This is a genomic window from Amycolatopsis sp. NPDC026612, from assembly GCF_040638285.1.
Lineage (GTDB): Bacteria > Actinomycetota > Actinomycetes > Mycobacteriales > Pseudonocardiaceae > Amycolatopsis.
In genome coordinates, this window is the sequence record NZ_JBEZYB010000012.1 from 111,080 (window position 1) to 158,079 (window position 47,000).

Consider the following 47,000-nt stretch of genomic DNA (forward strand, 5'->3'; position numbering starts at 1 on the left):
CGACCGCGGCGCTCGCGGCCGCCGCCGCGGCGACGACCGGCCTGCGGGTCGGCTCGTTCGTCCTGTCCGGCCCGTTGCGCACCCCGCGGTCGGCCGCCTGGGAAGCGCACAGCCTGGCCGTCGTCACCGGCGGCCGGTTCGAGCTCGGCCTCGGCACGGGCCGGCCGGGATCGCGGCAGCAGGCCGAAGAACTCGGGCTGCCGTACGGCTCCGGGCAGGAGCGCCTCGACTCGATCTCCGAGACCGTCGACCACGTTCGCCGGCTCGACGGCGACGCGCACACGCCGGTGATGATCGCCGCGGGCGGGCCGAAGGCGCGGCACCTGGCGGGAGCGAAGGCCGACATCGTCGCGCTCGCCGGCAGCCCGCTGACCACCCGCGAGGAAATGGCGCAGTACGTCGGGGAAATCCGCGCGGCGGCCGGTGCCCGCGACGTCGAACTGGCGTTGCACATCTGGGTCTTCGGCGAGCAGGTGCCGCCGTGGATCAGCCAGTCCACGGGGTTCGACACCGAGACGCTCGCCGAGCACGACTCGCTGGCCATGCTCCGCGGCAGCGTCGACGACATGGCCGCGGAGCTCGAACGGCGCCGCGAAGAACTCGGCGTCTCCTACGTCAGCGTCGACGGCGCGTTCATCGAGGAGTTCGCCCCGCTGGTGGACCGGCTGTCGGGGAAGTGAGCGTCGCGGGGTCGGTGTTGGCGCCACAGAGCACGACGGCGACCCGCTCGCCCGGCGCGGGCCGGTAGGCGCCGGCGAGCAGGGCGGCGAACGCCGTCGCCCCGCCGGGTTCGACGGCGAGGCGGTAGCGGTCCCACAGCGCCGCCCTGGCTTTGCCGATCATGGCGTCGTCCACCAGCACCGAGCCCGCGTTCGTGCGGGTGGCGACCGCGAAGGCGATGTCGCCGAGCCGGGTCGCGCCCAGCGAGTCGGCGGCGATCCCGGAGACCTCGACGGAGACGGGTGCCCCGGCGGCCAGCGCCGCGTTCAGCGTCGGGATCGTGCGCGGCTCGACGCCGACGACACGCGCCCGGCCCTCGACCGCGGCGGCGACTCCGGCCAGCAGCCCGCCGCCGCCGACCGCGACGAGGATCGTGTCCAGCCCACCGGTCTGCGCCAGGAGCTCGAGGCCGAGGGTGCCCTGTCCGGCGCAGATGTCCGGCTGGTCGTAGGCGTGGCAGAAGAGCGCGCCGGAGTCCGCCGCGTGCTTCACGGCCGCGTCGTAGGCGTCCGCGTACTTCTCGCCGACCAGGTCCACCGCCGCACCGAGTTGCCGCAGTTTCGCCACCTTCACGGCGGGAGCGGTCGCCGGGACGTAGACCCGCGCCGGAACGCCGAACTCCCGGGCGGCGTGGGCGACGGCGAGACCGGCGTTGCCGCCCGAAGCGGCCACGACCGCGGAATGCTCGCCCGCGGCGAGGATCCGGTTGAAGGCGCCGCGGGCCTTGAACGACCCGGTGTGCTGCAGCTGCTCCAGCTTGAACCACACGCCGTCGTCCGCGGCGAACACCGGTGTCCGGCGGATCCGGCCCTCGATGCGCGCGGCCGCCCGTTCCACATCCGCAGTGCTGATCATGTCCTCAGCATGCAGGCGGACCGCCGTAAGCACCAGCGACGTCTCCTATGCTCGCGTTAGCAACGCTTACGGCTGGAGGCTCACCGTGCTCGACGCCCACCGCCTGACCGTCCTGGCCGAGGTCGCGCACGCCGGCTCGATCGCCGCGGCCGCCCAGCGGCTGTCCTTCACGCCGTCCGCCGTCTCGCAGCAGCTGGCCAAGCTGGAACGTGACGTCGGGGCCCGCCTGCTGCACCGGCACGCCCGCGGCGTCACGCTCACGCCGATCGGGGCGGCGCTGCTCACCCACGCCGAGACGATCGCCGGGGAACTGCGGACCGCCGAGCGGACGGTCCGCGCCCTGCTCGACGACGAGCTCACCGTCGGTACGTTCGCGAGCGCGGGGATGACCCTGGTGCCCGCCGCGCTCGCCGGTTTCCGCCGTGACCACCCCGGCGTGGCCCTGCGGCTGCTGGACCTGGAGCCGCCCGACGGGTACGGCCTGGTCCGGTCGCGCGACCTGGACCTGCTGATCACCCACCGCTACCCCGGCGCACCGCTGCCGGACCCGCGTGGTCTGCAACGGACGCTGCTGCGCTCGGAGCGGTTCCGGCTCATCTTCCCGCAGGGCCACGCGAAGGCGCGCGCCCGCCGCCTCACCCTGGCGGGGCTGGCCGCGGAGGACTGGATCTCCGGCAGCCCGGGCGTCCCCAACCGTGCGTGCCTCGAGCAGCTCGCCGACGCCGCCGGCGTCCGGTTGCGGGTGGCGTACGAGACCCGGGACTACCAAGTGATCCTGGCGTTGGTGGAGGCCGGGCTCGGCATCGCGTTCGTCCCGGAGAGCGTGCTGGAACGGGTGAGCCCGGCGCGCGTCGAAGTGCGCGACGCGGCGGACGCGCGGCCGGCGCGGGAGATCTTCCTGGTGCACCACCGGCGCCCGGGGGAGCTGGTGACCGAGATGGTGGCCCGGCTCAGCCGTCCACAGTAGACGGCTCGGCCGGGAACCCGGTGCGGCTCAGCCGGCCGGCCTCCCCGCGCTCTCGAACCGGGCCGAGGCCGTCCGCAGCGCGTCCAGGCACGCCCGCACGGCCCCGCGGTCCTCTTCGCCGGCCCGGCAGATCGCGTAGATCGTGCGGGTCAGTGGCGGGCGCGTCGTCAGGATCCGGACCCCGTCGGGCAGCCGGTCCCGGGCCAGGCGGGGCACCAGCGCCGCGCCGACATTGCCCGCGACCAGGGCCAGCTGGGTCGGGTAGCCGCCGACCGTGCAACTGATCCGGGGCTCCAGCCGCTGCTTGCGCAGCACCTGCACCAGCCACTCGTGACACCCGGAGCCGGCGCTCCAGCCGATCCACGGCAGATCGTCCACTTCGGACAGATCGACCGCCTTGCGGTGGGCCAGCCGGTGCCCGGCGGGCAGGGCGAGGTCCGCGACGTCGGAGAACAGCGCGATGCGCGTCGTCGACGGCGGGAGCACCGCCGGGTGGTCGTGCCAGCTCTCCAGCACCGCGACGTCGAGGTCGCCCGCCACCACCCGGGGCATCGTCTGCTCGGCTTCGCCCTCGTGCAGCGTCACCGCGAGCCGCGGGTGCTGCGCGGCGAGGGTGGCCAGCGCGGGCGGCAGGAGCGCGTGCACCGTCGTCGGGATCGCGCCGACCCGCAGCGGCCCGATGACGTCCTCGCGCAGCAGCTCCAGGTCCGCTTTCGCCGCGGCGACCTGCGCGAGGATCCGCTCGGCGTGCCCGGCCAGCACCTGGCCCGCCTTGGTCAGCCGGACGCCGCGGCCGCGCGGCTCCAGCAGCGGCTGGCCCGCCTCTCGTTCCAGCTTCGCCAGCTGCTGCGACACCCCGGACGGCGTCACGTGCAGGGACGCGGCCGCCGCGGCGACCGAGCCCTGGGTGGCGACGGCGTGCAGCGCCCGCATCCGCTCGAGTCCGAACACAGTAGAGATGCTACCGAATTCGCCGCAGAAAGATTCGCTTGTCCTTGACAGTCGCCGCCCGCACGCTGAAGGCGTGACCACGACCGCGTCCCCGCCGGCTCCGCCGTTCACCCGCCGTTTCGACCCGCGGCTGCTCGCCGCGCTGGGCAGCTTCTGCATTTCGCTGTCGTCGGTCTTCATCAAGGTCTCGCACGTCAGCGGCAGCACGAGCGCGTTCTGGCGCTGCCTGTTCGCCCTGCCGGTGCTGCTCGTGCTGGCCGGGCGGGAACGGCGGAAGGCCGGCCCGGCACCGCGCCGTCGCGTGCTCCTCCCGCTGCTGGCCGGGACCGGGCTCGGCCTGGATTTCGTGCTGTGGGGCGAGGCGATCCCGCGGGTCGGCGCCGGCATCGCGACCGTGCTCCTCGCCGTGCAGGTGGTGATCGTGCCGCTGCTGGCGTTCGCGTTCCTGGCCGAACGGCCGGCCAAGCGGTTCCTCGCCGCGGTGCCCGTGCTGCTCGCCGGGATCGTGCTCGCCGGCGGGTTCGCCGGCACCGGCTCGTTCGGCCCGGACCCGGTGACCGGCGCGGTCGCGGCGCTGCTCGCGGGCGCCGGGTACGCCGGCTACCTGTTCCTCATCCGGCTCAGCGGCGGCACGGGCACGCAGGCGCACTCGCTGGTGCTGGCGACGGTCTCCGCCGGCGTGGTCGCGGTCGCGCTCGGCGTCCCGACCGGCACGCTCGACCTGACGCCCGGGTGGCCCGCGTTCGGCTGGCTGCTCGCGCTCGCCGGGGTCGGCCAGCTGGCGGGCTGGCTGCTCATCTCCGCCGCGCTGCCGCGGATGTCCGCCACCACCGGGGCGACGCTGATGCTGCTGCAGCCGGTCGGCGCGGTGCTGCTCGGCATCGGCCTGCTCGGGGAGGCGCCCGGGTGGACGCAGCTGGCCGGGTGCGCCGGCGTCGTCGTGGCCGTCTGCTTCGCCGGGGGCGGACGATCTGCGGGTGACGGCCGTCCCGGCTAACGTCGCGGGCATGCGGGTGCTGGTGGCCGGGGCGTCGGGGTTCGTCGGCGCCCGGTTGTGCCCGGCGCTGGAACAGGCCGGGCACGAGGTGCTCGCGATGACCCGCCGGCCCGCGAAGTACCGCGGCGCCGGGAAGGCCGTCCGCGGCGACGTCGCCGACGCCGGCTCCCTGCGTGACGCGCTCAAGGGCGTCGAAGCCGCCTGCTACCTCGTGCATTCACTCGACAGTGCGGACTTCAAGCGCCGCGACGCCGACGCCGCGCGCGCGTTCGCCCGGGCCGCGGCCGACGCGGGACTGCAGCGGATCGTCTACCTCGGCGGCCTCGGGGACGACGACGATTCGCTTTCGGAGCACCTGGCCAGCCGGCGCGAAGTCGAGCGGCTGCTGGGGGAGACCGGCGTGCCGGTGACGGTGCTGCGCGCCGGCATCGTGGTCGGGCACGGCGGTACGTCGTGGGAGCTGACGCGCCAGCTGGTGGAGCACCTGCCGGCGATGGTCACCCCGCGCTGGGTCCGCACCCGCACCCAGCCGATCGCGATCGCCGACGTCGTCCGCTACCTGGTCGGCGTGCTCGACCACCCGGAAGCCGCCGGGCGGACGTTCGACGTCGGCGGCCCCGAGGTGCTGGCCTACCGGGACATGCTGCAGCGGGTCGCGGCGATCGAGGGCCGGCCGCTGGTCATCCTGCCGGTGCCGCTGCTTTCCCCGCGCCTGTCGTCGTACTGGCTTTCGCTCGTCACGGACATCGACGTCACGACCGGGCGAGCGCTGATCGACTCGATGACCAACGAGGTCGTCGTCCGCGACGACGCGATCCGCCGGATCGTCGAGTTCGAGCCGATGGGCTACGACGAAGCCGTCCTGCAGGCGCTGGGCGAGCGGGCGAAGAGCCGGCGGACGCCGTGAAGCCGTTCCTCACCGCGGTGACCGCCGCCGGGTCCGGGCTGCTCGGCGCCTCACTGGCCAGCAGCCCCGGCTCACGCCGGTTCCAGGTGCTCACGGCGTCGGTCGCCGCGACGTGGCTCGCCGGGGCCCGCGCCGCCGGGCCGGTGCCCCGGGGCCGCCCGGACGTCGTCCAGCCGGTGGCCGCGGGAGCCGCCGCGTTCGGTGTGTTCTACGGGTGCGCCCTGGTGGCCCGCCGCATCCCGCCGCTGCGCCGCGCCATCACCGGCGTGCTGGACCACGCCCGCCGCGGCTCGACGGCCTCGGTGGCGGCGACGACGCTGATCACCGGCGCGGCGGAAGAGGTGTTCTTCCGCGGCGCGCTCTACGACGCCGCCGGCGCGCGGACGTCCACCGCGGTGTACGTCCTTTCCACCACGGCGACCCGGAATCCCGCGCTGGTGCTGGCTTCGGCGGTGATGGGAACGCTCTTCGCCGGGCAGCGCCACCGGTCGGGCGGGGTGCAGGCCCCGCTGCTGACGCACGTGGTCTGGTCGGCGCTGATGCTCGGCTTCCTGCCGCGCCTCTTCCCACCGGAAACCGGCGCCTGAGGCCTCAGGGAGCCTGGACCGCGTCTTCCCGGCAGGCTTCCGTTTCCGTCGTGCCGCTCGCCTGCTGCAGGAGCGAGTAGAGCGTCTCGCGCTGGTCGTCGCTGAGCTCGCTGAACACCTCGTCCTCGACCGACGCCAGCGCGAACTCGGCGCGGGCGAGCAGCTTCGCGCCGACGCCGGTGAGCTCGACGAGGTGGCGGCGGCGGTCGGCGGGGGACCGGCGCCGCTCGATCAGGTTCTCGGACTCGAGCTCGTTGAGCAGGGCGACGACGTTGGTGCTGTCCATCTCCAGGGTCTTCGCCAGGTCCTGCTGCGAGCTGCCGCCCCGGTCGCGCAGCACGGTGAGGGCGATGAGGTGGCGCGGTCGCAGCCCGAGCGGGGCCAGCACCGACTCGCTGCGCAGCCGCAGCCGGCGGGCGAGGTGGTCGACCAGGGCACCGCACCGGTGGGGCGGCTGGTTGACGACCGGCAGCGAGGTCATGCGCCCAGTATATGGCGAGTCCTATGGTCGGTGTGCTATCAATAGTTTGCGGTACACCAACGATCTATAGAGGGTTAACGACATGGCGCATCTCCTGCACATCGACTCGAGCATCCAGGGCGACGCCTCGGTGAGCCGGCGGCTCACCGCGCGGGCCGCGGCGGCGTGGCGGGCCGCCCACCCCGACGGCACCGTCACCTACCGCGACCTGGGCGCCGACCCGCTCCCGCACCTCGACGCGGCGGGTGGACTGGCCGGGATGGTGCCGCCCGGCCAGCACACCCCGGAGCAGGCCGCGTCGTGGGCGCGGACGCGGGAAGTCGTCGCCGAGGTGGCGGCGGCCGACACGGTGCTGCTGGGCCTGCCGCTGTACAACTTCGGCCCGCCGAGCAGCGTCAAGACGTGGGTCGACCACCTCATCGCCCCCGGGCTTTCGGTGAACTACGAGACCCAGACCGGCCTGCTCGGCGGCCGCGAGTTCATCGTGCTGGCCAGCCGGGGCGGCGGCTACGGAGCCGGCACGCCTCGCGAAGGCTGGGACCACGCCGAGCCGTGGCTGCCCCACGGCGTCTCGCTCACCGGGCTGGAGCCGCGGTTCATCGCGGCGGAGCTGACGCTGGCGCCGGTCCGCCCGCCCTTGGCGCACCTCATCCCGCTCGCCGAGGAGAGCCTCGCGGCGGCAGAACGCGCCATCGACGAATTGTGGGTCCCCGCCCGGGTCTGACGAGCGTCCGGAGCCCGGCCCTCGGCCGAATGGCCCCGGCGACGGTACCGTCCGGGCCGGGCGGTACCGTGCCGCGGCGGGCGGACTGGCATGGTGCGGCACGGGCCGCGCCTGGGTGAGGAAGGTCGGGTTTGAGCGCGCACACCTCCCAGATGGACGACATCCGGCTCGTCGCGCAGCCCAGCGCACTGCCGGTCACCGAGCTGTTCGTCCGCCTGATTCTCACCGACTGGTCCCTGCGGCCGATGCTGGAGCAGGTGACCGCCAGCGCGAAACGGCTGGTCGGCGCCGTGATCGACGCCAGTGACCCGAAGGCGCCCGCCTTCGTCACGCTGCGGCTGCGGCTGCGCGCCGAGGTGCTCTCGATCGAGGTCGACGACGACGTGCCCGGGCGGCCGGAGCCGCAGGCCCGCCCCGGCGAACGGCTGGGTGTCGCGCCCGCCGAGGGCGGTAGCCGCACCACCTGGTGCGAACTGGCGCTGCCGGGCGGGATGACCGCGCGGCAGGTGCGCCTGCCGCGGCGCCAGGACCGCCGGACGCTCGTCGACGAGCCGGTCTCCGGCGATCCGGTCGCCGCGGATCCGGAGGTGCTGGAGCGCCTGCTGACCCGGCTGAGCGGTTGGTCCGGTCAGGGCTGAACGCTTTCCCGCGCGCATCCGTGCATCCAGGCAAGGGGTGACTCGGACGCGAGGAGGCAGCCGTCGTGCGGATCGTGATCGCGGAAGACGACGCCCTGCTGCGGGAAGGGCTGGTGCTGCTCCTGCGCAGCGAAGGGTTCGAAGTGACCGCCGTCGACCACCCCGGCGACCTGGTGGCGTCGGTCGAGGCCGTCGAGCCGGACCTGGCCGTCGTGGACGTCCGGATGCCGCCGACGTTCACCGACGAAGGGCTCCGTGCCGCCCTCGAGGCCCGGCGCCGGGTGCCGGGCCTGGCGATCCTCGCGCTTTCGGCGTTCGTCGAAGACGGCTACGCGGGCGATCTCCTGGCCGCCGGCGGCGCCGGAGCCGGGTACCTGCTCAAGGAGCGCGTCGGCAGGCCCGGCGAGTTCCTCGACGCCCTGCGGCGCGTGGCGGCCGGCGGCACGGTCCTGGACCGGGACGTCGTCGCGGTCCAGCTGGCCCGGCCGCGGCCCGGCGACCCGGTGGCGACGCTCAACGCGCGGGAGCGTGAGGTCGTGGCGCTGCTGGCCGAAGGCCATTCGGTGCCGACGATCGGGCGGCTGCTCGGTATCGGTACCGCCGCGGCGCGGCAGCACGCCGGGGACGTCAGCACGAAGCTGCGCGTCCCCGACGGCGCCCAGGCGATGCTCAGCTACCTGCGGGCGTGAGGACTTCGGCCTGCCGCTGCCGGTACCGGGCCACGGTGGCGAGCTTGACGTCTTCGTAGCCGCGGACGAGGTCCGGGAGCTCGGCCAGCGCCAGCACCTGCGCCCGGTCCAGGGTGTCGAACGCCTGGAGGAGCACGCTGCGGTAGTCCTCGATCAGCTCGCGCTCCACCCGCCGCACCTCGGCGCGGCCGAACGGGTCGAAGCGGGTGCCGCGCAGCCGCCGCAGCGCGTGCAGCAGCCGGAACGCCGGGCGGAACCACGGGCCGAGGCTGATCTTGCGCCGCATCCCGAGCGCCCGCAGCACCGGCGGGTGCAGCCGGTACGCGTACCGCGTGCCCGCGCCGAACTGCTCCTCGAGACCGTCCGTGAACGCCGGGTCCAGCGACAGCCGGGCGACCTCGTACTCGTCCTTGTAGGCCATCAGCTTGTACAGGTGCTTCGCGACGGCCTCGGTGATCTCCGTCGGCCCGCCTTCCCGCACCCGCACCTGTTCGACGAACTCCGCGTACGCACGGGCGTAGGCCTTGTCCTGGTAGGCGACGAGGTCGGGGATCCGGATGTCGAGCAGCCGCGCCAGCTCGGAACCCGGCTCGGCGTGCACCAGCGCTCGCACGGCCGGGTGCGTCGCGGCGACCGGCTCGGGTGCCGGGGCGGTCGCGCCGGGCTCGGCAACCAGCAGGCGGCCGCGGCGGAACGCCTGCAGGTTCGTGGCGACCTGGGTGCCGTTCAGCTCGATGGCGCGCTCGATCACCGAGGCGGGCAGCGGGATCGCCCCGGTCTGGTAGGCGGCACCCAGCTGCAGCACGTTGGCGAACTGGTCGTCGTCGAAGAACTCCTCGGCCAGGCCGCGCGCGTCCAGTGACACCGTGCGCGCTGCCGCGGTCTCGATGGACGCGAGCACGCTGCCCGCGTCCGGGAAGGACACCGTCGTGTCGACGACCATCCGGCCGGTCGGCACCTCGGTCGTGGAGACGACGGCGGTCGTGCGGGCCGGATCGGTGACGCCGAGGTTCGCCGCGTCCGCCCCGACCAGCGCGTCGCAGGCCAGGTAGAGGTCGCACTCGCCGGCGGCCAGCTTCGGGGCCTGCTCGACCGGTTCCGCCGTCACCTTGAGGTCGGAGACGACCGCACCGCCCTTCTGCGCGAGCCCGGTCTGGTCGAGCGTGCGGACGTGCCGCCCGTCGAGCACGGCCGCCGTGGCGAGGATCTGCGTCACGGTGACGACACCGGTACCGCCGATCCCGGTGATCCGCACGGCGAAGTCCTTCGCCGTGGTCACCGGCGCCGGGACCGCGTCGGCGGCCAGCTCGGCGAGCTTCCGGCGCTGCTTGCGGCCGGTCGGCACCACGGTGACGAACGACGGGCAGTCACCGGCGAGGCAGGAGTAGTCGACGTTGCACGACGACTGGTGGATCGTGGTCTTGCGGCCGAACTCGGTCGCGACCGGCTGCACGGACAGGCAGTTCGACTTGGTGCCGCAGTCGCCGCAGCCTTCGCAGACGCGCTCGTTGATCACCACGCGCGTCGCGGGCGCGGCCTGCTTGCCGCGGCGGCGCTTCCGGCGCTTTTCGGCCGCGCACTCCTGCTCGTGGATCAGCACGGTGACGCCCTTGACGGCGGCCAGTTCCTCTTGCGTGCGCAGGAGTTCGGTGCGGTCGCGGACGTCGACGCCGTCGGGCAGCTTCCGGCGCCGCAGCTTCGCCGGGGCATCGCTGGTGATCACGACTCGTTTCGCACCCTCGACGAGCAGCAGCTGCGCCACCTTCTCGACGGGCAGCCCGCCGACGGCGTCCTGGCCGCCGGTCATCGCCACGGCGGAGTTGTAGAGCAGCTTGTAGGTGATGTTCACCCCGGCGGCGACCGCCGCGCGCACCGCGAGGCTCCCGGAGTGGGTGAACGTGCCGTCGCCGATGTTCTGGACGAAGTGCTCGGCCTCGACGAACGGCGCCATGCCGATCCACTGGGTGCCTTCGCCGCCCATCTGCGTCACACCGAGGACGGTGCCGACCTGGTCGGGCTCCATGAACAGGGCCATGGTGTGGCAGCCGATGCCCCCGCCGACCAGCGTGCCTTCGGGGACCTTCGTCGACGAGTTGTGCGGGCAGCCCGAGCAGAAGTACGGCGTGCGCGCCAGCAGCGGCACGGAGATGCGCTCGCGACGGCGCCGCCCTTGGTAGGCGTCGACCGGCGGGATGCCCTTCGGCAGTCTCCTGGCGAGTCCGGCGGCGATGCCGTCCGGGTCCAGCTCGCCGAGCTCGGTGAACAACGTCCGGCCGTCGACGTCCTTCTTGCCGGTGATCCTCGGCGCCCGGGGCACGCCGTACAGGATCTCCTTGAGCGCGGGTTCGACGAACGCGCGCTTCTCCTCGATGACGACGATCTCCTCGAGCCCGTCGGCGAACTCCCGGACGATCCCGGGTTCGAGGGGGTGGATCGCGCCGAGCTTGAGCACGCGGATGCCGTACCGGCTCAGCGTTCCCTCGTCCAGGCCGAGGGTGCGCAGCGCCTGCTTGAGGTCCAAATAGGACTTACCGGCGGACACGATGCCGATCCGGTCGGCCGGCCCGCGCACGGTGATCCGGTTGATGCCGCTCGCGCGCAGGTAGTCGAGGACCAGCGGCAGCCGGACGGTGAAGAGGGTGCGCTCCAGCTCGGCCAGGCTCGCGCCGAGCAGCCGTGACGTCGGCGTGTGCCGGTAGGCGTTCGCGATGTCGGGCGCGGTCCAGTCCGGACCGACGGTCGCGGTGCCGGACGCGTCGGCGACGTTGGTGACGATCTTCATCGACGTCCACAGCCCGCTGGCCCGCGACAGCTCGACGGCGTGCATCCCGAGGTCGAGGACGTCCTCGGGATCGGCGGGGTAGAGGACCGGGATGGCCAGATCGGCGAGGGCGAGCTCGGACGCGCAGGGAACGGTGGAGGACTTCGCGTTGGGGTCGTCGCCGACGAGCGCGACCGCGCCGCCCCGCGGGTCGGTGCCGGCCAGGTTGGCGTGGCGGAGGGCGTCGCTGGCCCGGTCGAGACCGGGCGCCTTGCCGTACCAGAAGCCGGTGACCCCGCGGCGCCCGCCGGCGCCCGCGACGAGCTGGCTGCCCATCACCGACGTCGCGCCCAGCTCTTCGTTGAGGCCCGGCTGGTGCACGACATCGTGCTTCTCCAGCAGCTTCGCCCGGCGGCCGAGTTCGAGGTCGTAGCCGGCCAGCGGCGAGCCTTCGTAGCCCGAGACGAAGACGGCGGGATCGCCACCGCGGGCCCGGTCGTGGCGGACGCGGTCGAACAGCAGCCGGACCAGGGCCTGCACCCCGGTCAGGTGCACGGTTCCCGCCTCCCGCAGATAGCGGTCCTCCAGCGTGAACGTCTCCACGGCGCGGCTCCCTTCGCTCTCGGTGCGTTTCGGGCACGATGCGACGCGCGCCACACCCACGCAACAGGCAGCCTAGCTTTTGCCCTCCACGCGCAAACTTCGGTGTGCTCCCGCGTCGATTGGCCCGGATTTTTGCGCGCAGTTACGCTCGGACGCATGTCCGAAGAGCCGCTCGACGCGACCGACCACGAGATCCTCGGCCTCTTGCGCGAGGACGCCCGCCGGACGCTGTCCGACATCGCCGGCCGCGTGACCCTGTCCACGGCGGCGGTCAAGCGCCGCATCGATCGGCTGCGGGACAGCGGCGTGATCACCGGGTTCACCATCCAGGTCGACCACGCGAAGCTGGGCTGGGGGATCGAGGCGTTCACCGAGCTGCGGTTCGTGGGCAACACGAAGGTGGCCGAGATCCTGCGCACCACCACCCGCATGCCGGAGGCGCAGGCGGTGTTCACGATCGCGGGCGACCCGGACGCGCTGGTGTGGCTGCGCGTCCGCGACATGGCGCACCTGCAGAAGACGATCGACGAGATCCGCCGGCACCACCAGGTGACGGGCACGAAGACGTTGATCGCGCTGGAATCCTGGTCGCGCTAGCCATGAGGTCGTGACACTGGCGCAGCGCCCGGACCTGGCCGAGGCGGTTTACGCCATTCCTTACCCACCGGGTTCGCCGCGGTTCATGGAGGGGAGTCTCACGAGCCCAACGTCTGGGTTTCGCATCGGGTGAGAAAAGAAGGCGCCCGTCAAGGAACCACCCGATACCGGCAAGGTCCCACCGGCTCCAGCCGGACGGGGGAACCGGCCCGCTCGAAGATCCGGACGCCGGAACCGAGGAGCACCGGTACCGGCAAGGCGAGGATCTCGTCGAGCACCCCGGCCTCGAGGCACTGCCGCGCGACATCAGCACCGAGCACGTTGACGTACTTCTCCCCGGCAGCCGCCTTCGCCGCGTCGACGGCCCCGGTCAGCTCGCCGGCGAAAGTCACGCCGGGTACCGAAGGCGCCGCACGGTGGGTGAGAACGAACTGCGGGCCCTCCCAGCCACCGCCGAATGCCTTGCCTTCGCCCGGGCCGCCGCGGTGCGGGTCGTCGCCGTCGAACGTGCGGCGGCCCACCAGCAGGGCTCCGATGCGGGGGATCAGGTCGGCGACCAGTGGGTCGGGGACCAGGTGGGGGGTCAACCAGGACATGTCGCCGCCGGGGCCGGCGATGAAACCGTCGACCGAGCAGCTGAACGCGTAGAGCAATTTGGCCATCGGACCCACCTCCGGATCAGGGATGCAGGTACTGACGGCCGGGGCCGCGGAAACTCATCGGTGGGCGGGGAACCGAGGCGGACGGCGCTCGTTCCAGCTGGCCAGCCCCTCCGCCAGCTCGGGACGGCCGAACGACTCCAGCATCAACGCCGTCGCCGCGCGGGCCGCCTCCGGCAGCGGGAGCAGGGCCTCCCGCGCGAACTGCTCCTTCATCACCGCCATCGACCGCGGCGCGCTGTAAGTCGCCAGCTCGGCCGCGTAGGCGTGCGCGCGCAACTGCAGCTCACCGGCCGGGACGACTTCCTGGACCAGGCCGTACGCCAGCGCCTGCTCCGCGGTGAACGTGCGTCCCGACAGCAGCAGGTCGCGGGCGCGGCCCTGGCCGACGAGCTCCGGCAGCAGCTTCGCGATGCCGTACTCGGCGATCAGGCCGCGACGGGCGAACGCGGTGGTGAACTTGGCGCCCGCGGCCGCGAAGCGGACGTCCGCCGAGCAGGCGATGACGAACCCGAGGCCGGCGCAGCCACCGTTGATCGCGGCGACCACCGGGACGCCCACCGAGGCGGCCGCCAGCACGTCCCGGAAGTTCTCGCCCTCCTGGGCGGGCGGCGCCGCGGCGATGGTGTCCAGCAACCCCAGGTCGGCCCCGGGGCAGAAGGCCTTGCCCGCCCCCGTGACGACGACCGCGCGGATCTCCGGATCCGCGTCCGCCTGCCGCAGCAGGGCGCCGTAGCGGGCCTGCATCGGCACGTCCATCGCGTTGCTGCGGCCGGGTTTGTCGAACGTGCACGTGGCCACCGCACCGTCCGCCACGTACCGCACGCCGTCCACGGTCGACATCGCCGCCTCCTCGGGGTCGGACCCCATACTAAGCGGTCGCTTGACCATCCGTCAGGTGCGGATGCGGAACAGCGGCGTCAGTTCGAAATGATCGAACCCTTTGATTGCCCGGAAAACTCTGTGCCATAGTGCTTTCCGCCCGCACGCCGCTTTGCTGGAAGGGACTGCCCGATGCCGGAAGATGAACCGAGTGGTCTCCGCAGACGGGCCGTGCTGGGCGGCGTCGGCGCTGCCGTCGCCGCGTCGGCCGTCGCGCCGGTCGCCCGGGCCGCCGACGCGCTCACGCAGCCGGGGCAGGCGCGAGAAAGCGATTTCACGACCGGCTGGCGGTTCGCCCTCGCCAACCCCGACGGCGTCACCGATCCCGGTGGCCGCTTCACCGACGCCGCGAAACCCGCCTTCGACGACTCAGGGTGGCAGGTCGTCGACGTCCCGCACGACTGGAGCATCGAGCTCCCGCCGACCGACAAGGGCACCAGCAGCGGTTCCGGCTTCTTCCGCGGCGGGCTCGGCTGGTACCGCAAGACGTTCACGCTGCCGCCGTCGCTCGCCGGGAAGCGCGTGTCGGTGGAGTTCGACGGCGTCTATTCGGACGCCCACGTGTACCTGAACGGCGAGCTGCTCGGCAATCACCCGTACGCCTACACCGGATTCGCCTTCGACCTCACCGGGCGGCTGCACACCGACGGGCGGACGCCGAACGTCCTGGCCGTGCGGGCGACGAACCCGCTGCCCAGCAGCCGCTGGTACTCCGGCAGCGGGATCTACCGCCGCGTCCGCCTGGTCGTCACCGAGCCGGTGCACGTCGCCCGGCACGGCACGTTCGTCACCACGCCGGACATCGCCGCCGGCCGGGGCACGGTGCGGGTCGCCACCGACGTCGTCAACGACTCCGGTGCCTCGGTGACGGTGCAGGTGCGCACGACGGTCACCGACCCGGCGGGCCGGGTCGTGGCGAACGGCTCGGCCACCGTCGCGGTGGCCGCCGGCCGGACGGCGACCGCGGCCGGCGAGCTGCGAGTCGAGCGTCCTCAGCTCTGGTCGGGAGAAAAGCCCCGGCTGTACCGGCTGCGCACCGACGTCGTCGTGGCCGGGCGCGTGCTCGACACGACCACCACGGACTTCGGCTTCCGCTACACCGAATTCCACCCTGACAACGGGTTCTCGCTCAACGGCGTGCCGATGAAGCTGCGCGGGGTCAACCTGCACGCGAGCCAGGGCGCGCTGGGTGCGGTGATCGACCCGGCCGCGCTGGAGCACCAGATGCGGCTGATGCTCGCGATGGGCGTCAACGCGCTGCGGACCGCCCACAACCCGCCGGACCCGCAGCTGGTGACGGTCTGCGAACGGCTCGGGATCGTCATGATGGTCGAGGCGTTCGACTGCTGGCGGACCGGCAAGCTCGAGTACGACTACCACCGGGACTTCGACGCGTGGAGCGGGCGCGACATCGCCGAAATGGTCCACGCGGCCAAGAACTCGCCCGCGGTCGTGCTGTGGTCGATCGGCAACGAGGTGCCGGACGCGTCGATGGCGGGCGGTCCGCAGATCGCGGCGGACCTGATCGCCGCGGTCCGCGCGATCGACCCCACCCGGCCGGTCGTCATGGGCTCGGACCGCTACCGCGGCGTGCCGGCGCCGGGCTCGCCGCAGGACCTCATCCTGAAGCAGCTCGACGGCCTCGGTGTCAACTACAACACCGCCCAGTCCATCGACGGGCTGCACAAGCAGTACCCGGACAAGTTCTTCTTCGAGTCGGAGTCGTCCTCGGCGACGTCGACGCGCGGGGTCTACCAGGAACCCGACCTGCTCAACACCGGCGAGAACTACACCCCGGGCAAGCGGGCGACCTCGTCCTACGACAACAACCTGGCTTCGTGGACCTTCAGCGGCGAGTACTCGCTGAAGAAAGACCGCGACCGGAAGTTCTTCCAAGGCCAGTTCCTGTGGTCGGGACAGGACTACCTCGGCGAGCCGACGCCGTACGACGTCTTCCCCGTGAAGACGTCGTTCTTCGGCGCGATCGACAGCGCCGGCCTGCCCAAGGACGCCTTCCACCTGTTCCGCAGCCAGTGGACCACGGCGCCGATGGTGCACCTGACGCCGATGGACTGGACGAACCACCGGGCCGGCGAACCCGTCGCGGTGTGGGTCTATTCCACTGTGGACACAGTGGAGCTGGTGCTGAACGGGAAGTCGCTGGGGGTCGAGAAGTTCGACCGCAAGACCACTGCGGACGGACGACCGTACCTGGAGACGAGCGAGCCCGTCGGCGACGACAAGAAGGATCCCTCCGGCAGCTACACGAGCCCGAACGGCGGCCGCGGCAAGCTGCACCTGACCTGGACCGTGCCCTTCGAGCCCGGCACGCTGACCGCGATCGCGCGGGCCGGCGGCCGCGAGGTGGCGCGCGACGAGCTCGTCACGGCCGGGCCGCCGCGCGCGGTCAAGCTGAGGGTGGAAGCACCCGGTGGCGGGGTCGTGGCCGGGGCGATGACGTTCATGACGGCGTCGGTCGTGGACGCCCGCGGGGTCGTCGTGCCGGGCGCCGAGCCGGTGCTGCGGTTCGCCGTCCGCGGGCCGGGCCGGGTCGCCGGCGTCGACAACGGACGGCAGGAACTCGCCCAGAGCTACCAGCAGCCGACCATCCCGGCGTTCAAGGGGCTGGCCGTCGCCGTCGTCGCGGCGACCGGCGGCCGGGGCCCGATCACCGTGACGGCGAGCGCGCCGGGGCTGGTGCCGGGGACGATCACCTTGCCGGGCACGCCGCTCGGGCAGCGCAACGGCCCGGGAGCGCGCGCGGTCGAAACGGCCGTCGTCCCGGCCGCGTCGACCGCGGACGCGAGCTACTCGGGTGCCCCGGACACGCTGCCCGCGGCGATGCTGGACGGAAACCCGGCGACCGGCTGGTCCAACTACTACGTCAAACAGGCGACTTCGACGCTGAACGCCGTGAGCAGGCCGCGGGCCGAAGACTGGGTGTCCCTGTCCTGGCCGTCGGCTCAGCGCATCAGCGCCGTCACGGCGAACTTCGTCGTGGACGCGAAGCTGGCGCTCCCGGTCGCCGTCGAAGTCACCCACCGCACGGCCCGGGGCTTCGAGCCGGTGCGGAACCTGCGGATCACGTGGGGGACCGGCTCGAACGACCCGACGTCGTTCGCATTCGATCCGGTCGTCACCACGGAGGTGCGGGTGACGATGACCGCGCGGGGCTTCCTGCGGATCAGCGCGCTGCTGGCCCGCTGACCGCGAGCCCGGCGGGGCGCACCCCCCGCCGGGCCCCGGTGGTCACCGGCTACAAGGCGCGAGGGCGTCGAGGCCCTGCGGCTTGGCGGCGTTGCGGCCGATGGCGGTGGCGATCCGGTTGATCGTCGCCACGCGCTTGTCCTCGAGCGGGCCGAGGATGGCGTTCTGCACGAAGTTGGGGCCGCCCTGGCCGACGGTCGTCTGCAGGCGGTTGTTGGCTTCGCCGATCTGGGTGTTCAGCAGCTCGAGGTTGCGCTGCACCTCCGCCTGGGCCTGGGCGGGGATGGCCGGGAGCTTGCTCGCCACGTCGGGGCAGGAGATCTTGCCGACCCCGGCGTTGCCGGTGTTGCCGCTGTTGCCCGTGTTCCCGTTCTGGCCGGTGTTGCCGTTCTGGCCGCCGTTGCCCGTGCCCTGAGCCGGGGCGGGCGCGCCCGCCCCGGCTCCCGTGCCGGCCTGCCCGCCGACCGCGCACGTGGCCAGGTTGTCGAGGCCCTGCGGCTTCTCGGCCCGGCGCCCGATCGAGATGGCGATGCGGTCGATCGTGGACTTCCGCTTGTCGGCCAGCGGGCCGAGGATGGCGTTCTGCACGAAGTTGGGGCCGCCCTGGCCGACGGTCGTCTGCAGGCGGTTGTTGGCTTCGGCGATCTGGGTGTTCAGCAGGTCCAGGTTGCGTTGCACCTCGGCCTGGGCTTGCGCGGGGATGGCCGGGAGCTTGCTCGCCACGTCGGGGCAGGAGATCTGGCCGACGGCGGCCTGACCGCCCGAGGCGGCGTTGGCGGCGCCGGGCTGGCCGAAGGTCGTGGCGACCGCCAGCGCTCCACCTGCGATCGCGAGGGCAAAGACCCCGGTCGCGATCTTCGTCCGCCGGGACAGGCGGTGTCGTCCACCGGAAGCAGGCATGAATGACTCCGTTTTCGTGCGTGAGTTAGCGTGAACATATGGGTACTCCGCCGTGTTCGGGGGATACGGCGGGGTTCTTTGATGGGGCGGACCTATCTGGTCGCCGAGACCCATGGTGGCTTCTCGACCAGGGGTTTGTCCAGTGTGATCCACCCAAAAAAGAAGATTTGAACCATTTCGAACCGGGCCACGTGTACCCCTGTGACGGCGGCATCCGACTGCATTTGCTTTGAGTGATTCAGTGGTGTGCCGGAATTGCTGTGCGCAATTTCGGCGTGCGCTGACGGGCTTGACGCGGACCGCCGTGGCCTCCTAGCGTCGGCATACCGACCGGTCGGTGTCCAATGGAGGTCACGGGATGAGCTGGTACGACGCGAAGCCTTGGCTCGCGAGCTACGACGAACGGGCGCGGGCCGCGGGACCGGCGAAGCCCACGACGCTGCCCGAGACGTTCCGCCGCGCCGTGGACCACGTGCCCGACCGGGCGGCGATCGCGTACTTCGACGCGCGGCTGAGCTACCGGCAAGTCGACGAACTCTCCGACGGCGTCGCGCGGCACCTGACGGCCCATGGCTTCGCCCGCGGCGACCGGCTCGCCCTGGTGCTGCAGAACATCCCCCAGTTCGTCGTCGCGCTGCTCGGCGCGTGGAAGGCCGGCGGGATCGTGGTCCCGGTCAACCCGATGTACCGCGAACGCGAGCTCACGCACGTGCTCACCGACGCCGGCGTGAAGGCGATCGTCTGCTCGCAGCGCGGCTGGAACGCCTACATCGCGCGGACCGTCGCGGACAGCGCGGTCGAAATCGCGCTCACCACCAGCGAACTCGAGTTCCAGACCCGTGACGACGAGCGCGTGCTCGCCGAGATCGAAAAAGAAGCGACCCCGGGGACGACCGAGCTCCTCGAAGCCGCGGCCACACCCGGCCCGAAGCCCCCGGAACCCGCGTTCGCCCTCGACGACGTCGCCCTGATCAGCTACACCTCCGGCACCAGCGGCACGCCGAAGGGCGCCACCAACACCCACGGCAACATCGGCACCAACGCCGCGGGGCTCGGCTCCTTCAGCGGCCTGCCCGCAGGCTCGACGCTCTTCGGGCTCGCACCGCTGTTCCACATCACCGGCATGGTCTGCGAACTCGGCTCCGCGATCGACATCGAGGGCACCCTGGCCCTGGCCTACCGGTTCGAACCCGGGGTCGTGCTCGACGCGTTCCTCGAGCACCAGCCGTCGTACACGGTCGGGCCGTCCACGGCCTACATGGCCCTGATGGCCCACCCGTCGTTCAGCCGGGAGCACTTCGCGTCGTTCGCGCTGCTGTACTCCGGCGGCGCCGCGCTGCCGCCCGCTGTCGTCGAGGCCTTCCGGGCGAAGACCGGGCACTACATCCACAACGGCTACGGCCTCACCGAGACCACGGCGGGCTGCGTCGTCGTCCCCGGCACCCTCGAGGCACCGATCGACCCGGCATCCGGGACCATCTCGATCGGCCTGCCGGTGCCGGACACGATCGTCCGCATCCTCGGCGAGAACGGCGAAGAGCTGCCGCCCGGGCAGGCGGGCGAGATCGCCGTCGAAGGCCCGATGGTGGTTTCGGGCTACTGGAACCGCCCGGACGCCACAGTAATCGGTTCGGGGGTCCGGGTGGCGGAGCCTCCGGCCCGGGGCGAAGCCCCGGTTGTTTCAGTCGAGGCGCTGCCCGGCGGGCGGCTGCTCACCGGCGACATCGGGTTCATGGACGAACGCGGCTGGGTCTACGTCGTCGACCGCAAGAAGGACATGATCAACGCGTCCGGCTTCAAGGTCTGGCCGCGCGAGGTCGAGGACGTCCTGTACACGCACCCGGCGGTCCGCGAGGCCGCCGTGGTCGGGATCGCCGACGAGTACCGCGGCGAGACGGTCAAGGCGTACGTCAGCCCGGCGCTCGGGGCCGACGCCGATCCCGCGGAGCTGGTCGCCTGGTGCAAGGACCGGCTCGCCGCCTACAAGTACCCGCGCACCATCGAAGTCCTCGACGAGCTGCCGAAGACCACGAGCGGCAAGATCCTGCGCCGCGAACTGCGGGCGCGGGGGTAGCGCGGTGGTCGAGACCGTCCGCGGCGCGATCGCGCCGGAAGCGCTGGGCCGGGTGCTGATGCACGAGCACCTCTTCGTGCTGAGCCCCGAATTCGTCGAGAACTACCCGGAGCACGACGGCTTCCGGGAGGACGAGCACGTCCCGGAAGCGATCCGGCGCCTGCGGGAGCTGAAGGACGCCGGGATCGACACGATCGTCGACCCGACGGTGATCGGGCTCGGCCGGTACATCCCGCGCGTGCAGCGGGTCGCCGCCGGGGTCGAGGTCAACATCGTCGTCGCGACCGGGCTGTACACCTACCGTGACGTGCCATTTTACCTGCACCTCCGCGGGCCGGGCACGCTGCTGCCGGGCGAGGACCCGCTGGTCGGGATGTTCGTCGGCGACCTGCGCGAAGGCATCGCCGGTACCGGCGTCAAGGCCGGGCTGCTCAAGTGCGCCACCGACGAACCGGGGGTGACGCCCGGCGTCGAACGCGTGCTGCGGGCGGTGGCGCAGGCCCACGTCGAGACGGGTGCGCCGATCATGACCCACACGCACGCCGGCACGCGGCGCGGGCTGGAGCAGCAGGCGATCTTCGAAGAGGAGGGCGTCGATCTGAGCCGGGTGCTCGTCGGGCACTCGGGCGACTCGACGGACCTGGGGTACCTCACCGAGCTCGCCGACCGGGGCTCGCTGCTCGGGATGGACCGGTTCGGCCTGGACCTGCTGCTGCCGTTCGAGGACCGGGTGAACACGGTCGCGGCGCTGTGCGAACGCGGCTACGCGGGCAGCATGGTGCTCTCACACGACGCGTCCTGCTACATCGACTGGCTGCCCGCCGCGCAGCTGCCCACGATCGCGCCGAACTGGCACTACCTGCACATCACCCGGGACGTGCTGCCCGCGCTGCGCGAGCGCGGGGTGTCCGAAGCGGACATCACCACAATGCTCGTCGACAACCCCCGGCGGTTCCTGGCGTGGGCGGGCTGAGCCGTTATCCTGGTGCGTCCGTCTTGACGTGGAGAGGAGGGTATTCGCGGTGACCCGAGCAAGCACCCGTAAGCCGGGCGAGGCCACCGGCGACGACCAGGCCGCCGTGCCCCGGCGGCTGCTGGAACACGCCACGAAGCTGTTCGCCAAGAAGGGCTTCGACCGCACGTCGGTCCAGGAGATCGTCGAAGCAGCGGGCGTCACCAAGGGCGCGATGTACCACTACTTCGGCTCGAAGGACGACCTGCTCTACGAGATCTACGCGCGCGTCCTGCGCGAGCAGACCCGCCAGCTGGAGAGCGTCGCCACGTCGGACTCGCCACTGCGGGAACGCCTCGCCGCGGCGGCGTCGGACGTCGTGGTGTCCAGCATCGACAACCTCGACGACAACACGATCTTCCTGCAGTCGATGCACCAGCTGTCCCCGGACAAGCAGAAGGCCGTGCGAGCCGAGCGCCGGAAGTACCACGAGCGCTTCCGCGGCCTGATCGAGGAAGGCCAGGCGTCCGGGGAGTTCCGCACGGACAAGCCCGCCGACGTGGTCGTCGACTTCTTCTTCGGTTCGGTGCACCACCTGGGGTCGTGGTACCGCCGGAGCGGGTCGCTGACGGCCCGCCAGATCGGGGACCACTACGCGGACCTGCTGCTGGACGCGCTGCGGCCGGCCGGGTGATCGAGTTCCGGCCGATGTCCGGGCTAGTGCCGCCGGAGGTGGTCGAGCAGGAAGGCGCTCACCTCGTCCGGGACCTCCATCGCCATCCACTGGGTCGCGCCCTCGACGATCTGGAAGCGGTACTCGGCGTCGATGTGGTGGACCGTCTGCTCCGCCGCGCTTTGGCCGAGGTACGGGTCCTCACTGCCCCACAGGTACAGCGTCGGCACCTTGATGCGGCCCGCCGGGATGTCGAACTCGTCGGTCGTCGCGCCGCGGTACCAATTCAACGTGGCCGTCAACGCACCCGGTTCCGAAAGCCGGGCCACCGCGCGTTCCACGAAATCGGCCGGAATCCGACGGTTGTAAACAGCGCGTAATTGCGCGGCTTCGTCACGTAAGAGGTAATTCTCGGCTTTGCCGACCGCGCGGCGGAAGAAGCGGATGTAGCCGAGGTCGTGGAACTGGCCGTCGTCGGTGGCCGCCGCTCGTCGGAGCGCCGACGGGTGGGGGGTGGAGAGCACCGTCAGGGACCGGAGCCGGTCCGGGTGGGCGGCGGCGATGGCCCAGGCCACCATGCCGCCCCAGTCGCGGGCGATCAGGTGGAACCGGTCCGCCCCCTGGTCGGCGGCGAACGCGAGGACGTCGCTCATCAGCAGGTCGAGGCGGTAGTGCTCGACGCCGTCGGGACGCGCTCCCGCGGCGTAGCCCCGCTGGTCGACGGCCAGCGCGCGGTAGCCGGCCTCGCCGAGGGCGTGGAGCTGCTCGGTCCAGGCGTCGGCGAACTCGGGCCAGCCGTGCAGCAGCAGGACGAGCTCGCCCGAAACGGGCCCGGCCGCGAGCGCACTGTGGTGGTGACCGCCGACGGTGACGGTCAATTCCTCCAGCGCACCGGCGTCGGTCGGCGCGACGGCTGTTTCCATGGCGCTCAGGTTAGATCCGCTCGCCCGGGAGAACCATGGGAAGAAGGGCATTTTTGTCACCCTTTTACCTACACAGTGGTCTGCCTCACAAAATTTTCGCTCAGATGAGCGAAAATTCGCGACGAAGCTGAAGTTTCTTCATAAATGGTGCCTGCGACGCGGTCCGGTCCCGCCGTCGATCGGGGGAACCGGGCCGCGTCTCGGGGAGATCAGGCGGGCAGATCGACCAGTTCCGCCAGCCGGGCGCGGTGGCGGCCCGGGGTGCCGAGGGCGATCTCGTCCGCCTTCGCCCGTTTCAGGTACAGGTGCGCCGGGTGTTCCCACGTCATCCCGATGCCGCCGTGCAGCTGGATCGCCTCCTCCGTCGCGTGGACGGCGATCGGCGCGTTGCGGGCCTGGGCCACCGCCACCGCGATCGGCACGTCGGTGCCCGTGGCGAGCGCGTCGGCGGCGTTGCGGGCCGCCGCGCGGGCGAGGACCAGGTCCGTGTACAGGTTCGCCAGCCGGTGCTTGAGCGACTGGAACCCGCCGACCGGGCGGCCGAACTGGTACCGGCCCTTCAGGTAGCGCACGGTCTCGGTGAGCGCCCACTCCGCGACGCCGGTCTGCTCCGACGCCAGGATGCCCGCCCCGAACAGCAGGGCCTGCTCCAGCGCCGCGGCGGCTTCCGGGCCCGCGGCGACCAGCGTGGCCGGGGTGTCCGAAAACCGCACGTCGGCCACCCGGCGCGTCAGGTCGAACGAGACCAGCTCCGACACCGCCGCGGCCGAGGCCTCGACCACGTACAGGGCGGGACCGTCCGGGCCGGCGGCCGGGACCACGAGCAGGTCGGCCACCGACGCGTCGGCGACCGTCCCCACTCGCCCGGTCAACGTCCCCTCGGCCGAGACGGTCACGGACGACGGGAAACCCGCGCCCGGGGCCGTCGACAGCGGGACGGCCAGCGCACCGATCGCCTGCCCGGTCGCGAGCCGGCCGACGAATTCGCGCGCGCCCACGTGCACCAGCGCTGTCGTCGCGAGCACGACGCTGCCGAGGAACGGCACCGGCGCCACACTGCGGCCCAGCTCCTCGGCCACCACGGCCACCTCGCGGGCCGACGCGCCGTGCCCGCCCAGCTCCTCCGGCACCGCCAGCCCGGCGACGCCGACCTCGTCGGCCAGCGTGCGCCACAGCTTCAGGTCGTACGGCTCCGCCGTCTCCACGCGGGCCAGCAGCGCCTCGGCCGAAGCCTTGTCCTTCAGCAGGTCCCGGACCGAAGCCCGCAGGTCTTCCTCGACGTCCGAGTACAGCAGGTCACTCATCGGGGCAGGTCCTTCCAGGCGACGTCCTTGTCGACGCGCGGCTCCGAGGGCAGCCCCAGCACGCGTTCGGCGATGATGTTGCGCAGGACCTCCGAGGTGCCGCCCTCGATGGAGTTGCCCTTCGCGCGCAGGTAGCGGTAACCGGCTTCGCGGCCGGTGAAGTCGACGATCGCCGGGCGCCGGAACGACCAGTCGTCGTAGGCCAGGCCCTCTTCGCCGAGCAGTTCGACCTCCAGGCCGGTGAGCGCCTGGTTGAGCTCCGAGAAGGCGACCTTCATGGCCGAGCCTTCCGGACCGGGCGCGCCCGCTGTCAGCTGCTGGCGCAGCCGGGTGCCGGCCAGCCGCAGCGTTTCCGCCTCGACCCAGTGCTGCACCAGCCGGTCACGCAGCTCCGGCGTGCGCAGCTCCGGCCGCTCCCGCCAGGTCTTCGCGACGATCCCGATCAGGCCGCCTTCGCGCGGCTGGACGTGCCCGCCGATCGCGACGCGCTCGTTCATCAGCGTGGTCTGCGCGACCTTCCAGCCCTCGCCGACCGCACCGAGGCGCTGGGTGTCCGGAATCCGGACTTCGGTGAGGAACACCTCGTTGAACTCGGCCTCGCCGGTGATCTGGCGCAGCGGCCGGACCTCGACACCGGGCGCGGTCATGTCGCACAGGAAGTACGTCATGCCCTGGTGCTTCGGCACGTCCGGATCGGTCCGGGTGACCAGGATCGCCCACTGCGACTCGTGCGCGCCGGACGTCCACACCTTCTGGCCGGTGACGATCCAGTCGTCGCCATCACGCACCGCGCGGGTGCCGAGCGCGGCCAGGTCGGAGCCGGCGCCGGGCTCGCTGAACAGCTGGCACCAGACCTCCTCGCCGGTCCACAATGGACGCAGGAAGCGCTCGCGCTGCTCCGGCGTGCCGAAGGCGAGGATGGTCGGCGCGGCCATGCCGAGGCCGATGCCGATCCGGCGCGGGTTGTTGTCCGGCGCGCCCGCCTCCGTGAACACTTCGTCCACAACGGACTGCAGCGCGCGCGGCGCGTTCTGCCCGCCGAGCCCGGCGGGGAAGTGGATCCAGGCGAGACCGGCGTCGAACCGGGCCCGCAGGAAGTCCAGGGGGGCTGTGTCATGGGGGTCGTGCGACGCCAGGAATTCGGTCGCCTGGCGGGTCAGGTCTTCGGCGGTGACAGTCACTTCGCGCCCTCCGAGAGGTACTTCTTCAGTTCGCGCCGGGCCAGCGAGCGCTTGTGGACCTCGTCCGGCCCGTCGGCCAGGCGCAGCGTGCGGTTCCCGGCCCACATGGCGGCCAGCGGGAAGTCCTGGCTGACCCCGCCCGCGCCGTGCACCTGCACGGCCTTGTCGAGGATCCACTCCACGGTGATCGGGGTGGAGATCTTGATCGCCTGGATCTCGGTGTGCGCGCCCTGGTTGCCGACGGTGTCCATCAGCCACGCGGTCTTGAGCACGAGCAGCCGCTGCTGCTCGATCTTGACGCGCGATTCGGCGATCCAGTCCTGCACCACACCCTGCTGGGCGATCGGCTTGCCGAACGCCTCCCGCGAGATCGCCCGGCGGCACATGAGCTCCAGCGCCCGCTCGGCCATCCCGATGGCGCGCATGCAGTGGTGGATGCGGCCCGGGCCGAGCCGGGCCTGGGCGATGGCGAACCCGTCGCCCTCGCCGGCGATGAGGTTCTCCACCGGCACGCGGACGTCCTCGAAGAGCACCTCGGCGTGGCCGCCGTGGTCGCTGTCGTCGTAGCCGAAGACGTGCATGCCGCGCTTGACCGTCAGGCCCGGCGTGTCGCGGGGGACGAGGATCATGCTCTGCTGCTTGTGCGGCGCGGCTTCGGGATCGGTCTTCCCCATCACGATGAAGATCTTGCACGCGGGGTTCATCGCGCCGGAGATGTACCACTTGCGGCCGTTGATCACGTACTCGTCGCCGTCGCGGCGGATGGCCGTCTCGATGTTGCGGGCGTCGGAGGAGGCGACGTCCGGCTCGGTCATCGCGAAGGCCGAGCGGATTTCCCCGTTCAGCAACGGTTCCAGCCACTGCTTCTGCTGCTGCTCGTTGCCGAACATGGTCAGCACTTCCATGTTCCCGGTGTCCGGCGCGGCGCAGTTGAGCGCGGTCGGCGCCAGCCGGATGCTGCGGCCGGTGATCTCCGCCAGCGGCGCGTACTGCAGGTTCGTCAGGCCCGCGCCGTGGTCGCCGGGGAGGAAGAAGTTCCACAGGCCGCGTTTGCGCGCTTCGGCCTTCAGTTCCTCCATGACCGGCGGGATGGCCCACGGGTCGTCGCGTTCGGCGAGCTGCCGCTCGAACACCGGCTCGGCGGGGTAGATGTGCGAGTCCATGAACTCGAGGAGCTGCCCGCGCAGCTCCTCGGTCTTCTCGTCGAACGCGAAGTCCATTTACTTCTCCTCTTTGAGAATCTCGTTGCCGTGCGCGATGAGCGGCGCGACCCCGGCACCGACGCCTTCGAAACCCGCCCCGACCGTCTGGCCCTTGCTGAAGCGGTAGTGGATACCTTCCAGGATCACGGCCAGCTTGAAGAACGCGAAGCTGACGTACCAGTTCAGCTGCGAGACGTCCCGCCCGGACAGCTCGGCGTAGCGGGCGACGACCTCGTCGGTGCCCGGGTAGCCCGGCGCCGAGCTGGCGTTGGACACGAACGGCAGCGACACCTTGTCGCGCTCGGCGTAGGCCACCAGCAGCGCGAGGTCGGTCAGCGGGTCGCCCAGCGTCGACATCTCCCAGTCGAGCACCGCCGAGATCCGGTCGTCGCCGTCGACCAGGACGTTGTCGAGGCGGTAGTCGCCGTGAATGATCGACGGCTCACCGGACACCGGCACCGCCGCCGCGAGCCGGTCGTGCAGCTCGTCGATGCCGGGGAGGTCGCGGCTGCGGGAGGCGTCGAGCTGCTTCTTCCACCGTCGCAGCTGCCGCTCCAGGAAGCCCTCCGGCCGGCCGAAGTCACCCAGCCCGACGGCGGCCGGGTCCACCGCGTGCAGGTCGACGAGGGTGCCGACCAGCGCGTCGGCCATCGCCCGGGTGCGGTCCGGGCCGAGTTCGCTCAGCTGCTCCGCGGTCCGGTACGGCGTGCCCTCGACGAAGCTCATCACGTAGAACGGTGCCCCGACGACGTCGGTGTCCTCGCACAGCAGCAGTGCTTCGGGCACCGGCACGGCGGTGTCACGCAGGCCCGAGATCACCCGGAACTCGCGGCTCATGTCGTGCGCCGTGGGCAGCACGTGCCCGAGCGGCGGGCGGCGCACCACCCAGCGCGTCCGGCCGTCGGCCACCACGTAGGTGAGGTTCGACCGGCCGCCCTCCACGACGTCCGCGGTCAGCTCCCCGTCGACCAGGCCGGCCCGCCGCGCGTCCAGGTGGGCGCGCAGCCGGCCGAGGTCGAGCCCGGGCGGATCGGTCCGGCTCATCGTGCCTCCATCAGCGTCATCGGGGCATCATACCGACCAGTCGGTATGCGCGGCCAGCGGCACTTTCACGTGAAAGTGCCGCTTTGTGGCGCAAAGCGGAGCTTTCACGTGAAAGTGCCGCTTTGGCGGGGGCGTCACGCGAGGAAACGCGTCACCCACTCGGCGACGCAGGCGGGCTTCGCTTCACCGTCGATCTCGACGGTCCACCGCGACACGGCCTGCTTGCCGCCCGGGATGTCGACGATCTCGACCAGTTCGGCCCCGGCGCGCACCTTCGAGCCGACCTTCACCGGCTGCGGGAAGCGGACCTTGTTGAGGCCGTAGTTGATGCCCATCCGGATCCCGTTGACCCGGTAGATCTTCGGGCCGAACGCCGAGAGCAGGGAGAGCGTCAGGAAGCCGTGGGCGATGGTGCCGCCGAACGGGCCCGCGGTCGCCATCGGCTCGTCGACGTGGATCCACTGGTGGTCGTCGGTGGCGTCGGCGAACTGGTTCACCCGGTCCTGGGTGATCTTGACCCATTCGCTGTACCCGAGGTGCTCGCCGACCGCGGCGGCGAAGGCGTCGAGGTTCTCGAACTCGCGCATCGGCCTCAGTCCTTCGGTCCGCCGGCGACGTAGATGACCTGGCCCGAGACGAACCCGGCGCCCTCGCTGACCAGGTACGAGGCCAGGTTGGCGATGTCCTCGGGCGTGCCGACGCGCTGCACCGGGATCTGCGACGCGGCCGCCGCCTTGAAGTCCTCGAAGCTCATGCCGATCCGCTCGGCGGTCGCCGCGGTCATGTCGGTGGCGATGAAGCCCGGCGCGATCGCGTTCGCGGTGACGTTGAACTTGCCGAGCTCGATGGCGAGGGTCTTGGTGAAACCCTGCATGCCGGCCTTCGCCGCGGAGTAGTTGACCTGGCCGCGGTTGCCCAGCGCCGAGGTGCTGGAGAGGTTGACGATCCGGCCGTACTTCTCCTGGGTCATGTACTTCTGCACCGCGCGGGTCATCAGGAACGAGCCCTTGAGGTGCACGCCGAGGACGGAGTCCCACTCCTGCTCGGTCATCTTGAAGATCAGGTTGTCGCGGGTGATGCCGGCGTTGTTGATCAGCACGACCGGCGGGCCGAGTTCGTCGGCGACGCGGGTGACGGCCGCCTCGACCTGCTCGGCGTCGCTGACGTCGAGGGCGACCCCGACGGCCTTGCCGCCCTTCGCGACGATCGCCTCGGCGCCCTGCTTGACGCCGGCCTCGTCCAGGTCCAGCAGCCCGACGGCGAAGCCGTCATCGGCCAGCCGGGCGGCCACGGCGGCACCGATGCCGCGGCCGGCACCGGTGACCACGGCGACACGGGAAGGGGAATCGGTCACGGGGGACCTCCTCGTCGTTGAGAAACGGGCTCGTGTCAGCGAGCCTACTAAGCGGTTGGTCACTTGGCGATACGCGGGAGGAGATCCCGATGTGACGTAGGCGCGCACAGGATCTTAGCCGTGTCGGCGGCGCGAAGCCGCCTGTTCCGAGTGGGAGAACGGGGTTGGCTCCGTTACTCCACGTGCCCAGCGGTGGCCGACGACGGGGCCGTTCGGCGCGTACCCGCGTCGAAGGTCGCGTTTGCGCGGGTCCGCCTTCCGGGTACCGGTTCAGGACCACGAGGTGGACGGGGTGCCTGCGGATGACGAACGACGTGCCGGACGTGCTCGCCGGGCGCTACGAAGTCGGGCCGTTGATCGGGAAGGGGGCCACCGCGCGGGTCTACCGGGCGGTGGACCGGGAGCTGGGGCGGGCGGTCGCCGTCAAGGTCTACGACCGGCACGCGGTGGCCGTGGAGCAGCTGCGCCGGGCGCGGGAGAAGGCCCTGCTGGCCAGCGTCCAGCACCCCGGGGTGGTGGCGTTGTTCGACAGCGGCACCGAGGGGGACCGGCCGTACCTGGTGATGCAGCTGGTCGACGGGGAGAACCTCGCCGAACGGCTGTGCGCCGGGCCGTTCACCGCGGAGCAGGTCGGCGAGCTGGGAGTCCGGCTGGCGCACGCCCTGGCCCACGTCCACGCGCGCGGCATCGTGCACCGCGACCTGAAGCCCGCGAACGTCCTGCTCGGCCCCGGCGGCCCGCTGATCACCGACTTCGGCATCGCGCACGCGCTGGACTCCACGCACCTCACCGGCACCGGACTGGTCACCGGCACCGCCGCGTACCTGGCGCCGGAGCAGATCCTGGGGGAGCAGGCCGGCCCGCCCGCCGACGTCTACGCCCTCGGACTGCTCCTGCTGGAGTGCCTGACCGCGCAGCGCGAGTTCCCGGGCACCCTGGCGGAGTCGGCGATGGCCCGGCTGCACCGGGCGCCCCGGATACCCGAGGGCACCCCGGACCCGCTCGCGCGCACGCTGAGCCGGATGACCGCCCGCGAACCCGCGGACCGGCCGGGTGCCGAGCTGCTGCTGCAGTTGCTGCGCGAGCCCGCCGTTCCGGCTACCGCGGCCGCGGTTCCGCTTGCCGCTCCGGTGCCCGCGCGCCGGCGGTGGGTGCCGGCTGCGGGCGGTGTGCTCGTGACGGCCGCCGCGGCGGCCGTGCTCGCGGTGGTGCTCGGCACTCCGGCCGAGACCGGGACCTCCCCGGCGCGGCTGCCCCAAGCCGCCCCGCCCACCACATCCGCCGCGGTCCCGCCGCCGAGCACCTCGTCCCCCGCGCCGGTCGTCGTGCCCGCCTCGGGGCGGGCCGAGAAGCCGGTGACGGTCGGGGTCGTGGGACCCGCCAAGACCGGCAAGGGGAATCCGGAGGGTGGTCCGGTGAAGCCCGATGGCGGCCCCGCGAAGCAGGATGGCGGTCCGCGCCCGGGCCGCGATGCCGGTCCGGCCGCCGGGAAGGACAAGGGGCCCGGAGGGACGACGGGGAAACGGTGACCGCTGCGGCCGAAGCCGGCCGGTGGTCCCGCCCGGCTCAGCGGCGTGGCCGCACGATGCGGGGTGCGGGCCGCGCGCCGGGCGGGCGCCTCGATCGCGGTGCCGGGCAGCGGCGCGCGCCGTCGGTTCGCGCCGTCCTCGCCTCCGGAGCCCGGAGTTCGCCCCGGACGGCCCTGATGAAGATGCGCCGCGTGGTCTCGGCCGGGGCTACGTCCAGGTCGCGTCGCAGGCGCCGCACGCACATCCGGTGCCAGCTGCGCACCTGGCCGAGCTCGCCGCGCCGGGCGTGCAGGACCATCAGCGTCTGGTACACCTCCTCCTGGTACGGGTCGATGTCCAGGATCCGGCGGCACGCGTCGACGGCCCCGGCGTGGTCACCCCGCAGCAGCGCGTCGGCGCGCAGGCAGGTCAGCGCGTGCAGCGCCCGGGTCCGGTAGTACGCCCGCTGTTCGTCGACCCAGTCGCCGTCCTCCCCGGCCAGGAAGTCGCCGGTGTACAGCCGGGCGGCCCGCCGGTAGCAGGCCGTGGCTTCGGCTCGCGCTCCCCGCGCCTCGGCGGCGTGCGCCGCGCGCAGGGCGCGGTCGAACTCGTCGATGTCCAGCCACAGGCCGGTGGCGTCGAGCCGGTAGCCGTGCTCGCGGTGGACGACTTCGATCGGCCGGTGGCCCGGTGCGCCGCCGGCCGCCTGGTCGAGCGTCCGGCGGAGGCCGTGCACCGCCACCTTCAGCGAACTCGACGATCGCGACCACGCGCCACCCGGCCACAACGTCTCGAACAGCTTCTCCCGCCGGATGATGCGCCCGCGGTTGAGCAGCAAGTACTGGAAGAGGTTGCGCGCCTTGCCCGCGTGCCAGCACGTCACCGCGGCACCGCCCACGGACACCTCGAAAGCGCCGAAACACCGCACCACGACCGCGGTATCATTGTTCCGGCCACCCCGGTTTTCCGGCGCCGTATCGTCGTTTCGCATGCTGCCGTCCCCCATCCGACCACGAAGAACCATTAGCTCGATGCGCGATTCCACGCTAAGCGGCCGTGCCCCGCCGTTCAATGCCGGGCCCGCCAACGAGGAACCGGTTCGGGACGATGGTCGACGGGTGGTGTCACGAACGTCGTAGCCCGTCTTCCGCTTCCGGCGGTGTCGCCGCTCATCCGCGGGCCGCAGAATCTCCGGTTGTTTGCCGCATTCCACCGAAGACCCCGGTCGAACGGAGGTGCCGATGACTTCGACGATGATTCCGAGTGGTTCGTTCCGATTTCCTTCAGCCCGGTCCGTGCCGGAGTTGCTGCTGCGCAGGATGCGCCTCGCGTGGCGGGAGGCACGGCCGGTGGTCCAGATCATTTTCCTGCTCCGCTTCGCCGCGGGTGCCGCGCTGGGGGTGGCGGGCAGTGCGTACGGTGCGGTGAACAGGCCCGCGCTCCTGGCGGCCGCGCTCGGCTGGCTCGCCGCGACGTGGGCCGTCTACCTGCTGAACGGGGTTGCGGACGTCGTCGAAGACCGCGCCAACGGCCAGGAGCGCCCCATCGCGCGGGGCGAACTGTCCCGGCGCTCGGCGAGCCGGATCGTCGGGGCGTTGTCGGTGGCCGCGCTCGTGTTCGCGGCGGCGGTGTCGACGACCCAGGTCCTGCTGACCGCGGCGATGCTCGGGGTCGGCTGGGCCTACTCGCTGGGGCCGTGGCCGCTCAAGGCCAACCTGGCCGGGTTCGTCGCGTCGGTGACCGCGCTGGGCATGCTCACCTACCTGGCCGGCTGGTCGGCGGCCGGCGGCGGCCGGGTGACCGAACCGGTGTTCCTCTTCGGCCTCATGATGTCCCTGTGGATGGGACTGGGCGGATCGACCAAGGACCTCGCCGACGCGAAAGGCGATCGGCTGGCCGGCCGGAAAACGCTGCCGGTGCTGCTCGGTGAGGGCCGGGCACGCGCGGTGATGGCCGTCGCGGCCGGTTCCGTCGGCGGCACCTTCACCATTCTTTGCGCTGTCCGGGGGATCGGAATACTCCCCGCGGCCGTAGTCGTGCTCGCCGGATCGGCAGCGCTTTCCGGCACGGTGCTCACGTCGCTGAGCCGCGGTGCCCGATCCGCGCAACGCCGCCCTTATCGGGTGTTCATGGTGACCCAATACTGTGCGCACATCGCGTTGTTCGGCTGCCTTGGGCTGACTTCGCCGCTGTGAGAGAATCGTCGGCGTGGCCGATGAAGACGGGATGTTCCCCGCCGCTCTCCGGCGGGCGACCGTGCGGTCGTTCCGGAAACAGCTGCAGGCGGAGCGCAACCGCCTGGCCGAAGTCCCGGAGGCCACCGCCCAGCTGCTGCGCCAGGCCGAGTCCGTGCTCGAGGACGTCGAGACCGCGATCGCCGGCACCCCGGCACCCCCGACCGAGGGCGAACGGCTCAGCGTCGAGATCGGGGCCAGCCGTGCGAGCCGGGGCGTGCACCCGATCGAGTCGGCCCACGCCGCGGTGACGATGTACCGGGTCCTGCTCCCGGTGGTGCTGGAGCGGACCCGGCTGCGTGGTGACCAGGACTCCACGCTGCTCACCGCCGCCGGCGCGCTGCAGGAGTCGATCATGCACCGCGTCGGGATCGGCGCGGTGTCCTACGCGAGCTTCCTGCTCGAAAAGGTGAACCACTCCCACCGCGACGAACGGCGCCGGATCGGCCGGGAGCTGCACGATCGCGCCGCCCATTCGGTCGGCGTGGCCCTGCAGGACCTCGAGCTGTACGACGTCTACGCCGACACGGATCCGGCCCGGGCCCGTGCCCGGATCGGCACCGCCCGCACGGCGTTGCGCGAGGCGCTCGACTCGATCCGGGGGCTGGCCAGGGAACTGCGGGAGTCCGCGGTCGAGGTCGGCGGCCTCGCGAAGGCCCTCGACGACTACGTGGCCACGCGGGTCCCGCCGTGCATCCGCGCCACGGTGTCGGTGACCGGCGACGAGCACCTGCCGGACGAGGTGTGCGAGGAGCTGTACGTCGTGCTCCGCGAAGCCGTCCGGAACGCCGTCCTGCATTCGGGCGCGAAAACGCTGGAGGTGACCGTGACGGTGGCCGGCGCGGAGGCGCACGCGACCGTGCGGGACGACGGGCGCGGGTTCGACCTCGCCGCCGCGCTGGCCGCGCGCTCGGGGGTCGGGCTGTCGTCCATGCGTGAACGGCTCGAACTTCTGGGCGGCACCTTCTCGATCACCGCCACCCCGGACGTCGGGACGGAGATTTCGATCGTGATCACCCACCTCGGAGCTCATCGATGACCGGTGCGAGCGAGACGAAGGTGACCATCGTCGTCGCCGACGACCACACGCTGTTCCGCCAGGGGCTGCGCGAGCTGCTGTCCACGGACCCGGAATTCGACGTCACCGGCGAAGCCGCCCACGGGGACGAGGTCATCACGCTGGTGCAGCGCCACCGGCCGAACGTCCTGCTGCTCGACGTGGAGATGCCCGGGCCCGGCGCGAAAGCGGTGATCGAGCGGGTCCGGCGGACGTCCCCCGACACGGCCGTGGTCATCCTGACCATGCACGACGCGCCCGCGCTCGTGCGCGACCTGCTGGACTACGGCGCGGCGGCGTACCTGGTGAAGAGCATCGCCCGCGACGAGCTCATCACCGCGATCCGGTCGGTGAGCCGCACCCGGGACAACGTGCTGCTGTCGATCCCGCGCGCGACGATGGAGTCGCTCGAACGCCAGCAGGAGCAGCGGACCCTGCTCTCCGATCGGGAGCTGGAGGTGCTCCGGCTGGTCGCCGCGGCGATGAGCAACGCCCAGATCGCCTCCTGCCTGTTCATCAGCGAGGGCACCGTGAAACGGCACCTCACCAACATTTACGGCAAGCTGGGGGCGGTGTCCCGCGTCGACGCGATCAAGAAGGCGGCCCAGGCCCGGCTCATCGACGGCCTCGACCGCTGACTACTGTCCATTGAGGACTCGCACATAACCGTGACGTAGCCGTCGTCTGCGATTCTCCGGGTATCGGAAAAACTTCGATACCCTCGGAGGTTCGCATGGCAGCGATGTGGATCGACTCGATGCCCCAGCCGTGTCCGCGCTGTGCGCGGTCGACGGTGCTGGCCACGTTGCGGTGGCGGCGGCAGTGGGTGCACGTGGGCACCTGGCGGCCCGAGTGCGAGCGAACGGCCGCACCGGCGGTTCCGGGCGGCCCCCTCGCCGGCGCGAACAGGTGACCACGACAACGAAAATCCCCGGCCACCGCAAGGTGACCGGGGATTTTCGTGCGGGGGCTCAGGAGGTGAGCCGGAACCGGAAGCTCCGGAACAGCTCCGTCTCGGCGCGGTCCGGGCCCCGCAACCGGAGGGCGTAGCTGACCAGCGCGTGGTCCAGCATGTACAGCCGGTTCCCCTCGGCCCGGCCGCCGTCGGACAGGTGGTCGACGACCCAGGCCACCGCCGATCGGCCGCCGTACCGGGCCGACGGCGCGAAGAGCCGGTCCGCCTCCCCGATCTCGCCCAGCATGTTCAGCGCGTAGCTGAACGGATAAGGACGGTTGGTGCGGTCCAGCTCCGTCCGGTCCAGGTCGGGGTAGGAGTCCACCAGGCGGTCCAGCCCCCGCTCGGTGATCAGGTCCGGCCGGCCGGTCACCATGGCCGTCTCGATCATGTAGGGGTAGGCGATCCCGTTGCGGAAGAAGTTCGCGCCGGGATCGGCGTGCTCCCACTGCCCGAGCACGTCTTCCACGAAGGCGTCCAGGTCCGGCACCTCGGTGGCCAGGCGGCCCAGGTTGTGCAGCGCCACGAGGTAGTACAGCGCCATGTGGGTCCGCTCCACCGGATCGATGCGGCCCAGCAGCTCCTTCGCCTCCGCCAGCCGGTCCTTCCGGTAGGTCAGGTACTCGGCGCGACCGGACATCGCGATGGCGTTCAGCATGGTCAGCAGCGGGTAGATCGTCCCGAACGCTTCGGTCATCGGCTGCGGGAAGGCCGGCGGGAGGTTCACCTCGTCCGCGCGGTCGAGGTGGTCCAGGACTTCCTTCAGGTAGTCCCGGGGTCCGCCGGAGACGTACTCGTCGTAGCCCAGCAGCGAGAGCACCGACAGCAGCATGGAACCACCGCGCCCGCGGAAGAAGGGCGCGGGGATCCGCTCCAGCAGGTCCAGCGCCTCGCGGACGTGGTCGCGTTCGCCGGCGACCAGCCGGTCGGCCAGGCCCAGCTGCCCCAGGGCGAGGAACACCGCGGTACAAGCGGAAAGCCGCTCGTAGTCGCCGTGGCGGCCGCTGTTCTCGTCCTTGATCCGGTCGGGCCGGATCTGATCGGTCGCGGCGAGGATCTCCGCCGGGAAGTCCATCCACTCGTTGACCAGCAGCTTGTGGTCCAGCCCCAGCTTGGCGAACGCGTCCATCAGGATGCTGCCCGCGGTGACGCGGTAGTACGGGTTCTCCTCCGACCGCACGGCATCCACAATGGACCCGACGGCCGAGCCGACGTCGACCCGGGAGAAGTCCGTGGCCGGGTTCGCCACGTTCAGGATCAGATCCGCCAGCAGCCGGGAGAACAGCGTGTAGGAGTTGGCCGGCGGCACCTTGGCCGCCAGCAGGCCGAACGTGTGCCGGATCCGTTCGGCGGCGACGGGGTCGTAGCCGATGGGGTACTGGCCGAGCCCGATGCCGCGGACCATGCGGCTCCACGGCGTCGCGATCATCCGGGACTCGGTGGTGAGGTCGTCCAGCCCGGTCACCGGCAGGGCCGGCGATGCACTGGTCATGGGTCAGCCCTCCTCCTTCTGCCGGGCGTGCGGGAGCCCGGTGGTGTGTTGTGCGGTGACGGCCGGGCGCGTGCTCGGCCGCGGTGAGCGGGGGGCGTGCTGCCCGGGCACCGCGCGACGGCGCGTGGTGCGGCCCGCGGACGTCGTCCGACGACGTGGCCGCTCCAGGTGGGCCAGCGGCGGCACCGGCACCCCCAGGAACTCCGTCCGTTCGCCGGTCAGCATCTGCAGCGCCCAGTTCAGCCACTTGACGCCCTCGCAGTAGATGGCCACCGGCCGGCGCTGCGCCTGGTAGGTGTCGGTCAGCGTGCCGTCCAGCTCGGACTGGAAGTGGAACGGCGGCATCGCCGTGAAGTGGGTGCCCATCATGAAGACGAACCGGATGAGCCAGTAGGGATCCTTGAGCTGGCGGGATTCCGGGTCGTCCCGGTGCACGGCCGCCATCACGGCGGCGAAGTGGTCCTCCATCCCGCGCGGCGCGTCCGGGTCGACGGATCCGCCCCGGGCCACCACATCCCGTACCCCGTAGGACTTCTGGTACGGGTTCCCCGCCACGAACCCGATGTCGACCCGGGGCGTCCGGCCCGCGCCGGTCCGGACCCGCAGGGTGAACTGCTCGTAGTGGATCTCGTCGTAGTGGCCGATGGAGTTGTGCCAGGGCTTGTTGTCGTACATCGCGTCGTCGCGGGTGTCCCGGCCCTCGCTCTTGAAGCCGATCGCCCGCGGGTCCAGGAACCGGATGCCGAGGGACTCCGCCGTGATCGCCGCCAGTGCCGCGTCGATCTCCTCGCGTGCAGCGCCCGTCTCGATCAGCCACTGGGCGTGCAGCAGCGGGACGGTGTTCTCGACCTTGATGTTCTCGGTGTTCGTGTCCCCCATGACCAGGGAGTGGAACCGCGGCTCCAGGATCCGGAGGTACTCCGGGTGGGCGCGGAACCGGGCCAGCAGCGCCGGCGCGTTGAGGTAGCTCACGCCGTCGATGACGATCCGTTCGGTGTCGAGCAGCTCCGGGGTGAAGGTGCGCGGCGCCGTGCGCCGGCACAGGGCCAGCCGGTCCTCGATCTTCCGGAAGTAGGAGACGTCCAGGGTCTCGCCCGGCGCCGGGACGCGGTTCACCGTGTGCACCTCCCGGTTCAGCACCCGGAAGATCTGCTCGTAGAGGCGGGCGACCACCGCCGGTGGTGGCGAGTTCCGCTCCACGAACCGGCTGACCTCCTCGCCCGGGACGTAGCTCATCTCGTAGATGACTTCCCTGCGGGTGGCCGGGCCGTCCGTGCGCAGGTGCGGCGGGACCGGGATGGCCCGCTCCCGGATGTCGTAGACCTCGGGGAAGTACCGCCGCACGGCCTCCGGCAGGGCCTGCAGGTACTCCGCCTGCTTCCGGGCCTTGGCGAACGGCGGCAGCATCACGCCGCGGCCGTCCGGGTTCCAGCTGACCGTCGTCAGCGCCTCGCTCAGCACCTTCCGGACGATGGTCCGGTCTTCGCCGTCCTTCCGCAGGAAGATCGTCATCGACTCGCTGCCGCCCTTGCCGAAGCCCAGCACGCGTTCCCCGATGCCGACGTAGGCGTTGACGGTCCCGCTGAGCACCCGCCGGCTCTGGGCGTAGCGCAGCACCTTCTCGTGCTCCACGGTCAAGGACAGGATGCACTGGTCCTCGAACTCGTCCAGCGCCGCGTTGAGGCCTCTCGTCCGGATTTCCGCGGGGGAGGACACCGGGATGACGTCGGCGTGGTGCGGCCCGGCGTCGACGCCGGCGGCCTCCAGCGCCGACCCGAGCGCCAGGACCCGGCAGTTCCCGTTGAGGTGCACGCGCCGGAGCCCGCTGTCGAGAGCGCCGTCGAGGAAGACGCCGCGAGTGGCGGCCGCGATGTCCTTGGCCGACCACAGCGGGACGCCCGCCGGCGAGACGAGGGGCAGCTCGGGGTGGGTCAGCGCGGACAGCAGGCGGTCGAGCGCGGCCTCCAGATCGAGGCCCGGGCCGATCTCCCGGGACAGGTCGTGGAGGGCCACGACGTCGGCCAGTGGCGCCGCGCCGGACGCCGCCAGTGCCGCCAGCCAGCCGACGGGGTCGCTTCCCTCGAGGTAGCAGTCGTTCTGCCGGAACAGCGCCGGCCGGTCGTGGCGCAGCGCCTGGAACAGGGCCTGCTGACGCGGGATGGCCGTCTCGCCGCGGTCGGCGAGCCGGTCGAAGTGGACGACCACGACTTCGTGCTGCCCGGTGGTGGCGAGCGTCCGGTCGGTGACGCGGCCCGCCTGGTCGAGCACCCTGAGCTCGGTGTGCACCTGTCCCGGCCGGTCCCCGGTGAGCTCCTTCGTCAGCCGCGCCCGCAGCACCAGCTCGCCGTGGCCGGCGTCGACGTCCGCGCGGTGCCGGTAGGTGTGCTGGCAGACCTCGAGAAGCTCGTAGAAGGCCGGTGCGGCGTCCCGCTCGGGACGGAGCAGCTCGTCGGTGACGACGCGCCGCAGGGTCCGGTGGAGGTACTCCTCGCCGAACGGATGGCCCGACGTCAGCCGGAAGAGGTCGCGGAGCGGCTCGAGGTGCTCGTCGGCCAGGCGGTCGCCCGAGTCGCGCAGCTTCGCCAGCTCGCCCAGCACGACGTCGACCTGCTTCAGCACGCCGAGGACCGGGTCGGTCGTGCCGGTGTAGGCGGTGACGGGGACGGCGAGGCTGTTGTCGGTCAGCAGCTGCACGGACTTTTCCCCCGGCCCCAGCTCCACCACCAGCTCGGGGTGCAGGTCCGCCAGTGTCGCCGCGGTCTCCCGCGACGCCATGACCTCGTCGGTGATCGCGAGGATGCCGGTGCGGACGTCCTCGGCCGTGGTGAGCAGCCCCGCGCCGTGGTTCGAGACCACCGGGGTGTGCGGGGTGCGGAACTCGAGGCCCTTCGCGTCCAGGAAGCGGCCGAGGGTTTCCCGCACGCCGCTCATCCGGCCGGAATGGGCCAGGAAGTTCGTCGGTTTCTTCAGCTCCTCCGCCCGCACCCCGGGGAACCGGCCGATGAACTCGTCGAAATCCGTCTTGACGCCGCGGCGGACGTACACATTCGTCTGCCGGTCCGAATAGAACTTGTGGATTTCGACATCGACCTTGGGGAATTCCTTCCCGATCTCGCAGAGGGTCACGGCGAGTTCTTCGGGATCACCCTTCAGGGCGACGACGTGGAACGGTTCGGGGACCAGTTGCCGGCCGTGCAGCGATTCCGGGAGGTACGCGGCGACCTCGCGGGCGATCGGTTCTTCGGGAACCGCGCCTTCGGCGGCCACCAGCATCAGCGGCGTGAAGACCCGCGCGATCTCGACGCCGTCGCCGACGGACAGCGCCCCGCTCGCCACGGCCGACGTGATGATCCCGAAGCTTTCCCCGGTGTAGGCCACGAAGTGCAGGGGGATCCCGCTCTTCGCCGCCGTGTCCCGCAGGTGGGCCTCCAGCGCCAGGCTGTGCGTCAGGATCGCCGCGCCGAGGAAAGCCTGCTGCGCCAGCCTTTCCGCCGGAAGGTTCTCCGGGATCAGCAGAAGCTTCTCCGGGTGGCCGGGGACGCCGTACGCCCGCGCGGCCTGGTCGTACACCTCGCGGACTGCCGGGCTCCCGGAATCCAGCAGGTGCCGGCCGAGGTTCTGGTACGCGGCGCGGCTGCCCAGGCCGGGGAAGACCCCGGCGACGGGGTGCGGCCCGGGCGACGGCGCACGCTTGCGGGCGGGGGGAATGGTGCGCTGGCCGAGCGGGTGCCCGGTCGAACGTGCACGGGAAGGAACCAATCTCATCGTCTCTCCCTGAGTTGTCCGGAGTTCGTCCTCGACGGGAAACGGGAACCTCGCGCTACCGCCGATCGGCGTCGCGTGGTATCGAAAGTAGGAGCGCCGGACAGCGGGCTCAAGCGAATCGGTGCTGGTGGAGCCGATGAGACAGGCGGCAGTGTTACCAAAGTCGTAGCGACGATGGCACTTCCGTGGGCGGTGCCCGTTCCGGCGTCCCGCCTACGCTGAGGTCATTCACCCACGAGGCGTGCACAGGAAATGGAGGGTAGTCATGCCTATCGGGCTTCTCGCCTTGGCGCTGGGAGGCTTCGGCATCGGGCTCACCGAGTTCGGGATCGTGGGTCTGCTTCCCGAGGTGGCGGCGGACTTCGGGGTCACCGAGCCGGTGGCCGGGTACCTGGTCTCGGGTTACGCGCTCAGCGTCGCCTTCGGCGCCATCGCGCTGACCCTGGCGATCACCCGGTTCGACCGGAAGAAGGTGCTGCTCGGGCTGATGGTGCTGTTCATCGCGGGCAACCTGATTTCGGCGGTCGCACCGGTCTACTCGGTGATGCTGCTCGGCCGGATCGTGGCGGCCCTGTGCCACGGCGCGTTCTTCAGCGTCGGTGCGGTGGTCGCGGCGGAGATGGTTCCGGAGAACCGGAAGGCGAGCGCGATCGCGTTGATGTTCGGTGGCCTGACGGTGGCCAACGTGCTCGGCGTCCCGCTCGGCACCCTGCTCGGCCAGCAGCTGGGCTGGCGTTCGACGTTCTGGGCGATCACCGCCATCGGTGTCGTCACCCTGGCCGGCATCGGGGTGCTGGTTCCGCAGCCGGAGCCCGTCGGCCGGACCAGCCTGCGCGGTGAGCTCGGCGTGTTCCGCCGGCCCCAGGTCTGGATCTCGGCGGCGATCACCGTGCTGTCCTACGGCGGTATGTTCGGCGCGTTCACCTACATCGCCTTCACGCTCACCGAGGTCAGCGGCTTCGCGGCCACCACGGTGCCGTGGCTGCTGGTGCTGTTCGGGGTCGGCATGTTCGCCGGCAACTTCGTCGGCGGCAAGGCGGCGGACCGGGCGCTGGACAAGTCCCTGCTGGTGATCTTCACCCTGCTCACGGCGGTGCTCGCGGTGTTCGCACTGACCGCCCACAGTCAGGTCCTGACGATCATCTCGCTGTTCCTGATGGGCACCGTCGGCCTGGCGGCCGCGCCCGGCCTGCAGCTGCGGATCATGCGGTACGCCGACGACGCGCCGACGATGGCCTCCGGCGCCAACATCGCGGCCTTCAACATCGGCAACGCGCTCGGGGCGTGGCTCGGTGGCCTGGCCTTGGCCGCCGGACTCGGGTTCGTCTCGCCGCTGTGGGTCGGCGCCGCGGTCAACGTGGTGGGCCTGGCCGTCCTGGCGGCCGGGTCGGCGGCGGCGCGGCGGCGGCGCCCGGAGGTCACGGGGACGTCGCAGAAAACTCCCCAGGCGGCCATCAGCTGACGCACTTTTCCTGGAGCCGGACGCCCGCTTCCGCACCGGAAGCGGGCGTTTCGGTGCTCGGGTCCCGCGTGGGCTGGCCGTCTTGCCCGGAGCTGGGAAGGCGGCTCGCTCACGGGTGGGAGCACCGCGTCGCTGTTCGTGCCGGCGGTGGCCGCGATGAGACGGCGCTGTCCGCGGCCGGCGTGCCGGCGCGCGGAGCCCTGTGGCAGAACGGATTCCGGTGGGGGTCGGCGTGGTGCCGGAGGTCGCGGCGGGGCTGGGGAGGCCCGCGGGTCCTGGCGGTTGTTGCGGACCGGACCGGGCAGCGCGCGGGGTCTGGCGCGGGCGAACGCGGTGCGCACCACCCCGGCGGCGAAGCTCGGCGCACGCCGCGCCGGCGGCGGGTCAGCGCTTGCAGGGGCCGAAGTAGCGGCACTCGATCAACGCGCGCGGGTCGAGGGATCGCGCGCGCGGCTCGAGGGTGTCGAGCAGCGTCGCGATTTCGTCCAGGTCCACGACACCCGTCGCGGTCAGCGGGAAGAACCGCTCGCTGGTGTCGTGCTCGGAGCAGCCGTTGCCCCTGAGGTTGCCCGCCGGGACGACGGTGAACACCTCCTCGCCCTGGTCGTCGAAGGTGAAGTGGCTCTGCAGCCGCACCGGGGTGGTGCCGGCGACGTCGTTGATCCGCTGACCGCCGTAGCTGGCGGGGTAGTGCCAGCCGGCGCGCGGGTCGCCGGCGAACCAGGCCTCGCCCGGATCGCTGGCGCCGTCGAGGTGCCAGCCCCGCCCGGTGAGGAACTCGTGCACGTGGAGCTGGCGGGTGAGCACCAGATCGGTCGGCGGCGTGGTCATCGTGCTTCCCTTCGGACGAGGCGGATTACCCGCGCTCAGTGTCGCCTCCGAGGGGTAGCCACGAACGGGTGACCTGCGTCCGTGGACCGAGACAGTGCGACGGGCTAGACGATCCCGGCCGAGATCAGCAGCTGCCAGATCTCGCCCTGGTCGACGACCTCGACGCCGTGCTTCTCCGCCTTGGTCAGCTTGCTCGCCCCGACGTCGGCGCCGGTGATGAGCAGGTCCGTGCTCGCCGAAACCGAGGTCGCCGTGGTCGCGCCCGCCTTCTCGCACAGCCGCTGGAACGTCGGGCGGGGGACCTTCTCACCCGACCGGGGGTCGCTGATCGAACCGGTGACCACCACCGTCTTGCCCGCCAGTGGTGCGCCGGCCGCGACGACCGGCGGGAGGTCCTCCTCGCGCACGTCCAGCGAAACCCCGGCCTTCCGCAGGCGTTCGAGCTCGGGACGCAGCCGGGTGAGGTGCTCGATCAGCGACGCCGCGACCTTCGGCCCGATGTCCTCCACGGCCACGAGCCCCTCGACACCGGCGTCCGCGACGTCTTCCAGCGAGCCGAACCCCGCGCGGCACAGGCGGGTGGCCGTGCCTTCGGACGCCATCGGGATCGCCAGCCCGATCAGCGCCCGGCGCAGGCCGACCGACCGGCTCGCGTCGATCGACTCGATCATCCGCGTGGCCGAAACCTCGCCGATGCGGTCGAACTCGAGCAGCTTCTCCTTGGTCAGCGCGTAGAAGTCCGAAGGGTGCTCCAGGATGCCCGCCTCGGCCAGCCGTTCGATCCACACACCGCCGACGGCCTCGATGTCCGCCGCCGCCCGTGACGCCCAGTGGATCAGCCGCCGCACGGTCTGGGCCGGGCAGGAAACGTTGGTGCAGAACAGTTCCCGGCTGTTGCCCTGCTCGGTGAGCGGCTGCCCGCACGACGGGCACGCGTCCGGCGGGACGATCTCCCGCTCGGCACCCGTGCGCTTCGAGGCGTCGAGCACGCCGGCGACGAACGGGATCACGTCGCCGGCCCGGCGCACCAGCACGGTGTCGCCGATCTTGATGCCGCGGGCGCGGATCACCTCCTGGTTGGCCAGTGTCGCGCGGGTGACCGTGGTGCCGCCCACGAACACCGGTTCCAGCCAGGCGACCGGGGCGATCTTGCCCGTCTTGCCGACGTCCCAGACCACATCGGCCAGGACGGTGGTCTTTTCCTCGGCGGCGAACTTGAACGCCAGCGCGCCGCGGGGCGAGCTCGAGCGGGTCCCGGCCGCCGCGTAGGCGTCCCGGCTCGCCAGCCGCAGCACGGCGCCGTCGAGGTCGTAGTCCAGCTCGTGGCGCTGCTCCTCGATTTCGCCGATCACTGCCTGCGCCTCGGCGGCGTCGGCGCAGTGCCGCATGTCGGCCGCGGTGAAGCCGAGCGTGTGCAGCGCGCGGCCGAGGTCGGTCTCCGCGTTGTCGGGCTCGGTGGACAGGTCGAACGCGAAGAACCGCAGGCGCCGCTCGGCGACGGTGGCGGGATCCTTGGCACGCAGGGTGCCGGCGGCGGCGTTGCGCGGGTTGATCAGCGGCTTGTCCGGGTGGGCGGTGTTGTAGGCGGCGAAGGTCGAGCGCAGCATGACGGCCTCGCCGCGGACCTCGACGCGGCCCGGCGCGTCGACCCGGGCGGGGATCCCGTCGGTCAGGGCCCGCACGAGCATCGTCACGTCGTCGCCGGTCGTGCCGTCCCCGCGGGTGATCGCCCTGGCCAGCCGCCCGTTTTCGTAGACGACGGCCAGCGAGAGCCCGTCCAGCTTCGGCATGACGACCACCGGCTGCCCGGGGAAGCGGTCGAAGAAGGCCGCGACCTGCTCGGGCTTGGTCGCCTTCTCCAGGGAGAGCATCGGGCGCGAGTGCCGGATCGGCGCGTGCAGCACCGCGGGCGCGCCGACCTGGTCGAGCGGGTTCGGGTCGGGGGCGAGCTCCGGGTGCGCCCCGATCAGGCTCCGCAACTCGTCTTCGACGACGTCGTACTCCGCGTCGGCCACCAGCGGCGAGCCCCGGTAGTAGGCGTCACGCAGCACCACGATGCGGTCGGCGAGTTCCTGGATGCGCTCCTGAGCGTTCACGCCTGAGGACGTTACCGGGCACGTCCGACAAAAACCGGCCGCGGCCGGTGCCGCGGGCCGCCGACGACGGTGGACGAGGCCGTCGGGCACCGAAACCGCATCCTGGAAGAACTCCAGGCTTACGATGGCGATCATGCGATTCGCCATCAAGACCTCGCCCCAGAACACCGAATGGGCCGCCATGCTCGCCGTGTGGCAGGCCGCGGACGAAATCGAACTGTTCGAGTCCGGCTGGACCTTCGACCACTTCTACCCCATTTTCTCCGATTCGACCGGCCCCTGCCTGGAAGGGTGGGTGACGCTCACCGCGCTCGCGCAGGCCACCAAGCGGCTGCGGCTGGGCACGCTGGTCAGCGGCATCCACTACCGCCACCCCGCGCTGCTCGCGAACATGGCCGCGACGCTCGACATCGTCTCCGGCGGGCGGCTGGAGATCGGCGTCGGCGCCGGCTGGAACGAAGAGGAGTCGGGCGCGTACGGCATGGAGCTGGGCTCGATCAAGGAGCGCAGCGACCGGTTCGAGGAAGCCTGCGAGGTCCTCGTCGGGCTGCTGACGCAGGAGACCACCACCTTCCGGGGTGAGCACTACCAGCTGACCGACGCCCGCTGCGAGCCGAAGGGCGTGCAGAAGCCGCACCCGCCGATCTGCATCGGCGGCAGCGGCGAGAAGCGCACGCTGCGCACGACCGCGAAGTACGCCCAGCACTGGAACTTCGTCGGCGGCACGCCCGAAGAATTCGCCCACAAGCGTGACGTGCTGCACCGCCACTGCGCGGACATCGGCCGCGACCCGGCCGAGATCACGCTGTCCTCGCACGTCCGCCTCGGCCCGGACCTCGACTACGCCAAGGTGGCGGCGGACGCAGAGGCGCTCGGCGAGGCCGGTGTGGACCTGGCGATCGTCTACCTGTCGCCGCCGCACACCCCGGCGGTGCTGGAGCCGCTGGCGAAGGTGCTCGAGCCGCTGCGCTGAACCGCGGAGCCGGCCGGGTCGTCGCCGCGCGACGACGGCCGCCCGGTCATAGCGCCGGCGTGGTGCCGTCCGCCTGGCGGACCCCCTCCCGGACGCCGACGAGGATGCCGCCTGACCGAGCCGCGCATCGAAGACCGCCCGGCTCGGTCAGGTCGCTTGCGGGCGTGCCGCAGTGCCCGGTGTGCGGCCGGCGGCGCAAGCCGCCGAACCGGCGAAGGCGGGTTCCGCGGATCGTCACTCACGGTGGCCGGGTGCGGGCCGTGTCGGGCCGGATCGCGAAGGTCCCGGGCTCGTGGAGTGACAGCACCGGCGGCGCGCCGCCGTCCGGCCCGCGGTGTCGTGGCTTCTCCCGGTGCTCGCCGGAAATCCCGGACGTCGAAAAGCTCGGTTTCGTGATCAATGGACCGTGAGAGCGACCGTCAAGATATTTCTGTTGCGACGCGTAAACTGTTTCACTCGATCGTGTGATGCTGAAATTCGGGCTCCGGTGCTTGTTGGCGAAAAGTAATGACGCCGGTAGGGTCGTGCCGTCGAGAGCAGCCCGAATGGTTGATTCTTTCGCTACTCGCCTTCCGCAATTACGAAGCAGAAAGAAACAGTATTGAACTTCGAAGCACTCGCCGGCGAGCTGCGGAACCTGCGGGAAAACGTCGCCGGGGTCACCGATACGGTGCTGGCCGCGGTCGACGGCATCCCGATCATCGCCGACGCCGCCGACGACATCGACCCGGCGAAGATCTCCGCGCTCGCCGCGGCCGATCTGGGGATCGCGCGGCAGGCAGCCGAAATCACCGGCAAGGGGACGTTGCACCAGACCGTGGTGTTCGGCAGCGAGGGCTATATGGCCGTCTACGCCATCGGGCGGCTGGCGCTGATGGTCGTGCTGGGGGACAAAGGTCTGAACGTCGGTCGCCTCCTTTTCGAATCCCGGCCCGTCATCGAGCGGATCGCCTCGATCCTGGCCGCGTAGCACGTCGGCCGACCACCCGTTCACGGAAGGAAGCAGCACGATGATGAACATCGACACGGCACTCAAGGAAGCCATGTCCATCAACGGCGCCGTCGGCGTCGCGCTGGTCGACTACGAAAGCGGCATGTCACTCGGTACCAGCGGCGGCGGTGACTGGCTGGATCTGGAGGTTGCGGCGGCCGGCAACACTGAGGTGGTGCGGTCGAAACTGCGGGTCATGTCCTCGCTGGCGCTCAACGATTCCATCGAGGACATCCTGATCACGTTGCACCGCCAGTACCACCTGATCCGGCTGCTGAACTCGGTCGGTGCCCGGAATTCGCTGTTCCTGTACCTGGTGCTGGACCGCGACCGGGCGAACCTGGCGCTGGCCCGGCACTACCTCAAACGCATCGAAACGGATCTCCAGGTGTAGCTCGGGAGGAGGAGGCGATGACCGGAGGCGGCTCCCGCGCCGCACTCGTCATCGGCTCGGCGTTCGTGCACGATCTCGGTGCTCCGTTCCCCGTGACGATGAGCCTCGCCGGTGAAGAGCTGGCGTTCACGTTCGTTTCGTCCTGTCCGTCGCCCGACGCCGTCGCGGAGTGGGTCCGGCTGCGGTCGGGTGCCGTCGTGGCCGGCCGGGTGCTGCGGTTCTTCGTCGACGCGAACGGGCGGCGGATCCGCGTCGAGCTCGCCGGATCTGCGATCCGGGCCCTGGTCGTGCTCGCCGACGAGGTGGCGGCCGAGCCGGGGCCCCCCCCCCCGCGCCGGCCCCGGCGGGGCCCGAGGCCCAGGCGCCGGGGGGGGGGGGTGGGGGCGGGGGCGCGGGTGGGGGCGGGCGGG

40 protein-coding genes and 1 pseudogene (1 of these 41 cut by a window edge) are annotated in these 47,000 nt (G+C 71.7%); 22 read left to right on the top strand and 19 right to left on the bottom strand.

What is annotated here, in order from left to right:
* On the top strand, positions 1-680 hold the 3' portion of the coding sequence (locus tag AB0F15_RS15075) for an LLM class flavin-dependent oxidoreductase (protein ID WP_360270194.1). Its footprint begins 139 nt before the window's first position; 680 of the gene's 819 nt are visible here — the last part of the coding sequence; its start codon lies beyond the left edge, outside the window; it ends in the stop codon at positions 678-680.
* On the opposite strand, the gene AB0F15_RS15080 is transcribed toward AB0F15_RS15075, so the two are convergent.
* Entirely contained in the window at positions 634-1,575 is a 942-nt protein-coding gene (locus AB0F15_RS15080) for a threonine/serine dehydratase (protein ID WP_360270196.1), read from the bottom strand. The genes AB0F15_RS15075 and AB0F15_RS15080 overlap by 47 nt on opposite strands.
* Positions 1,576-1,660: 85 nt before the next feature.
* On the opposite strand from AB0F15_RS15080, the gene AB0F15_RS15085 reads away from it, so the two are divergent.
* A complete protein-coding gene (locus AB0F15_RS15085) occupies positions 1,661-2,542 on the top strand; it encodes a LysR substrate-binding domain-containing protein (protein WP_360270198.1) in 882 nt (293 codons plus the stop codon).
* A gap of 27 nt (positions 2,543-2,569) precedes the next feature.
* Here AB0F15_RS15085 and AB0F15_RS15090 read toward each other — a convergent pair whose 3' ends face one another.
* Positions 2,570-3,493, bottom strand: coding sequence for a LysR family transcriptional regulator (locus AB0F15_RS15090; protein ID WP_360270199.1), 924 nt, complete (start codon positions 3,491-3,493; stop codon positions 2,570-2,572).
* Between the two features lie 73 nt (positions 3,494-3,566).
* Between AB0F15_RS15090 and AB0F15_RS15095 the strand changes: the two genes are divergently transcribed.
* The 3 genes from AB0F15_RS15095 to AB0F15_RS15105 are packed head-to-tail and all read left to right on the top strand — an operon-like array spanning position 3,567 to position 5,984.
* A complete protein-coding gene (locus AB0F15_RS15095) occupies positions 3,567-4,490 on the top strand; it encodes a DMT family transporter (protein ID WP_360270201.1) in 924 nt (307 codons plus the stop codon).
* Positions 4,491-4,500: 10 nt separating this feature from the next.
* Complete coding sequence (locus AB0F15_RS15100; RefSeq protein WP_360270203.1) at positions 4,501-5,397, top strand: NAD(P)H-binding protein; 897 nt, start codon at positions 4,501-4,503, stop codon at positions 5,395-5,397.
* Entirely contained in the window at positions 5,394-5,984 is a 591-nt protein-coding gene (locus AB0F15_RS15105; RefSeq protein WP_360270205.1) for a CPBP family intramembrane glutamic endopeptidase, read from the top strand. Before AB0F15_RS15100 ends, AB0F15_RS15105 begins: the two co-directional genes overlap by 4 nt.
* 4 nt (positions 5,985-5,988) lie before the next feature.
* Here the strand turns inward: AB0F15_RS15105 and AB0F15_RS15110 are convergent, their stop codons facing one another.
* A complete protein-coding gene (locus AB0F15_RS15110; RefSeq protein ID WP_360270206.1) occupies positions 5,989-6,465 on the bottom strand; it encodes a MarR family winged helix-turn-helix transcriptional regulator in 477 nt (158 codons plus the stop codon).
* Between the two features lie 82 nt (positions 6,466-6,547).
* Between AB0F15_RS15110 and AB0F15_RS15115 the strand changes: the two genes are divergently transcribed.
* The 3 genes from AB0F15_RS15115 to AB0F15_RS15125 all read left to right on the top strand — a co-directional run bounded on the left by AB0F15_RS15115 (position 6,548) and on the right by AB0F15_RS15125 (position 8,516).
* Positions 6,548-7,189: an NAD(P)H-dependent oxidoreductase gene (locus AB0F15_RS15115; RefSeq protein ID WP_360270208.1), complete on the top strand. Its 642-nt coding sequence runs from the start codon at positions 6,548-6,550 to the stop codon at positions 7,187-7,189.
* Positions 7,190-7,320: 131 nt separating this feature from the next.
* Positions 7,321-7,827 (top strand): ATP-binding protein, encoded by a 507-nt coding sequence (locus AB0F15_RS15120; RefSeq protein WP_360270210.1) that lies wholly within the window; start codon positions 7,321-7,323, stop codon positions 7,825-7,827.
* Positions 7,828-7,892: 65 nt separating this feature from the next.
* On the top strand, positions 7,893-8,516 hold the full coding sequence (locus tag AB0F15_RS15125) for a response regulator (RefSeq protein ID WP_360270212.1): 624 nt from the start codon (positions 7,893-7,895) through the stop codon (positions 8,514-8,516).
* On the opposite strand, the gene AB0F15_RS15130 is transcribed toward AB0F15_RS15125, so the two are convergent.
* Positions 8,497-11,880 carry an indolepyruvate ferredoxin oxidoreductase family protein gene (locus tag AB0F15_RS15130; RefSeq protein ID WP_360270213.1) on the bottom strand — a complete coding sequence of 1,128 codons (3,384 nt, stop codon included), beginning with the start codon at positions 11,878-11,880 and terminating at the stop codon, positions 8,497-8,499. The two genes, AB0F15_RS15125 and AB0F15_RS15130, sit on opposite strands and share 20 nt — an antisense overlap.
* A gap of 156 nt (positions 11,881-12,036) precedes the next feature.
* Here AB0F15_RS15130 and AB0F15_RS15135 point away from each other — a divergent pair, with 156 nt between their 5' ends.
* Positions 12,037-12,477 carry an Lrp/AsnC family transcriptional regulator gene (locus AB0F15_RS15135; RefSeq protein WP_360270215.1) on the top strand — a complete coding sequence of 147 codons (441 nt, stop codon included), beginning with the start codon at positions 12,037-12,039 and terminating at the stop codon, positions 12,475-12,477.
* 149 nt (positions 12,478-12,626) lie between these two features.
* On the opposite strand, the gene AB0F15_RS15140 is transcribed toward AB0F15_RS15135, so the two are convergent.
* Positions 12,627-13,139 carry a dihydrofolate reductase family protein gene (locus tag AB0F15_RS15140; RefSeq protein ID WP_360270217.1) on the bottom strand — a complete coding sequence of 171 codons (513 nt, stop codon included), beginning with the start codon at positions 13,137-13,139 and terminating at the stop codon, positions 12,627-12,629.
* Between the two features lie 54 nt (positions 13,140-13,193).
* Positions 13,194-13,979, bottom strand: a complete 786-nt coding sequence (locus tag AB0F15_RS15145) for an enoyl-CoA hydratase-related protein (protein WP_360270219.1) — start codon at positions 13,977-13,979, stop codon at positions 13,194-13,196.
* 171 nt (positions 13,980-14,150) lie between these two features.
* Between AB0F15_RS15145 and AB0F15_RS15150 the strand changes: the two genes are divergently transcribed.
* The gene (locus AB0F15_RS15150) at positions 14,151-17,225 is read left to right on the top strand and encodes a glycoside hydrolase family 2 TIM barrel-domain containing protein (protein WP_360270221.1); all 3,075 of its coding nucleotides are present in this window, start codon (positions 14,151-14,153) and stop codon (positions 17,223-17,225) included.
* 42 nt (positions 17,226-17,267) lie between these two features.
* Here AB0F15_RS15150 and AB0F15_RS15155 read toward each other — a convergent pair whose 3' ends face one another.
* Positions 17,268-18,125, bottom strand: a complete 858-nt coding sequence (locus AB0F15_RS15155; protein WP_360270222.1) for a hypothetical protein — start codon at positions 18,123-18,125, stop codon at positions 17,268-17,270.
* Between the two features lie 358 nt (positions 18,126-18,483).
* On the opposite strand from AB0F15_RS15155, the gene AB0F15_RS15160 reads away from it, so the two are divergent.
* From AB0F15_RS15160 to AB0F15_RS15170, 3 genes are read left to right on the top strand one after another with little or no spacing between them, the layout of a single operon-like run.
* On the top strand, positions 18,484-20,199 hold the full coding sequence (locus AB0F15_RS15160) for an AMP-binding protein (protein ID WP_360270223.1): 1,716 nt from the start codon (positions 18,484-18,486) through the stop codon (positions 20,197-20,199).
* Between the two features lie 4 nt (positions 20,200-20,203).
* Entirely contained in the window at positions 20,204-21,172 is a 969-nt protein-coding gene (locus AB0F15_RS15165) for a phosphotriesterase-related protein (RefSeq protein WP_360270225.1), read from the top strand.
* 49 nt (positions 21,173-21,221) lie between these two features.
* Positions 21,222-21,845 carry a TetR/AcrR family transcriptional regulator gene (locus AB0F15_RS15170; protein WP_360270227.1) on the top strand — a complete coding sequence of 208 codons (624 nt, stop codon included), beginning with the start codon at positions 21,222-21,224 and terminating at the stop codon, positions 21,843-21,845.
* Between the two features lie 23 nt (positions 21,846-21,868).
* Here the strand turns inward: AB0F15_RS15170 and AB0F15_RS15175 are convergent, their stop codons facing one another.
* From AB0F15_RS15175 to fabG, 7 genes are all read right to left on the bottom strand, one after another.
* Positions 21,869-22,747 (bottom strand): alpha/beta hydrolase, encoded by an 879-nt coding sequence (locus AB0F15_RS15175; protein ID WP_360270229.1) that lies wholly within the window; start codon positions 22,745-22,747, stop codon positions 21,869-21,871.
* A 209-nt stretch (positions 22,748-22,956) separates the two neighbouring features.
* Positions 22,957-24,051: an acyl-CoA dehydrogenase family protein gene (locus AB0F15_RS15180; RefSeq protein WP_360270230.1), complete on the bottom strand. Its 1,095-nt coding sequence runs from the start codon at positions 24,049-24,051 to the stop codon at positions 22,957-22,959.
* Positions 24,048-25,232, bottom strand: coding sequence for an acyl-CoA dehydrogenase family protein (locus AB0F15_RS15185; protein ID WP_360270232.1), 1,185 nt, complete (start codon positions 25,230-25,232; stop codon positions 24,048-24,050). Before AB0F15_RS15185 ends, AB0F15_RS15180 begins: the two co-directional genes overlap by 4 nt.
* Positions 25,229-26,452: an acyl-CoA dehydrogenase family protein gene (locus AB0F15_RS15190; RefSeq protein WP_360270234.1), complete on the bottom strand. Its 1,224-nt coding sequence runs from the start codon at positions 26,450-26,452 to the stop codon at positions 25,229-25,231. Before AB0F15_RS15190 ends, AB0F15_RS15185 begins: the two co-directional genes overlap by 4 nt.
* Positions 26,453-27,478, bottom strand: a complete 1,026-nt coding sequence (locus AB0F15_RS15195; protein WP_360270236.1) for a phosphotransferase family protein — start codon at positions 27,476-27,478, stop codon at positions 26,453-26,455.
* A 134-nt stretch (positions 27,479-27,612) separates the two neighbouring features.
* Positions 27,613-28,065, bottom strand: a complete 453-nt coding sequence (locus AB0F15_RS15200) for a MaoC family dehydratase (RefSeq protein WP_360270238.1) — start codon at positions 28,063-28,065, stop codon at positions 27,613-27,615.
* Between the two features lie 5 nt (positions 28,066-28,070).
* On the bottom strand, positions 28,071-28,832 hold the full coding sequence (gene fabG / locus AB0F15_RS15205) for a 3-oxoacyl-ACP reductase FabG (RefSeq protein WP_360270240.1): 762 nt from the start codon (positions 28,830-28,832) through the stop codon (positions 28,071-28,073).
* 302 nt (positions 28,833-29,134) lie between these two features.
* Here fabG and AB0F15_RS15210 point away from each other — a divergent pair, with 302 nt between their 5' ends.
* Positions 29,135-30,361: a serine/threonine-protein kinase gene (locus AB0F15_RS15210; protein WP_360270242.1), complete on the top strand. Its 1,227-nt coding sequence runs from the start codon at positions 29,135-29,137 to the stop codon at positions 30,359-30,361.
* A gap of 37 nt (positions 30,362-30,398) precedes the next feature.
* On the opposite strand, the gene AB0F15_RS15215 is transcribed toward AB0F15_RS15210, so the two are convergent.
* Positions 30,399-31,331, bottom strand: a complete 933-nt coding sequence (locus AB0F15_RS15215) for a BTAD domain-containing putative transcriptional regulator (protein ID WP_360270244.1) — start codon at positions 31,329-31,331, stop codon at positions 30,399-30,401.
* 358 nt (positions 31,332-31,689) lie between these two features.
* Between AB0F15_RS15215 and AB0F15_RS15220 the strand changes: the two genes are divergently transcribed.
* The 3 genes from AB0F15_RS15220 to AB0F15_RS15230 are packed head-to-tail and all read left to right on the top strand — an operon-like array spanning position 31,690 to position 34,269.
* Positions 31,690-32,535 (top strand): UbiA family prenyltransferase, encoded by an 846-nt coding sequence (locus AB0F15_RS15220; protein ID WP_360270246.1) that lies wholly within the window; start codon positions 31,690-31,692, stop codon positions 32,533-32,535.
* Between the two features lie 13 nt (positions 32,536-32,548).
* A complete protein-coding gene (locus AB0F15_RS15225; protein ID WP_360270248.1) occupies positions 32,549-33,613 on the top strand; it encodes an ATP-binding protein in 1,065 nt (354 codons plus the stop codon).
* Positions 33,610-34,269: a response regulator transcription factor gene (locus AB0F15_RS15230; RefSeq protein ID WP_360270249.1), complete on the top strand. Its 660-nt coding sequence runs from the start codon at positions 33,610-33,612 to the stop codon at positions 34,267-34,269. Before AB0F15_RS15225 ends, AB0F15_RS15230 begins: the two co-directional genes overlap by 4 nt.
* A gap of 333 nt (positions 34,270-34,602) precedes the next feature.
* Here AB0F15_RS15230 and AB0F15_RS15235 read toward each other — a convergent pair whose 3' ends face one another.
* Positions 34,603-36,078, bottom strand: coding sequence for a hypothetical protein (locus tag AB0F15_RS15235; RefSeq protein WP_360270251.1), 1,476 nt, complete (start codon positions 36,076-36,078; stop codon positions 34,603-34,605).
* Between the two features lie 3 nt (positions 36,079-36,081).
* The gene (locus AB0F15_RS15240) at positions 36,082-39,843 is read right to left on the bottom strand and encodes an ACP S-malonyltransferase (RefSeq protein WP_360270253.1); all 3,762 of its coding nucleotides are present in this window, start codon (positions 39,841-39,843) and stop codon (positions 36,082-36,084) included.
* A 265-nt stretch (positions 39,844-40,108) separates the two neighbouring features.
* On the opposite strand from AB0F15_RS15240, the gene AB0F15_RS15245 reads away from it, so the two are divergent.
* The gene (locus tag AB0F15_RS15245; RefSeq protein WP_360270254.1) at positions 40,109-41,305 is read left to right on the top strand and encodes an MFS transporter; all 1,197 of its coding nucleotides are present in this window, start codon (positions 40,109-40,111) and stop codon (positions 41,303-41,305) included.
* Positions 41,306-41,689: 384 nt separating this feature from the next.
* On the opposite strand, the gene AB0F15_RS15250 is transcribed toward AB0F15_RS15245, so the two are convergent.
* Together AB0F15_RS15250 and ligA are read right to left on the bottom strand one after the other, a co-directional pair.
* Complete coding sequence (locus AB0F15_RS15250; protein ID WP_360270255.1) at positions 41,690-42,136, bottom strand: hypothetical protein; 447 nt, start codon at positions 42,134-42,136, stop codon at positions 41,690-41,692.
* A 104-nt stretch (positions 42,137-42,240) separates the two neighbouring features.
* The gene (ligA, locus tag AB0F15_RS15255) at positions 42,241-44,232 is read right to left on the bottom strand and encodes an NAD-dependent DNA ligase LigA (RefSeq protein WP_360270257.1); all 1,992 of its coding nucleotides are present in this window, start codon (positions 44,230-44,232) and stop codon (positions 42,241-42,243) included.
* 133 nt (positions 44,233-44,365) lie between these two features.
* On the opposite strand from ligA, the gene AB0F15_RS15260 reads away from it, so the two are divergent.
* The 4 genes and pseudogenes from AB0F15_RS15260 to AB0F15_RS15275 all read left to right on the top strand — a co-directional run.
* Positions 44,366-45,205 carry an LLM class F420-dependent oxidoreductase gene (locus AB0F15_RS15260; protein WP_360270258.1) on the top strand — a complete coding sequence of 280 codons (840 nt, stop codon included), beginning with the start codon at positions 44,366-44,368 and terminating at the stop codon, positions 45,203-45,205.
* A 601-nt stretch (positions 45,206-45,806) separates the two neighbouring features.
* On the top strand, positions 45,807-46,175 hold the full coding sequence (locus AB0F15_RS15265; RefSeq protein ID WP_360270260.1) for a roadblock/LC7 domain-containing protein: 369 nt from the start codon (positions 45,807-45,809) through the stop codon (positions 46,173-46,175).
* Between the two features lie 43 nt (positions 46,176-46,218).
* Positions 46,219-46,590: a hypothetical protein gene (locus AB0F15_RS15270; protein ID WP_360270268.1), complete on the top strand. Its 372-nt coding sequence runs from the start codon at positions 46,219-46,221 to the stop codon at positions 46,588-46,590.
* 17 nt (positions 46,591-46,607) lie between these two features.
* A pseudogene (locus AB0F15_RS15275) lies at positions 46,608-47,000 on the top strand (hypothetical protein); the annotation flags it as partial.

Excerpts from the sequence above, each read along its gene's own strand:
- AB0F15_RS15080 (WP_360270196.1), bottom strand. The coding sequence starts at position 1,575 with ATGATCAGCACTGCGGATGTGGAACGGGCGGCCGCGCGCATCGAGGGC.
- AB0F15_RS15100 (WP_360270203.1), top strand. The coding sequence starts at position 4,501 with ATGCGGGTGCTGGTGGCCGGGGCGTCGGGGTTCGTCGGCGCCCGGTTG.
- AB0F15_RS15110 (WP_360270206.1), bottom strand. The coding sequence starts at position 6,465 with ATGACCTCGCTGCCGGTCGTCAACCAGCCGCCCCACCGGTGCGGTGCC.
- AB0F15_RS15115 (WP_360270208.1), top strand. The coding sequence starts at position 6,548 with ATGGCGCATCTCCTGCACATCGACTCGAGCATCCAGGGCGACGCCTCG.
- AB0F15_RS15135 (WP_360270215.1), top strand. The coding sequence starts at position 12,037 with ATGTCCGAAGAGCCGCTCGACGCGACCGACCACGAGATCCTCGGCCTC.
- AB0F15_RS15140 (WP_360270217.1), bottom strand. The coding sequence starts at position 13,139 with ATGGCCAAATTGCTCTACGCGTTCAGCTGCTCGGTCGACGGTTTCATC.
- AB0F15_RS15145 (WP_360270219.1), bottom strand. The coding sequence starts at position 13,979 with ATGTCGACCGTGGACGGCGTGCGGTACGTGGCGGACGGTGCGGTGGCC.
- AB0F15_RS15150 (WP_360270221.1), top strand. The coding sequence starts at position 14,151 with ATGCCGGAAGATGAACCGAGTGGTCTCCGCAGACGGGCCGTGCTGGGC.
- AB0F15_RS15155 (WP_360270222.1), bottom strand. The coding sequence starts at position 18,125 with ATGCCTGCTTCCGGTGGACGACACCGCCTGTCCCGGCGGACGAAGATC.
- AB0F15_RS15160 (WP_360270223.1), top strand. The coding sequence starts at position 18,484 with ATGAGCTGGTACGACGCGAAGCCTTGGCTCGCGAGCTACGACGAACGG.
- AB0F15_RS15175 (WP_360270229.1), bottom strand. The coding sequence starts at position 22,747 with ATGGAAACAGCCGTCGCGCCGACCGACGCCGGTGCGCTGGAGGAATTG.
- AB0F15_RS15180 (WP_360270230.1), bottom strand. The coding sequence starts at position 24,051 with ATGAGTGACCTGCTGTACTCGGACGTCGAGGAAGACCTGCGGGCTTCG.
- AB0F15_RS15190 (WP_360270234.1), bottom strand. The coding sequence starts at position 26,452 with ATGGACTTCGCGTTCGACGAGAAGACCGAGGAGCTGCGCGGGCAGCTC.
- AB0F15_RS15195 (WP_360270236.1), bottom strand. The coding sequence starts at position 27,478 with ATGAGCCGGACCGATCCGCCCGGGCTCGACCTCGGCCGGCTGCGCGCC.
- AB0F15_RS15200 (WP_360270238.1), bottom strand. The coding sequence starts at position 28,065 with ATGCGCGAGTTCGAGAACCTCGACGCCTTCGCCGCCGCGGTCGGCGAG.
- AB0F15_RS15210 (WP_360270242.1), top strand. The coding sequence starts at position 29,135 with ATGACGAACGACGTGCCGGACGTGCTCGCCGGGCGCTACGAAGTCGGG.
- AB0F15_RS15215 (WP_360270244.1), bottom strand. The coding sequence starts at position 31,331 with ATGCGAAACGACGATACGGCGCCGGAAAACCGGGGTGGCCGGAACAAT.
- AB0F15_RS15230 (WP_360270249.1), top strand. The coding sequence starts at position 33,610 with ATGACCGGTGCGAGCGAGACGAAGGTGACCATCGTCGTCGCCGACGAC.
- AB0F15_RS15235 (WP_360270251.1), bottom strand. The coding sequence starts at position 36,078 with ATGACCAGTGCATCGCCGGCCCTGCCGGTGACCGGGCTGGACGACCTC.
- AB0F15_RS15240 (WP_360270253.1), bottom strand. The coding sequence starts at position 39,843 with ATGAGATTGGTTCCTTCCCGTGCACGTTCGACCGGGCACCCGCTCGGC.
- AB0F15_RS15245 (WP_360270254.1), top strand. The coding sequence starts at position 40,109 with ATGCCTATCGGGCTTCTCGCCTTGGCGCTGGGAGGCTTCGGCATCGGG.
- AB0F15_RS15250 (WP_360270255.1), bottom strand. The coding sequence starts at position 42,136 with ATGACCACGCCGCCGACCGATCTGGTGCTCACCCGCCAGCTCCACGTG.
- AB0F15_RS15260 (WP_360270258.1), top strand. The coding sequence starts at position 44,366 with ATGCGATTCGCCATCAAGACCTCGCCCCAGAACACCGAATGGGCCGCC.
- AB0F15_RS15270 (WP_360270268.1), top strand. The coding sequence starts at position 46,219 with ATGAACATCGACACGGCACTCAAGGAAGCCATGTCCATCAACGGCGCC.